Source organism: Agrobacterium sp. LEGMi-208b (genome assembly GCF_059511785.1).
Genome location: NZ_CM183445.1, coordinates 55,400 through 111,453, shown reverse-complemented (window position 1 = coordinate 111,453; position 56,054 = coordinate 55,400). Strand labels below are relative to the sequence as shown.

Genomic DNA, 56,054 nt, shown 5'->3' with positions numbered 1-56,054 from the left:
TGGGACGATGATCTCTCACCGCCCCATCAAAGGCTTCAAATCAGCCGGGCTGCCGGGTCTTGCGCAGATACGGAAGAACCGTGTCGTAGGAACCGAAACGGGCAATCGCGTCTTCGTTGGAGACGGCGGCGGTGATGATGACATCCTCGCCCTGCTTCCAGTTGGCCGGTGTCGCCACCTGATGTTTGGAGGTGAGCTGGATGGAATCGATCGCGCGAAGAATTTCCTCGAAATTGCGGCCGGTGGTCATGGGGTAGGTGAGGACCAGCTTGATCTTCTTGTCCGGACCGATGACGAAGACGGAACGCACGGTGGCGTTGTCGGCGGGCGTGCGGCCTTCGGAACTGTCGCCAGCGCCGGCCGGCAGCATGTCGTAGAGCTTGGCGACCTTCAGGTCCTTGTCGCCGATCAGCGGATAATCGACGTTGAAACCGGTCGCGGTACGGATATCGTTCTTCCACTTTTCATGGCTTTCGACCGGGTCGACCGAAATACCGATGATCTTGACGCCACGCTTTTCAAATTCCGGCTGCAGGCCGCCCATCGCGCCGAGCTCCGTCGTGCAGACGGGTGTGAAGTTCTTGGGATGCGAAAACAGGACCGCCCAGCCGTCGCCGATCCAGTCGTGGAAGCTCACCGGACCATGGGTGGTCTCGGCGGTGAAGTCGGGTGCTATGTCGTTGATACGCAGGCTCATCTGATGTTTTCTCCCTAATGATTTGAACTGAAAACTGATGGTTCTCGGCAATCCGTGTCCAGCGCCGGAGCTTAGAGTTTTTGCGCGAAATGGCCACAGTTTTTATCGGCTCGCGGTCGCGTTTCCGAGCAGGGGAAGTTTGCGAAGTTCCCGCGACAGCTCGATGGCGCTCCATGGCAGATATTCGGTTATGGCCAGTCCGACGATCTCGGATACGGAGGAAACGGACAGGAGAACCCGCTGAATTTGCGGCAGCGTCATGCGACCTCTGGCCACGCCGTCAAAGGCGTCCGGCGGTGCGGACGGATCGCGAAACAAAAGAAAATCGTAAAGAGCCGGATCGAGCACGTCGAAGTCGAAATGCACGGCGGCATGTTTCAGGCCGCGCGCCTTCAGCCATTCCGTGACCGGCGCGTCCCCATCCCGCAATTCTTCCGGCGAAAGGCGGGCTATGCCGTGCCTTGCGATGAAATCCGTCTCATAGGGCGTGGTCTCGGTCAGCCCCACATAGAGCACGTTTTCCGGCTTCACGCGGTAAGGAACGGTGGCGACGAAATCCGCGTCGCCTTCCCCCATCAGCACCGCCAGCAGATGCGCATGGGCGTTGGCATATTGCGCGGCGGACATGATATCGGGGTGGGCGTCAATCCAGATGACGGCGAGATCGTCCCGGTAGCGATTGTTGAGGTAGGTGACGGGACCGAGATTGACGAGGCAATCGCCGCCGAGCGTGACGATGGCCTGAGGATTGTGCCTGCCGATCGCCGCATGGACCTCACCGAGAATGGCGAGGTTCGTCTCGCGGGATTTTATGCCAGCGCTGACCGGGCGCACACCGGTTCCATCCGGCGGTGGAACGGCGATGGTTTCCACCGGGCCCCGCGGATCGGGCGCGATGGCGGAAAGAACCCGGCTGCCAATGTAATAATCCGGTCTGTCGCCGCCCTGCCAGAGCGGCAGATTGAGTCGAAGCACGTGTTTCGGGTCGATCATCGGTCGGTCCTTTGGATTTGGCGTCATCCGCCTGCGGGTTCCCGATCGATATAGGTCTGAAAAGCCGTATGACAATGACGCCCCTGCGCGCCCGGCGATGATTGTTTTCGCCCCGGCGAGCCGGTATCCTGACGCGGTCATCGGTCGCAGCCTATATCCGGTCCCGGCGCGCTACCCCCTCCGGAAAGACGCCATGGAGAACAGCAATGACAATCACGATCACCGCCTTTGAACGCTCGCCCGATGGCGGCAAGGGTCTCGCCCGCGACATGCGCGTGCGCTGGGCACTCGAAGAAGTGGGCCAGCCCTATGACGTCCGCCTCCTTTCCTTCAAGGCGATGCGGGAGCCGGCGCATCTCGCGCTTCAACCCTTCGGGCAGATTCCCACCTATGAGGAGGGCGATCTCGTCCTGTTCGAATCCGGTGCGATCATATTCCATATAGCCGAACGCCATGCCGGCCTGTTGCCACAGGATGCGGATGCGCGGGCGCGCGCGATCATGTGGATGTTTGCCGCGCTCAGCACCATGGAACCGCCCATTGTCGAGCATTTTGTCACCGGCTTTCTCGAAAGGGACAAAAGCTGGCACGTGGAACGCCTGCAGATCGTCGATGAACGTATTCGCAAGCGGCTTGGCGAATTATCCCGCCGACTGGGTGAGGCCGACTGGCTCGACGGCGCATTCAGCGCCGGCGATCTGTTGATGATATCGGTGCTGCAACGGATAAAAAGTTCGGGCATTCTCGATGAATACGCGAATCTCGCGGCCTATGTCGCCCGCGGCGAGGCGCGTCCCGCCTATAAACGCGCCTTTGCCGATCAGTTGGCGATTTTCAAAGCCGCATCGAACGGCTGACCCACCCCGGCCGGAGGAACCCGCGCTGCGGACCGCCGGCGATCAAGCCGGCGTGCTGACGCGATAGGCCATTCCGAGCGACCTCGGAGCGGTCTCCTTGAAGCCGAATTTTTCGTATAGCCTGTTTGCCGGCACGTCGGCGATCAGGCTGACATAGGCCGAAGCGGGAAGCTCGTTTTTCACATGGTTCATCAGCGCATCCATGACCGCCTTGCCCAAGCCTCGGCCCTGATGGGCGGGATCGACGGCAATGTCAACGACCTGAAAAAAGCAGCCGCCATCGCCGATCAGCCGGCCCATGCCAATGGCGGAACCTGCGTGCAGGACCATCACGGAGAAAACCGTGCCCTGCAAGCCCTTCTCCGCCGCCGCCTGCGAAAAGGGGCTTAGCCCGGCCACGGCGCGAAGACGCAGATAGTCCTCGACAGATGGAGTTCTCGCGACAATGGAATATTCGGGGGAATAATCGGAGTGGTTCATTCGGCTCTCGTCCTGGCAGCGCTCTTACAGCGCCGCCCGATATGTGGAGGAGAGTTCTACCGGAGCTTTACCGATTCTGGAGCACGATTTTCAACACCTGTGCCGCGCGCGGGCGCCCATGAAGGCGGCCCTCGGCCTGTTTAGCGGCGGCCTTCCACGGCGGAACGGATATGCGAGCGGCTGACGCCGATATCTGAAAGGCTTCTGTCATCAAGCGCGCTCAGTTCGGCCATGGCGCGGCGGTTGCGGAAATAGTTTCGAACAGTCTCGTGAAGTTTCATTTTCATAGTTTCCAGTGATGGGATTGCATAAAATATGCCCATAATAACGCGAAAAATACAGGCATTTGCCTGCATGGAAGACATGCAAAAATCGAAACACGACGCCTGGAGATGGGGAAACAACTGCCGGCATAAGGAAACGCTATAGCGGCAGAAAGGACTTGTGTTGGCAAAATATCCGGCGATGAACCTACTCTGCCTGAAAGATTAGCGTGACGTTAATCGACAAGAACCGCAAAAGCGGCAAAAGCTCGCCCGGCCAAAGCCGGAAAAGATAAATCCGAAAAGGAGTGGGAACATGAAAAACGGTATTACTCGCAGACTTCTACTGGTTTCCGCCGCGGTCGCTCCGATCCTGAGCCTGTCGCCGGCGCTCTCCGCCTCCGCTTATGCGGCCGATACGATAAGGCTCGGCCTCGTCGCGCCGATGAGCGGCCCGAATGCGCGCTACGGCGCTTTTTCCATGCATGGCGCGGAACTGGCGGTAAAGGACATCAACGCGGCCGGCGGTATCAACGGCCAGCAGATCGAACTTTTCAACGCCGACAGCCAGGGCACGCCGGTCGAAGGCGTTTCGGCCACACGCCGCCTGATCGATCAGGACGAGGTGGATTTTGTCATTGGCGACGTCTCCAGCTCCGTGACGCTTGCGATGCAGCCTGTCGCTGAAGATGCGGAAGTTTTGCTGCTGAACGCCGCATCCTCCAACCCGAAGATCACCTATCAGGCGGGTGTCGGCGGGTTCAAATGGACCTTCCGCAATTATCCGACGGATGAGAACCGTGCGCTCGTCGTGGCGAAATACGCCGCCGAACAGCGCGGTTTCACGAAGTTCGCCGTCCTTTCGGTCGATAGCGACTACGGCCGCTCCGCCATCACCTTCACCAAGAAATACCTGCCCGACTTCAAGGGCGAAATTCTCAGCGAAGATTATTACAAGGAAGGCGAAGTCGACTTCCGCAGCGTGCTGGCGAAGATCCGCGATAACGGCGCGCAGGCGATCATCATGTATGGTCTCGCCGATACCACGCCGATCGTCGCCCGCCAAATGCTGGAACTCGGACTTGCCGGCAAGGTCGTGCTGATCGGCAATGGCGAATTCAACACCGAAAAGACGATCAAGTCAGCACCGAAAGCCATGGAGGGCGCCGTGGAAGCCGCTGCCTGGCTGCCGCAATTCGATAGTCCGGCCAGCAAGGCCTTCGTGGAGAAATTCACCGCCACGTATAAGGAAGCGCCGAACAATCACGCCTATGTGCATTGGGATACCGTCAACCTGCTCGCCCAGGCGATAAAGGAAGCCGGAAGCGCAGATCGCAATGCCGTCCGCGAGGCCCTCTCGAAGATCAAGTACAAGAGCCCGGTCGGCGAAGTGACCTTCGACGATCACAATCAGGCCCGCCTTCCGATGATCCTTCTCCAGATCGAGAACGGCAAGCCCAGCATCAAGGGCGCTTATACGGCGGAAATCCAGTACCCTGCGAACTGATAGACCGGGAGGGGTACAGCCATGTTCTCGACAATTCTCGAGCAAGTCGTAAACGGGATCGTCACCGGTTCCGTCTACGCGATCGTCGCCGTCGGCATGACCATGATTTTCGGGGTGCTGAGAGCCATCAACTTCGCTCATGGCGAATATTACATGCTCGGAACCTTCGGGGCGTGGTTCGCCATCGATTATCTCGGCCTTTCCTATGAGGCCTCGATCGTCGTCGGTGTTCTTTCCACCGTTGTCGTGGCCTATGTGGTCGGCCAGCTGGTGATGCGCAGAATGGTGGGGGCGCCGGCGGAGTCCGGCGTTCTCGCCACCCTCGGCATCGCGCTGATCCTGCAGAACACGATCATTTTCGTTTTCGGCGGCGGCTACAAGTTTTTCGCCGGTGGTTATATCGAGCCGATTTCCATTCTCGGCTTCACCCTGGCGCAGCAGCGCGTGCTCATACTGGTCGTGTGTCTCGTCGTTTTCGTCGGTCTGGAACTGATGGTGACCTATAGCCGTCTCGGCATGGCGATGCGGGCGGTCTCGCAGAATGTCGAATGCTGCGGCGTGGTCGGCATCGATGTCTCGCAGGTCGTGTTGCGCACCTTCATTCTCGGCGCCGCGCTCGCCGCGCTTTCGGGCGTTCTAACCGCGCCGGTCAATGTCAGCGTCTATGGCGGCATGGGGGAGCTCATCACCTTCAAGACCCTGCCGATCATCATCATGGGCGGCCTTGGAAATGTACGCGGCACCTTCTTTGCGGCCATGATCCTCGGCATCGCCGAAAGCCTCGTCGCCACCTATGTCGGGCTGCAATTCCGCGACACGGTTGGCTTTGCAACGCTGATCCTGATGCTGATGTGGCGTCCGCACGGCCTGTTTTCGACGCAGGCGCGCTTCTAGAGCATTTCCAGGAAAAGTGGACCCCGGTTTTCCGTCCGGAAATGCGGAAAAACAAAGAGTTAGAGCGCTTTGGCGATTCGAGGAAAAAGCCAAACGCTCTGGAAGCCGCGCCCGCCGAATTTACTCGAATTTTGAGGACTCGACATGTCTCTCACAGACACCGTTCCCCAGGCACGCCGCCGCGATCTGCGCATTCCGCTCGCCGCCGTCCTGATCGTCGTAGCACTTGCCGCACCCTTTATCGGCACGCGTTACGTTACCCATTCGCTCATCATCGCGCTCATCTTCATGCTGCCGGCGCACGGGCTCAATCTGCTCGTCGGCTATACCGGCCTGTTATCGCTGGCGCAGGCGGCTTTCTTCGGTATCGGCGCCTATACCGCCGGCCTGCTGGCGGTGCACTATGAAACGCCGTTTTATGTGAACCTGATTGCTGCCGGCCTGGTCTCCGGCGCGCTCGCCCTGCCGCTCGGCATTCCGGCGTTGCGGCTTCGCTCGACATCCTTCGTCATGTGTACGCTCGGTTTCGTCATCATCGGCCAGGCGATCGCCAAGAACTGGATTTCGCTGACCCGCGGCGACATGGGCCTTTCCGGCATACCTAAACCCTATTTCGAGCTTGGCCCGCTCTCCTTCACGGTCAGCGGAACCACCAGTTTCTATTATCTGGCTCTGGCCACCTGCGTGCTGGGAACGCTTGCCGCATGGGCAATCGTCCGCTCGCCGGCTGGCCGCAACATGGTCGCCATCCGCGAAAACGAAACGCTGGCGGAATCCCTCGGCGTTCCCACCTGGCGCTACAAGCTGATCGTCTTCATGCTGAGCGCCGTCTTTGCCGGGGTAGGGGGTAGCCTCTATGCACACTATTTAACGGTGGTCAGCCCGCTGACCTTCCAGATGTATTATTCCACGACGATGCTGATCATCGTTCTTGGCGGTGGTGCTGGCATGATTTCGGGGACCGTGTTCGGCAGCCTGCTTTTCGTCGGTCTGACGGAGGCGCTGCGCGTCGCTCCTGAAGTGCGGATGATCGCCTATGGCTTCTGCCTTCTCGTTCTCGTTTTCTGGTTCAAAAAAGGCTTTGCTCCCCTGATCAATCGCTTCTGGAACGCGATCGGAGGTTCGAAATGACGGCTCATCTTCCCATCCTCGAGATAAAGAACCTCAGCAAGTCCTATGGCGCGGTGAAGGCGGTCAACGATGTCAGCATGCACATCGATCGCGGCGAGATCGCCGGGTTGATCGGGCCTAACGGCTCGGGAAAGTCCACCTTCTTCGATTGCAGCACCGGGCTTGCCCGGCCGGATACCGGCAAGGTGATACTCGACGGACAGGACATCACCGGCTGGTCGCTCAACCGCATCGCCCGCGAAGGCCGCATGCTCCGGTCGTTCCAGAAGACAGTGACCTTCAAGGCGCTCGATGTGGAGGAAAATCTCGTCATCGCCGGCCAGATGTTCACCTTTCCCTCGCTCCTGTCGACATTCGGCCTCGGTGGCATGTCGCGCCGCCGCGTGGCCGGGTTGAGAGAGCGGGCGCGCGAGCTGATCAAGATGGCAGGCCTCTGGGACGTTCGCCATCAACCCGCCGGCAATCTGTCCGGCGGCCAGCAGAAACTCATCCAGTTCGCCTCCATGCTGATGCCGGAGCCGAAGCTCATCCTGCTGGACGAGCCGATGGCGGGCATCAATCCGAAGATCATCGAGCGCGTGGTGGAAACGATCCAATATGCGAACAAATCGCTCGGCGTCAGCTTCCTCGTCATCGAACATAATATCGATGTCGTCACCAGCATCTGCCAGCGTGTCGTCGTGCTCGATCAGGGAACGAAACTGGTCGAGGGACTGCCGCATGACATCATCAAGGACCAGCGTGTGAGGGAGGCCTATCTTGGCGGCTGACAGCAATCTTTCCATCAAGGGCCTGCGCGCCGGTTACGGCAATCTCGATATCCTGAACGGCGTCGATCTCGACGTGCCGGCCGGGCAATTCGTGGCCCTCATGGGGCCGAACGGCGCGGGAAAATCCACCCTGCTCAAGACGCTCTACGGCATGACCACCATCAAGGAAGGTGGCATCGACTGGCGTGGCAAAAATATCGCCGGATTGTCGTCGCGCGCCATTCTGGGCGAGGGCATATCCTTCGTGCCGCAGGGCCGCTGCAATTTCCCGGTCATGACGGTCGATGAAAACCTGCAAATGGCCGCCTATACCATCCGCGACGCCAAGGTGAAGGCGGACCGCGATTATGTCTATGACCTTTTCCCGATCCTCAAAACCCGGCGCTCGACGCTCGCCGGCAACATGTCGGGCGGCGAGCAGCAATTGCTCGAAGTGGCGATGGCGGTTCTGCAGCGGCCAAAAGTGCTGCTGGTGGACGAGCCTTCCGTCGGCCTGTCACCGGCCGCAATCGGCATCGTGTTCGACGAACTGCTGCGCCTGCATGCGAACGGCATGACCATCCTGCTGGTCGAGCAGAACACCAAAAAGGCGAAGGAAGTCGCGCAGCGCGCGGTCATTCTCCGTCTTGGCAGGGTGATCTGGGACGGCACGCCGGCGGAGATCACCCATGACGAACTTGGCGAATTGTTCCTGACCGGAAAGATGCGCGGCGAACTCGAAGCCGCGCACTGACAAGCTTAGAGCATCAAGATTGAGACGAGGAAAGACCATGAGCGCTTTTGTGCCAGCATCACGCGTGTCGAGAATCAAGGTTTCGCCAAGCACGGCGGCCGCGGCCCGCGCCCGTGAACTGAAGGCCGCCGGCCGCGATATCGCCGACCTGACGGTGGGCGAGCCGGACTTCGACACGCCTGAGGCCGTCAAGGCGGCGGCCCATGCCGCTATCGACCGGGGCGAGACCAAATACACATCGGTCAACGGCACGCCGGCGCTTCGCAAGGCGATCATCAGCGACTTCCAGAACCGTCTCGGCATCACCTATGGCGATAGCGAAATCTGCGTTGGCGGCGGCGCCAAGCAGATCCTGTTTCTGGCACTGATGGCAAGCGTGGAGAATGGCGGGGAAGTCATCATTCCGGCTCCCTACTGGGTGTCCTATCCCGATATGGTCATCGCCAATGACGGCACGCCCGTCATCGTCGCATGCCCGGAGGAAACGGGCTTCAAGCTGACGGCTGAAGCGCTGGAAGCGGCGATCACCCCGAAAACGCTGTGGCTGATCCTCAACGCCCCCTCGAACCCGACGGGCGCTGCCTATAGCGAAGCGGAACTCAAATCGCTGGGCGAGGTATTGCTGCGCCATCCGCATGTCATGGTACTCTCCGACGATATCTACGATCAGGTCTGGTTCAAGGACGAGCCGATGAAAACCCTCGTTGCCGTCGTGCCTGAACTGAAGGACCGGGTACTTCTAACCAACGGCGTTTCAAAATCCTATGCCATGACGGGATGGCGGATCGGTTACGGGGCAGGGCCGGCGGCACTCGTCGCCGCCATCAACAAGTTGCAGTCTCAGATGTCGTCCTGCCCGTCCTCGGTCAGCCAGGCCGCCGCAGCCCATGCGCTTGCCGGCGACCAGACATTCGTGGCGGAAAGCGTCGCCGTCTACAAGAAGCGGCGAGACTACGCCTCATCGCGTCTGAACGCGATCCCCGGCCTCTCCTGCATGGTTCCGGATGGGGCTTTCTACCTCTATCCGAGCTGCGCCGGTGTAATCGGCAGGACGACGGCGGATGGCAAGGTGATCGAAAACGATCTCGACTTCGTTCTTTATCTCCTCGACAGCGTCGGCGTGGCGGCGCTCCAGGGGGCGGCTTATGGGCTTTCGCCCTATTTCCGCATTTCCTTCGCTACCTCCATGGAAGTTCTGGAGGATGCCTGCAATCGCATCGAGCGTGCGGTGGCGGCGTTAAGGTAGGGCAAGTCGGCAGGACCGAGGGCGGTCTGTTCAGCGTCCCTCATCCCTGTGCTCGTCACAGGGATCCAGCCAGCCCAAGTCCTTGGGCTGAAAGGACTCTCCCCGTCGCGCAGACGCGCGTCGGCTGGATTCCCGTGACAAGCACAGGAATGAGGAGGAGAGGATTTCCGACCAGCATGAAACATGTATGTCGTTTATTCAGCTCGGTGCATAAAACACTCTATCCCATTGAAATTACGCATCCTCCTAGCAGAAACCCATTCCTGTTTCCGCCCTGATGCGCTAGGATTTCCCCAAAAAGTGGGGACCGATGAGCGTCGATTTCAAAAAACTCAAAAGCTTCGTCAAGATCGTCGATACCGGCAGCGTCTCGCGCGCCGCCGGCATTTTACGTGTGGCGCAGCCGGCGCTGTCGCAGCAGATCGCCTCGCTGGAACAGCACTTCAAGCATCAGCTTCTGCTGCGCAGCAATGTCGGCATCACGCCGACGGAAGCCGGGCTGATCCTCTACCGCCATGCGCAGATCATGCTGAAGCAGATCGAGCAGGCGCAGACCGATATCGACCGCTCGGCCCGCTCGGTCTCCGGCCGGGTCTCCATCGGGCTCGCCACCTATTCATCGTCCAGCGCGCTGTCCCTGCCGCTCATCAAGGAGATGAGGGCACGGTTTCCCGCCATTACGGTGCATATCAACGACAGTTTCGGCCACATCCTCAGCGAGCTGATCATGACCGGCAAGATGGATATGGCGCTGATCTACACCTCCGATCCGATCAAGGGCGTGACGCTCGAGCCGCTGTTCCGCGAGGAGATGTTCCTCGTCTCGCCAGCCGATATGAAGCTGCCGGCCGAACCCGGCCAGCCGCTTCCGCTCTCGGCGCTGGATGGACACGCGATGTTGCTGCCCAGCAAGGCGCATTTCCTTCGCCGGCTCATCGATGAGGGGCTTGCCCGGGCGCGGGCGCGGCCGGAGGTCATTTCCGAACTGGAATCCGTGCCGGCGCTTGGCGCGGCTGTGTTGGACGGCCTCGGCTCAACGATCCTTCCAGCCTCCGTTGTTCTGGAAACCCCGAGCTTCAGCGGCGCGCAGCTGCACCCGCTCACAACCCCCGTTATCGACGCCACGGTTTCGCTTTGCGTCTCCGATCATATGCCGCTTTCCGAGCCGGCTCTGGCGGCGCGTTCCGTGCTTCTCGAGATCGTCACCAAGCTCAAGAGCGGCCATCACCCCGGCATCCGCGCCATCTGAATTCGCTATAAGCAAACCCTATGGCGGCAGACCGAGGTTGTGTTGGTAAAGGCCGACGGAACGCTTCAATTTTCCATCAGTGAACGGACCCGATCTATGGGTCCCAAAGGCAGCCAAAGAGGCTGCATGGTCGCGCGAGGGAAACAATGGCAAAACTGGCTTTCGATACTGGCGGTACCTTTACCGATTTCGCGCTTCTGGACGACAGTGGCGAACTTCACCTCCATAAAGTCCTGAGCACGCCGAAAAATCCGGCCGAAGCCGTTGTCCAGGGCGTGTCCGAACTGCTGGAAAAGCACGCGGATGCGATCGCCATCGAAAACCTGCAGGTGCTTGGCGCAACCACCGTCGTCACCAATGCCGTGCTGGAGCGAAAGGGCGTCGAAACCGGTTTCGTCACCACCGATGGCTTTCAGGACATGCTGCGCATCCGCAACGAGGGGCGTTACGATCTCTACGACCTGAACATCAAATATCCCGATCCGTTGGTCACCCGCGCCAACAGTTTTGGTGCTGAAGAACGAATCGCCGCCGATGGCGAAGTCATGACGGAACTGAAGGAAGAAACCGTTCGTGAGATTGCCGGGCGGCTGAAGGAAAAGGGCATCCGCTCGGTGGCGGTCTGCCTGCTGCACGCTTACAAATATCCGCAGCATGAGCAGCGCGTTGCCGCCCTTCTGCGCGAGGAAGACTCTGACATTTTCGTGTCGCTGTCTTCCGAGGTCTGCCCGGAAATGCGGGAATTCGACCGCGCCTCGACAACGGTGGTCAATGCCTATACCCGCCCGCAAATGTCCGGCCATGTCGCCCATCTGCAGCGGGAATTTGCGCAAAAGGGCATCGACCGGCAGGTGCTGTGGATGACCTCTTCGGGTGGCCTTGTGCCGAGCCGCCGCGCCGCCGAACTTCCCGTGCGCCTGATCGAATCCGGTCCCGCCGCGGGTGCCGTCGCCGCCGCCGAATTCGGCCGCACGGCGGGTGAAGCGAGCGTGCTTTCCTTCGACATGGGCGGCACCACCGCCAAGCTCTGCCTCATTCCCGATGGCGAACCGAATGTCGGCACCGATCTCGAAGTCGCGCATTACCAGCGCTTCCGAAAAGGGTCTGGTTTTCCTCTGAAAATCCAGTCGATCCAGATGATCGAGATCGGTGCGGGCGGCGGTTCCATCGCCGCGAAGAACCCGCTCGGGCTTCTCGATGTCGGCCCGCATTCCGCCGGCGCCATGCCGGGGCCGGCTGCCTATCAGCGCGGCGGAACCGAGCCGACGGTGACGGACGCCGATATTCTGCTCGGTTACATGGGAACGGAATCCTTCGTCGGCGGCTCGTTCAAGGTGTCGAAGGATGCCGCCCATGAGGCGATGTCGAAACTGGCCACTTCTCTCGATGTGTCCGTCGAACGCTGCGCCTGGGGCATTCATGATCTCGTCAATGAATCCATGAGCAAGGCGGCCGCCATGCACGCGACCGATCTCGGCGTCGATCCGCGCTCTTTGCCGATGGTGGCTTTCGGCGGAGCCGGCCCGGTCCACGCCTATGGCATCGCCCGCAAGCTCGGTATTTCTCGCATCATCTGCCCGACCGGCGCGGGCGTCAGCTCCGCCATCGGCCTGTTGATCGCGCCGGTCGCCGTCGATCTCTCCGCAAGCCATCCGATGGCGCTCGATGCCTGGGATATCGAGGCGATGAACCGCCTGCTCGATGATCTTTCCACTCAGGGTGCGGAAGTCGTTTCGGCCGCCGGCGTTCCGAAGGAGACGATCAGCAATCGTTATACCGTGGACATGCGCCATGTGGGGCAGGGACACGAGATCACGGTGGTGCTTCCCGACCGCAACCTGCCGAAGGATCTCTTCCTCGAAGAATTGCGCAGCAGCTTCTTCAAGCTCTATCGCGAATTGTTCGGCCGCACGGTGGCCGCACCGCTGGAAGTCATCACCTGGCGTCTGCGCGCCAGCGGCGAGAAGGATGAGGTCACCCGGCCGCATGAAACCGTCATTGCCGAAGCCCGGAAGGGCAGCCGGAAGGTCTATTTTCAGGAGGCGGGCGGCTATGTCGAGACCTCGGTTTACGACCACTACAAGCTGCCGGTCGGCCACGAGGTGAAGGGGCCTGCCATTGTGGAACAGCGTGAATCGACGGCTGTTGTCGGGCCGAGCGGCACCTTCCATGTCGATGCCCACGGCAATCTCGTGATCAACATTCTCTAAGGGGGCAGTCAGATGTCGAAACCCGCAACCGATTTCAACGATCCGATCAACCTCCAGGTCATGTGGAATCGCCTTATCTTCATCGCGGATCAGGCCGATAACGTGCTCGGCAAGACGGCGTTTTCGCCGATCGTGCGCGAAAACCATGATTACGTTACGGTACTTCTCGACAGTAAGGGCAGGGCGCTGGCGCAATGCACCTGGTCGATCCCGGTCTTCATCACCTCGCTGCCAGCGGCGGCGCAGAAATATTTCCTGCCGAAGTTTCCAGTCGAGATGCTGGAAGAGGGCGACGTTCTCGCCACCAACGATCCGGAAATCGGAACCGGCCATCTGCCTGACGTGACGATGATCACGCCGATCTTCAAGAACGGCAAGGTCGTCGCCTATGCGGGATCGATCGCCCATCTTCCCGATATTGGCGGCGCGCCGCTGCATTCGGAAGCCAGCGACATTTTCGCGGAAGGCATCCGTTTCCCCATCGTCAAGCTGCTGAAAGCCGGCGTACCCAACGAGGACGTGTTTGACATCATCGCAGCCTCCGTCCGCCTTCCCACGGAAGTGCGCGGCGATCTGGAATCGATGATCGCCGCCAATAATGTCATGGGCCGCGAACTCGTCAAATTCCTCGATGAATACGGACTCGACGATGTCGACGGTCTCGCGGACGCCATCCACACCCGCTCGGAGGCGCAGACGCGCAAGGCGATCCGCGAATGGCCGAACGGCACCTATTCCGCCGAGGTCCTGCTCGATGGCTACGATGTCGACGTCAAGCTGAAAGCCTCGGTGATCGTCAGGGACGATTCCATTCATGTGGACTATACCGGCACGTCGGATCAGGTCCTGCACTCGATCAACTGCCGCACGAACTACCGCTACGCCCATTCGGTTTACGCGCTGAAATGCCTGCTCGATGCCGAAACGCCCAATAATGAGGGCTGCATCGTCCCGATCACCGACGAGGCGCCGCTCGGCTGCATCCTCAATCCGCAGGAATGGACGGCGGGTAATTCGCGCAACCTCATCGGCCACGTCATTCCCTCGCTCATCTTCAAGGCGCTGGAAGGCATCGTACCGGAAAAGGTTCTGGGCGATAGCGGTGGCGCGCCGATCTGGGCGGCCAATTGCGTCGGCCAGCGTAACGATGGCACACAATACGGCTCCGTGCAGAATTTCCATGGCGGGCAGGGCGCGCGTGCCGAATTCGACGGGCTGGATACGCTGAGTTTCCCATCCAATTGCAAGGTCACGGCCATCGAAATGTTCGAGGTCGCCGTGCCGGTGTTGACGGAATGCAAGGAACTCATTGCCGATTCCGGTGGCGCCGGCAAACATCGCGGCGGCCTTGGCCAGCGCGTCGTTCTGCGCAATCTCGGCAGGAACCCGATGAACATCTATCTGGCATCGGAACGCGTCCGCCACCCCTGCTTTGGCGTAGTGGAAGGCCAGAGCGGTTCCGCCGGCAAGGTGATGAAGCAGGGCAAGTCGCATTTCCCCAAGGGCAAGGTCGTTCTTCAGACCGGCGAACGTCTGGAAGTTCAGACGCCCGGCGGTGGCGGCTGGGGCAGGGCCAGCGAGCGCTCGCGCGTGCTGATCGAACAGGATATTTCCGAAGGTCTGGTCACAGCAAAAGCGGCGAAAGAAATCTTCGGCTATTCTGGCGCCATTGCCGCCGCAGCCGAATAGGAGATGAGCATGGGACTGCTGAACGGAAAAATCGCGTTGGTAACCGGCGCCGGTTCAGGCATCGGCCGCGAAACCGCAATCCTGCTGGCGAAAGAAGGGGCGACGGTGGTTCTGACCGGACGCCGCCTCGATCCGCTGCGCGAGGTGGCGGAACTGATCGAGAAGAAGAAGGGCAAGGCCATCGCGCGCACGCTCGATATCGCCTCGCGCGAAGCGATCTTCGACACGGTCAAGTCGATCGGCGAGGCCGTCGGTCCCATCGATATTCTGGTGAACAATGCCGGTTCCGCCAGCAAGGTGCTCAACGCCCGCTTCATCGGCGAGGAGGAGTGGAACACCACCATCAACGTCAATCTGACGGCCGTGTTCAACCTGACGCAGGCGGTGATGCCGGAAATGATCGCAAAGGGCGAGGGCACCATCATCACCGTCTCCTCGCTCGCTGCCCTCAATCCCAATCTTCTGGGCGGCGTGGCTTACGGTGCTGCAAAGGCGGGCGTGAAGAACTTCATGACCTTCCTGCATAATACCTATCGCAACCAGGGTATCCGGGCGACGACCATTCTGCCAGGCGAGACGGATACGCCGATCATGAACAACCGCGCGCGTCCGCCTCTCAAGGAGGAACGCGCCGTGATGATGGATCCGCATGACGTGGCCCGCGCCATCGTGCTCTGCGCCAGCCTGAACAAAAGCGCGGTCATTCCGGAACTGCACATCTGCCCGACCCATATGCGTGACACGTCGAGGGATATCGAAGTCGCACGCTGGGTGGGCGCGCCGGACGATACGCCGGATATGCCGAAAAAGAACTGAGGAGAGACGTCCATGAATGGAGCAAAGCTGCGCGCCCGTCTTGCGGCGGGTGAAGCTATCAGCATGTTCACCCCGCACCATACGTCGTCTGGCCTTTCCGCCCGGCTGGTGGAACTGGGCGCGGACGCGGTCTTCCTCGATTGCGAACACGGCACATGGAGCTTCGAGGATGTGCGGGCGACCGGGCAGGTGGTGCGCTCCGTTGGTGGCGCTGCCATCGTGCGCCCGCATTCGCACGAACGGCCGATCATCATCCGCTACCTGAATGCCGGTGCTGATGGAATCATGGTACCCATGGTCGGCAATGCCGACGAGGCCCGCGCGATTGTCGATGCGGTGCGTTATGCCTTGCCATCCGATTATGACAAGCGGCTTGTCATCGCCATGATCGAGACCGTCGATGCGATCGACGTTCTGGACGAGATGCTGACGGTCGAGGGGATCGACGTCTTTTTCATCGGCCCCGGCGATCTTTCGCAGGATATGGGCTATCCGCCCGCGCCGCCATTCGGCGAGCCGCGCCCGGATGTGGTGATGGAGAAGGTCGCCATCGCCGTCGACAAGATACGCGCAGCCGGAAAGATCGCGGGAACGCTCGCGACGCTGGATGAGATGCCGCACTGGCGGGAGCGCGGCGTGCAATTCTTCTACGTCCATTCCGATCCATTCCTGCGCCGCGGTCTCGCTGCGGTGAAGAAGGCGCTCGCCTGAGGTGGAGCAGGGGTTTTTCGGCTGAACGATGCCGCAAGCGAGGGCCCGAACCTTCAGGCCCTCGCCATGCCGTTAGAAATCCGCCATCACGGGTTTCCACAAATGCTCTGGATCGAAGCCGTCGCAGCGCTCGATCACAATCCGGGTGCCATTTTTAACGCGCCGCCGCAAAAGATCGGAACGGTTGGACTGTGCCCGAAGCGAACCGTCATCCTGAAGCTTCTGCAGCATCGAGCGCGAAAGCCCGAGTTCAGACGCCAGCAGACGGTCAAGGCGTATGCCGGCCTGAAAGGGAACCGTGAGATCAATCTCCGCCACGGCCCAGTCGGGAGGTTCATCCCGTATCTGTTTCGCGATATCGAATTCGGGAAACTCGTCGACGCGCTGCGATTTACGTCTCAGGGCTTCGAGGTTGAATGTCTCCGCCCTTATCCATTGCGGGTCGTTGGACTGCAACGCTTCCAGAACGGCAGGGCTGATGTCCCGGACATTCTGCCGTTCGAAAATCGGCCTGTTCCAGCTCTTGTCGCAGATCAGGCATCTATAGATGAGCCAGGCATCCAGCTTGCGGCCATTGGCATTGAGCCGGATCTTGCCGCTGGCCTGAAATGCCCTCAAGCCACCGCATCCGCTGCATGCAATCCAGGGCTGGGGCGCCGTTCGTGGCGTGATGGTCCATTGGACCCGAAGTAAGTTGCACATAGTCTCTTGGTCTTCCATTCGGAAGTCCACCAAGATGGTGCAGGAGAAAACCCTTACGGGAACGGTGTGGCGGTGTTCTGGGGTGGTGAAGAGCTGGGACAGCGGCGCTGCGCAGGGCACATTGTAACAATGCCAGACCGGTCTCTTGCCACCACCCGATGAACATGATCATACGCCGACAGCCTGCGGCTATCCGGCAATACGGGTGAAACTGGATTGAGACCGGTATTTACTTAGGCAAAGTCTACCTCGATGCGCCAATGCTCTTCGGCGGTGACAATAACAAATGATCGTTCCGAAACAGAGTCATCCAGCGCGGCGAAGAGGCCGAAAGCCGTTGCGATGCGACTTTTATGCAACGTCAGGTGATTTGCCCGTTCCTCCCGGTTCAAACGACGCCCCGGACGGATACTACGTTTCGTAAAAATAAACGAAAACAGATATTTAAATGACAATGGCTTATGTGCTTATTTCCGGGAGGAGCCAATTTTACGCCTGTTACCTCCGGCTGCCGGATGCGGAAGCATACGCCGGAGGGTCGAATCCTTGCGGATGAAATGATGCCATAACGCCGCCGCCACATGAAGACATAGGATGGCTGCGGCAAGGTAGGCGAGGGTGGCGTGAACCTTACTCCAGAAGGCCTCCGCTTGGTCGGAAATCATCAGAGGCAATCCCGGCACGACCACGAGGTCGAAGACGTAACTGGGGATTTGCAGAGGAGAGGTCGATGCAACTGCCCAGCCGGCGAGGGGAACGGCCAGCGTCAGGAACAGCAATGCGGCGTGAGCGGCCCGCGCGGCAAACCTCGATGCCAGCCCTTCACCTTCAAGAGCTTGCGGCTTTCTGCTGAAAACCGACCACAGGAAACGCGGCGCGGCGAGGGCCAGCACCAGAAATCCTATCGACTTGTGATATTGAAACAGATCGAACTGAAGAACCGGGTCGATATCATCGCGGCTCATCAGATATCCCAGCGCAAGCTGCGCCAGGAAAAGCACCGCGATTGTCCAGTGGAACGCGATCGCCACCAATCCGAAGGATGTAGACGTATTGCGCCACAGCCGTTCCCGCGTCGATGCGCTATCGGAATGATCCTCGAAATATCTCATCGGCTAACTCAGCTGCTGATAGGTGTCTTTCGCGATGGCGTCCATGCGGTCGGATGGCAGGTTGCCAACCAAAGCGCAGCGGATGGTTTCGTCGTCCCAGGAGATGGCCTCCAGCGAACCGAGGCTGGAGCGGCGCATGGCGGTGTCGCTCGAATTGGCCGCAGCCACGATATAAAGAGTGATGCGCTGTCCGCTTTTATCCTCATACATCAGCTGGGCGGCGGCGCCTTCCGAACTGGGAAGAACCCGGCCACCGACAAGGGACAGACCATGGCGGGTGAGGTCGGGAATGTTCAGTTTGCGATCCAGCCGTTTCGAAAGCCATTTCGGCAGGCTGGAAGCATTCTCCGCATCGGCCCGAATTTCGACGGGATGCAGAACCTCGCTCGCAAACAATCTATGCGCCTGCGCTGCATCCGCCACGATGGAATGGGCGGGTTCTGTAACCTGGGAAACCAGCCCGCGCCCGAACCAGCCGCCTGTCAACCCAACGCCCAGAATGAGGATGGATGCCGCCGCCATGTTACGCCAGTCGGCGCGCTGCGACCGCAGACGCCGCTCTATACGGTATACATCGAGGCGTTCGGGCAGGGCGCCGGTATCAAGAGGGCCGTAAAGAGCCGTCAGCGTCGCATTCTGCTGCTGCCACATCGCCACCTTGCGTGCATCAGCCGGATTTGAGGCGAGGTGGGTACGAACGGCGGCGTGCCGTCGGTCTTCGAGCTGCCCGTCGGCATAAGAGATCAGATCGGCTTCGGTTATCTGCGGCTCGCTGCCGGTCATTTTATCACCTTGAGATTTGGCTGGTCTTCCTGGGTCATTCGGGCGAGAGCCGCTCGGGCCCGCCCCAGACGGGACATCAGCGTGCCCAGCGGAATTTCAAGAACATCCGCCGCTTCCGCATAGCTCAGGCCTTCGACGACGACGAGGAGCAGGGCCTCGCGATGTTCGCCGGACAGTTTTTCAATGGCGCGGGCCATTTCGGCAAGCGCGATCCGGCCCGTCTGCGCCGCCGGCACGAACAGTTGCTCCGCAACATCGTCAATCGGGATTTGCGAGGGCCGGCGATTTCGGCCGCGCAGATTGTTGCGGTAGACGTTGACGAGCACACGGTACAACCACGGACGCAACGGTCCCTGCGGTTTCCACAGCGCCTTTTTACGAATGGCTCTTTCCAGACAGTCCTGGACGAGATCGTCAGCCGTGTCGCGGTCGTGCGTGAGCGCATTCGCGTAACGGCGAAGCGCCGGTATGCAGCTCGTCATCTCGTCCAGAAAGTCAGGCATGGACATTATTCCTTGGCAATGTGCCAGACGCCGCCGACGCCATCGCCCGTGACATCGCCGGGCTTCCTGTCCATCTGCCAGCGATAGAGCGGCTTCCCGTCATGCGACCATTGCATCGTACCATCTTTGCGGGAGATTGGCTTATAGTCGCCATCCGCCTTGTCGGTTCTGGAGGCGGCGAGGGGCGGCCATTTCTTTGCGCAGCCGTCATAGCAGACCGACGCACCATTGGTATCATTGTCGAATGTATAGAGGGTCATGCCCTTGGCGTCAGTCAGGATCGTGCCCTTGGCCGTTGCCTTTTCGACCACAGCGCCACCGGCATATGGTTCGGCGAGGGCGGCCGTGGCGGCAAGCGCTACAACGCCGGCCAGAACAAAATGATGTGCACGCATGACGATGGTCCTTTGAAGGGTAACGGATCGGACGATATGCCCCATATTAGACAAACACTCGCCCGCGGCACTTAATCCCACCTCCGCCGGATTTTTTGATGCCCCATCGCCTTTATCTGACGCCCTTCAAATCAATGTCGAATGCAACCGTATTCGAATAGAGCGGTACTCCGACGCCCATGCCATAGGGCAGGCGTGCGACATTGCCGGTGACGTGGAAGGTGACGGATCCCTTCTGTTGTTCAACGAATGTCGCGTGAAACGTCTCGGGTCTGGATATGCCTCTGGCTGTCAATACGCCTTCAACCACCGCGCTGCGCGGTCCGTCCTGCGTCACGCGGCTGGAGCGAAACACGATCTGCGGATAAACGGCGATATTAAAAACCGCGCTGGACCGCAGGAAGTTTTCCACCCGTTCTTGCCCGGTCTGGACACTGGAAGGGTTGAGACTGATTTCCACGTAAGACCTGGCCGGCTGGTCAGGGTCGATATCGAAGCGGCCGGAAATATCAGGAATTGTGCCCTTGATCCCGGGGCCGGCAACCTGCGCAATTGAAAAGCGGATGTGAGAGGCAGGATCGATACGATAGCGTCCGGCCGCCGACGAGAATGGATTGGCAGACACCGGCGTACAAGCCAATGTCACCATGAGGAGAGTGATGGAGTGGGAATATTTCACGGCGCAAGCTCCTTCATGAGTAGTCGCACTCAGGAGAACACCACAGGAAGAGGTTTAATCCGCGCCATGCAGCAGATCGTCAAAATCCCGCACATAGAGGAAGACCACCTTTGACTATACGCCGGGCAAACCTCCGTGAGGGAGTTGGCTTCAATCTGTAAACGATGTGGCGGTGAAGTTGGAATGTCGCGCATTGCACAAAGTTAAAATGTCGTCTGCCGCTCTCGCAGCCCGTTAGAAATGCGACACTGACCGCCTCCTTGCTCTGACGGTCAGCCCCCGACCGGACCGGCTGGCCGGGTTGCAAGGTCAGGGAGGGGGGCGGGTGATGACACTCCCCTTCGGCTTTAGCTTTCTCAGCATCACGGCTGCTTCGCGCCAACAGGAGACATTGACCAATTCGCGGAAATTTCTTTTATTTTCCAGACGCCGTGTTACGGGATGTAACATCCAGAACAGGAAGAAGGATGTTGGGCATGACACAATTGGTCCTGAGCGTCGAACTGTTCGAGATTCACGGCTTCGGAAGTCCAGGTGAGTATGAACGTTTCAGTAGCTGGCTGGATGCCGTCATCGCCAGCGGCGGCTGTATTGAGAAGCCGCAGAGCCTGACTGTCGATCAGTTGAAATACGGTTGCCGCGAAATTCAGTTTCAGAACGGCGAAACTTGGCGACTTGACCCACCCGATTTTCCGTTTCGAGGATCATGGCAGCCGATGCCATTCGAGGTCTAAAGTCCGCTTGGGGCCAATAGCGGCCCTTATTCAGCCGCGTCCATTCTGGCGAGAGCGTTTTGCCGTCTCGCTATGACTTCGGGATCGTTCATGAAATCCGTCCGCCGACCGGGTTTGCGACCTGTTGGCTTATAGTTATTCTTGGTGCTGTTGGTCTTCGGCTTCCCGACGTGGTGTCTATCCTGCTGCTCTTTTATGTACGCCAGCACATCACCGAGACGCTTGTTCTCTACGACCGCCGCATGCGTCACGCTCTGGTCCTTGTCGAAGGTCCTGTAAAGTAATGAGTGACCTTTCCATCTGATATCCAGGCGACCATCGGCGTAGGCATACGTCTCGACATACTTTCCGACTAAGCCGCGCGTGACGTCGTTATCTTCGAGCATGATGCGTTTACGTTCGTAAGAGAATGTCAGCTGCGCGCCGACATATCTCTCCTCACGTTTGCAGAGAACATCCTTCAACCTGCTTGCTGTCATGTTGACAGGTCGATGAAGGTTGTCGGAACGGGCAGGGGCCACCGCAAAACGATCATTATATTGGGAGATGAATGTCGGCAGGAAGGCATTCCCGGCTTCCATGCCGCTGATCTTGGCCAGCCGTAATTCTTTGACGAGTCGATCTTGAAGCGTTCGGTTCATGCGCTCGACGCGGCCCTTGGCCTGGCTGGAATTGGCGCAGAGGATCTCGATGTGCAGCTCTGATAACGCTCGGCCGAACTGCGTCATGCCTTGGCCGCCCTTGGGGTCTTTCTTTGCCACCCGAAAGACCGAATGCTTGTCGGAATAGAAGGCAATCGGTGCGCCATGCTCTTTGAGGTAAAGCGCCAATGCCTCGAAGTAGGTAAAGGCGCTCTCAGATCGAACAAACCGGAGCTGCATCAGCTTACCGGTAGCGTCGTCAACGAATACCAGTAGAGAGCAGGCCGGACCACGATCCTCGAACCAGCGATGCTCCGACCCGTCGATCTGCACCAACTCGCCATAGGCCTCACGCCGCAACCGCGGCTGATGAAACGTTCGCCGCTGCTTTCTCGAAAGCCATATGCCGGCATCCCGCATCCATTTGCGCAGCGTCTCACGCGAGACTGTGACGCCATGCTCTTCCTGAAGCTTCTCGGCCGCGAACGTAGGTCCGAAATCAAGGTAGCGTTCACGCACCAGCATCAAAACGTAATCACGGACGCCGCTGGCTATTTTATTGTTGGACGGTCGACCGATCGCTTTATGTCTGATCGAGCCAGCGCCGGTATGCTCAATTCGATCGACCAACCTTTGGACGTGGCGCGTGCTGATCGCCAGTACATGGGCCGCTGCAACAATGCTCATGCGGCCATCCACGACTTTGGACAGCACCTCGATTCTTTGCAGGTCGCGCTCGCTCATCGTAATCAATCCCATCCGCAATCTCCCAGGCATCGCTCAGACCCGGGGAGAGTGACATTCCAACTTTGCAGAAACAGGACATTCTAACTTTGCGGCTACAAACGATAATCGCATAAGATAGATTATGGAACTTATTTGCTGATATGGTTCTGGATTTGCGCGGCTATTTCTCATACCCTCGTGGTCGGCAGAATGGGTGAAGGTTTCTCCTTGTCCGACATAATGGCTACGCCTGTTTTATAAAAATATATCAATATCAATTAGTAAAACCGATATTCTAATGTCACCTCAAAATTCACCCGACGCCTCCCGGCGTCTCAAATCCAGCTCTTCGCTATAGCGCCTCAGCGTGTGGCTTTCGGTGAGCAATCCAACAGGCCGGTTTTCGATCTTGTCATTGACGACCACCAGCGCCTCGCTTTCCGCTGCATCGAAGGCGGCTGCCGCCTGCCGGGCGTTCATGGTCGGCAGCAGCACGTCATTCTTGTACTGCAGATAGGTTTCGAGACTGATCTTGCTGGGATCGCGATCCATCGGGTCGGCGTAGATTTCCGGCACGAGGACGATGCCGGCATAACGCCCGTCATCATGGGTCATGATCACCCGTTGCGTCGAACCGAGCGGGAACTTTTCCTTGAAGGCCGGAAGCCCCATGCTGACAGTGGCCTTGCGGATATCGGCACGCATCATCTTGCCGACCGTCAGGTCGCGGATCCAGCCGATATCGTGGGCGCTGCGAATGCTCTCGCCACGCAGGTGGAAACGCCAGGTGGCGAAGGAGTAACCGAAGGTGGTGCGCACCACGAGCGAAGTGGTGATGACGGCAGCCAGCACCAGGGCCGTGATCTGGAAGTCGCCTGTCAGTTCCAGCGCCAGAAACGTCATCGTCAGCGGGCCGCCGATGATGGCGGCGGCAAAGGCGCTCATGCCAATCACGGCGTAGACGATAGGTGCTGTCGACCCATAGCCGATATAGGGTGCGCAGAGCGCGAAAATCTTGCCGAGCAGCGATCCCATGAACAGCGACGCGAAAAACAGGCCACCGCGAAAATTCGAGCCGATGGAAATGGCGCTGGCCGCCGCCTTCAGCAGGAACAGCCCGGCCAACCCGTATATCGTCAGTTCGGCATCGATATTGAGATGCAGCGCGCCATGGCCGCTCGACAGCACCTGCGGTGAAATCAGCGCAAGCCCGCCCACCGCCACGCCGCCGATGGCAGGACGCAGCCAGCCCGGAATGGCGCTTTTGCGTGCGGTTTCTTCGATAAAGGACACCGCCTGCATCAGCACGATGCCGATGGCCGCACATACGACACCGAGAAAGATGGCGGGCACATAATCGGCAGGCGTCACACGGCTGGCATCGACAATATCGATCGAGATGCCATGGCCGCCGATAATACCGATGACCGTCGTCGCCACCAGCGCCGAGACGATAAGCGGCGCAAGCGTCACCACGGTATAGGTGCCGATGATGAGTTCTATCGCATAGAACGCCCCTGTCAGAGGCGCATTGAAGGCGGCCGCAATAGCGCCCGCAGCGCCGCAGCCGACAAGGATACGCATGTCCCCTCGCCTCAGCTTCAGCTTGATGCCGATCTTCGAGGCGACGCCGCTGGCGATCTGCGTATAACCGGCCTCCAGCCCGACGGACGCGCCAAAACCGTTGGAAACGATATTCTGCACGCAGACGATGATGCTGTCCGTCAGCGACAGGCGGCCGCCATGCAGCGCATTCGCCTCGATGGGGTCGACCATGGGCTTCTTGCGGGTCTTCGAGAGGATGAAGATGATCAGACCTAGCACGATGCCGCCGATGATCGGGCCGGCGAGCACGATCCGTCCGGAAAGATTGCTGCTACTCAGCCGCTCGACCCCGAAAACCAGCACATGCAGCGCGGTGCTAAGAGCCCCGATCAGCGCCACCAGAAGGCCCGCCGCAATGCCGATGAAGACGGCAAGGATCACCAGTCCCAGTTCGCCGCGCCGGAACATCGCCCGCAGGCGACTGGCGCGCAGATTGTCGAAGAAGCTCGCCATACTGGGTGCACGGAAAGGCCTGGTCGACATGCTGTTCCTTTTTCAGGCGGCGTCAGACATAGTCAGAGCGCTTCGAACTCGATCTCGAAACGCATCTGATCATAAGCCGGTTCAACATGATCAGGCGTTTCACGCATCACCGTGTCATAATCGAGCGGAATATGCATGTGGGTCAAGATCGCCCATTTGGGTGCGAATCTCTCGATCCAGCCGAGCGCCTGTTCCAGCGACAGATGGCTGGGATGATAACGGTGCTGCAGCGCATCGATGACGAGGACATCGAGACCGGCGAGCTTCGGCAGGCTTTCAGCCGGAAAATCGCTGACATCGGTGCAATAGGCCACGTCACCAATGCGGAAGCCGAGCGAGTGCACATCGCCATGCTGCTGCATGTGCACGTTGAACGGGATCGGCCCGCCTGCCCCATCGACGATCAGGGCCGCGTCGATATCGGCGATGATCCGCGGTTCGACGATGGGCGGATAGCTGCTGCCCGGCGGGGTCTCCAGGCAATAGGCGAAACCGTCCTTTATGCGCGCCATGGTGACGGGATCGGCATAGATCGGAATGCGGTTTTGCTGAAGGGCGAAATAGATGCGCAGATCGTCGATACCGTGCAGATGGTCGGCATGGGCGTGGGTGTAAAGAACGGCATCCACCGCCTCCACCTTCGCAGCGATCATCTGCTCGCGAAAGTCCGGACCGGTATCGATGACGACGGTGGTCTTGCCGCCATCCGGACCAATCTGCTCCACCATGAAGGCGGTGCGGGTGCGCCGGTTCTTCGGGTTATCAGGGTCGCAGGCGCCCCAGTCGCCGTTGATGCGCGGCACGCCAGGCGACGACGCGCAACCGAGAACCGTGAAGCGGCGACGGTAAGTGGCCACGCCTACACCCTTGTCATCTTCGAAAAGCAGCGGAAGGCATTTTCGGTGGTGATTTCGGCCATGCGCTCGAAGGAAACGCCATGCAGCTCGGCGAGAACCTCCGCGGTATTCACCACATAGGAGGGCTCGTTGCGTTTGCCGCGCCAGCGCTTCGGCGCAAGATAAGGCGCATCCGTCTCCACCAGCAGCCGGTCCAGCGGCACGGTGGCGGCGATATCGCGGATATCCTGCGATTTCGGGAAGGTCAGAATGCCGGAAAAGGAAACATAACCGCCAAGCTCGACACCGGTTTTCGCCAACTCGGGACCAGCAGAGAAGCAATGCAGAATGAAGGGGAATGCCCCCTTTGCGCTTTCGGCGCGCAGGATCGATGCCATATCGTCATCGGCGCTGCGGCTGTGGATGACAAGCGGCAGCTTGGTTCTTCTTGCGGCCTCGATATGGCGAATGAGACCGGTCTTCTGGTCTTCCGGCTTCTGTGTGTCGTAAAAATAATCCAGACCCGCCTCGCCGATCGCCACGATCTTGTCATGGCTCTCGGCCAGCCGCACAAGCTCGTCCGCGGAAATATCCAGTTCCTCGTCGGCATTGTTGGGATGTGTACCGACCGAGCAGAAGACCGACGGATATTTTTCCGTGATCTTCAAAAGTTCGGGCAGGCGACGCACCCGCGTCGAGATCGTCACCATCTGGCTCACACCCGAAGCATGGGCGCGGGCGATGATATCGTCGCGCTCAGCCTCGAAATCGGGAAAATCCAGATGGCAATGCGTATCGATCAGCATGATTGTCGCCTTCACGCTTCCGGTGCGACGTAACGCGGGAAGACCGGCTTCGGTGCTTCCAGCGGCGTGCCCGGAACCAGACGGCCCGCCTCGCCCAAAGCCGCGAAATCACGTTTGTCGGCAGGTGCCGCGACGAGATCGAGCAGCTTTTCGCAGGATTCGGGCATGAAGGGCTGCAGGAGAATGCCGATCTGGCGCACCACTTCGGCCGTGACGTAGAGCACGGTGCCCATGCGCTCGGGATCGGTCTTCTTCAGCGCCCACGGCTCCTGCGAAGCAAAATAACGGTCGGTTTCCGAGACGACGGCAATGATCGCCGCAAGCGCGCGGTGGATGAGCTGCTTGCCCATTTCCTCGCGGCAGAGCGCCAGCAGCCCATCGGCGGAGCCAAGCATCGCCTTGTCTTCTTCGTTGAACTCACCGGGTGTCGGGATCTGGCCGTCGCAATTCTTGACGATCATCGACAGCGAACGGCTGGCGAGATTGCCGATGCCATTGGCAAGATCGGCATTGATGCGGGTGGCGATGCCCTCTTCGCTATAGCTGCCATCCTGGCCGAAGGAGACTTCGCGCAGGAAGAAGTAACGCACCTGATCGAGACCGAAATGGTTCACCAGATTGGCCGGATCGACGACATTGCCGAGCGACTTCGACATCTTCTCGCCCTTGTTGAGCAGGAAGCCATGCGCATAGACCCGCTTGGGCAATGGCAGCTTGGCGCTCATCAGGAAGGCCGGCCAGTAGACGGCATGGAAACGGATGATGTCCTTGCCGATGATATGCACGTCGGCAGGCCAGTACTTCGCGCGCGGGCCGTTCCTGTCTTCGATGTAACCCGTGGCGGTGATGTAGTTGGTCAAGGCATCGACCCAGACATACATGACATGTTTCGGATCGTTTGGAACCTTGATGCCCCAGTCGAAGGTGGTGCGCGAAATCGACAGGTCCTTCAGGCCGGATTTCACGAAGGAGATGATTTCGTTACGGCGTTCTGCCGGACCGATGAACTCCGGGTTCTCCTCATAGAGCTTCAGCAGCCTGTCCTGATATTCGGAAAGCTTGAAGAAGTAACTTTCCTCCTCCACCCACTCGACCGGCGTGCCCTGCGGCCCGTAACGGACACCGTCGGCGCGCACTTCCGTCTCGTCCTCGGCGTAATAGGCCTCGTCACGCACGGAATACCAGCCTGCATAGCTGTCCTTGTAGATGTCGCCGCTATCGGCCATCAGGTTCCAGATATTGCGCGACGTCTCGTGGTGACGCTCTTCCGTGGTGCGGATGAAATCGTCGTTCGAAGCGTTGAGCAGCTTGCCCATCGCGCGGAACTGGTCGGAATTGCGCTCAGCCAGTTCTTCCGGCGAAATGCCTTCCGCCCGCGCCGTCTGCTGCATCTTCTGGCCATGTTCGTCGGTGCCCGTCAGGAAGAAAACATCCATTCCATCCAGGCGCTGAAAGCGTGCCATGGCGTCCGTCGCAATCAACTCATAGGCATGGCCGATATGCGGCTTGCCGTTGGGATAGGAGATCGCGGTGGTGATGTAGAATGGTGTCTTGTCTGTCATGACGGTCTATCGACTTTACAGGCTGTTTTTTGGATAGACCGCTCTTAAACCATTGTTCGCAGCAGCGAAACAACAACTTCCCCATTTTGGGTATGATTCATACCCCGGCGCCTAAACCGAACGGATATCCTCAAGAATGGAAAGCACCATCTGCTTCTTGTCGAGATTGTAGGCCTGCGCCACGCTGATGCGTTCCGAAAGCGTGGAAGAAAGCCGCGCATGTTTTTCCGCCGCCGCGATATCGCCGGCCATGGCCGCCGCCCGCGCCCGCGCCATCAGCTCTTCCGTCACATGCTCCATGAAGAAACTGAGAACAATGTCGCCGTCCTTCTGCGCCAGAACCTCGGCAAGCTTGTGCATCTGCTTGCGCGCACCCGGCCCTTCGGCACCCATGACCTCGGCAAAGGCCTCGACAATGTCGGAACCACCGTAGTTCATCAGCTTCAACGCCTGCGCGACACTGCCTTTCGAGGCGGCAAGCAGGGAGTCGCGTTTTTCCCCTTCGGGGCTGATGCCGAGATGATCGAGCGCCTGCACCATGGCCGCATCGGAAAGCGGCAGGAGCCTGAGCGGCATGCAGCGCGAGCGGATGGTCGGCAGCAATTTTCCCGGCGCATGTGACAGGACGAGGAACATCGCCCGCTTCGGCGGCTCCTCCAGTATTTTCAGGATGGCATTGGCGGCATTGCGATTGAGATCGTCGGCGGGGTCGATGATGACGATACGCCAGTTGCCGGTGCCCGATGTCTGCGAAAAGAAGTGCCCTGCCCGCCGCACCTCATCCACCGTAATGGCGGATTTCACGCGACCGGTCTTTTCATCCACCGGCCGGGTCAGATGCAGGAGATTATGCGAGGCGCCGGCGGTGATCTGCCGGCTGACCAGCGATTGCGGATCGGGATCGGCGAAAAAATCCGGCGCGGATGCGGGATCGGGATGGCTCAGCACATGATTGGCGAAACGGAAGGCAAGCGTCGCCTTGCCGATCCCCTCCGGCCCCTCGATCAGAATGGCATGATGCCCCTTGCCGGAGCGATAGGATTGCGCGAGGAAGGCTTCCGCCTCTTCATGACCGAAAAGCGTCGTGTTCTGTTGCGGCGCGATCGCGCCGTCGAGAACGCCCTGAACCTCACTCATATGCCCTGCCCGCCGCAGTTCCCAGCTGTTCGAGCAAGGGCTCAACGAAGGACATGACATCCTCCGCCACTTTTCCTTCCGGCTGGTCGGCATTGACGATGCGACAACGACGGGGCTCGGCGAGTGCAATGTCCAGATAGGCCTCACGCCGCTTCTCGTGGGTCTCGATTTCCTCTTTCTCGAACCGGTCGGGCGCGGCACCCTCATCCGCACGCTTTCTGGCACGGGCCAGCCCCTTTTCGGCGGCGATATCGAAGATCAGCGTCAGCTCCGGCACGACGCCATCGATGGCGATTCTTTGCAGCGTCTCAATGAATTCCGGCTCCAGATTGCCGGTCGTTCCTTGATAGACACGGGACGAATCGAGAAACCGGTCGCAAAGCACGATCTCACCACGCGCAAGCGCCGGGCGAATGACCTCCTCGACATGGTCGTTGCGCGCCGCCGCAAACAGGATCGCCTCCATACGCACGCCGAAGGATTCCGCCGCACCCGAGAGGAGAACATGCCGAACGGCCTCCGCACCCGGCGAGCCACCCGGCTCGCGCGTCACGACCACCTCGAAACCACGGCCGCGAAGCGCCTCGGCAAGGGTGCGAATCTGCGTCGACTTGCCGGCGCCTTCGCCGCCTTCGAAGCTGATGAACAATCCGGTCTTTTCGGCCAATGTCACGTCCTGCACGGGTTTCCTGAAATTCGAAATGCCTGTTTACAGCATCGAAGCGAAATGTGTGAAGCGCTTTTCAGAAAAACCGGTGACTGAACAAAAGCATAGGAACAGGACGGTGCGCGGGGCAGGCTTTCACAGCCAGAACAGCAGCAGTTCCTTCAACGCGCCTGCAGCATTCTGGCTAAGCGACCCCTTGCCCACCGCCGCCTTCGTATAGAGCGGAACTTCCCGCAAAAGGCGCTCGCCCGAAAAAATCTTGAGCGTTCCGGCATTTGCACCGATATCCAGCGGCGCATTCAGCGGCCAGCGATAGACGATGCGGCCGGAAATACGATCCGGATTATTGACCGGCACCAGCACGCTGACATCTTCCTTTGGCGAAAGATCGATATGCGAGACATCGCCGCCATAGACGCTGACCGACCCGACCGCTTCGTCCTTGCTGAAGAGATGGCGTTTTTCAAAGGCCGTCAGGCCCCAGTCCACCACCCGGCGGGCTTCTTCCTGCCGCGTCTTGTCGTCCACGATGCCGGCAAGCGCCAGATAGACCCGGCGGCCTTCGCGCTCTGCCGAAACGACGGCGGCAAAACCGCTGCCTTCGGCAAAACCCAGTCCTAGACCATCGATGCCGCTGCCCGGCATCAGGAGCGTATTCTTGTTGCGCTGGAAAATCCGGTTCCATTCGAAATCCGGCTTGGTGAAAAGCCCGTAACGCTCGGGATAGGTGTCGCGCAGATGTTGCGCAAGACGCACCATGTCACTCGCGGTCGTCTGGTTGCCGGGATCGGGAAGCCCCGTGGAATTGGTGAAGGTGCTGTGGCTCATGCCGAGTTCGCCCGCCCGCACCGTCATGCGCTTGGCGAAGGCGGCATCCGAACCCGCCATGCCTTCGGCAACGATGATGCAGCCATCATTGGCGTTCTGCACGACGATACCGGTCAGAAGATCGTTGATGCTGACGGAGGATTTCAGCGCCGCGAACATGGTCGAGGTGCGCGATGGCGCGCCGCCCGTGCGCCAGGCATATTCCGAAACGGGATAGGCGGTCTCGGCCGTCACCTGCCCCTTGGACAGCGCATCCAGCACCACCTCCACCGTCATCAGCTTGGCGAGCGACGCCGGCGGAAAAGGCTGATTTTCATTTTGCGAAAGAAGCACCGTGCCTGTTTCGGCATCGATCATATAGGCCTGTTCGGCCTTTGCGATGAAGGGAGCTGTCTGTGATTGCGCCGGGCCTGCGCAAAAAAACGCAAGCGCTGCCGCTGTAACGACCGAACAATAGGAGCGATGAATGGCCTTGCGCATGAAACCGCCCAGTCCTGCCTGCCGTAACCGGCTGCCCGCGATAAAGGCGAGAGGCCGGCCGTATCCTTCAATCCGTCAGCGCGACTTTGCCTGCTGACGCTTCACATGGGCGAGTATCGATTGCTCGTTGAGCGCACCACGGTCGACGAGCACGCTGTCAAAGGCGCTCGCAGTCCTGGAAACCGTAGCCGATTCTTCGGAATAGGCCGCTGCAAATTTGGAAGACGGCGTCGGCACGCGCAGATAATTGCCGCCGGGTGCTGCCGGCTCACGCATAAAGTTGCCTTCCGGACGCTCCGCCAGGATAGGCCCGATTTCCGGCAGGATCGCGAATTGTTCGAAAGCCGGCGCCGGCCCATTGACGAGCGGCATGGCCTGAAGCGCCGCATTCCTCTTGGAACCGACGAGCGCCGTCTGGGCGGAGCCGCCATAATTCGGGTTGGACGCGGGAGCCGGAACGAAATTCGGTGAGGCCGAAGCCACCATCACGCCCGTGGCGATCTGCCCTTCCGGCGCTACACCCGGCGAACGCGAACCCTTCGGAATATAGGAGGCCATCAGATAAGGCATGTCGTGGCCATCGAGCGGAGCGCGGCCGGCATATTGCACGCGAACATTGGCCGTGCCTGTCGCCTTCATATCGAGAAGATCGGCCGTCTTGCTGGAAACGTCGATCAGGCGGCCTTCATGGAACGGTCCGCGATCGTTGACGCGCACCAGAACCGACGCGCCATTTTCCATATTGGTAATGCGTGCATAGCTCGGCAGGGGAAATGTCGGATGTGCGGCAGAAAGATGTTCTTTGTCGTAGACTTCGCCATTGGCGGTCAGGCGGCCATGGAAGGCGGAACCGTACCACGAAGCAAGACCGGTCTTGTTGTAACCCGGCTCTTCCTTCGGGAAATAACGGCGGCCCTTGACGGTATAGGCATTTCCGATCAGCTCGCGCCCGCCGCCCTTGGGAATGCTTTTGCCATCGGCCACGCGCGGGCTGGCTTTGACGCCATATTCGGATTCGGAAAAATATTCCTTGCTGCGCTTGGGCTTAGGCTTGGTCTCGGACGTCGTGGAACACGATGCGGTCGCGGCGCAAAGCACGGAAATTGCAAGCCACTTCACGCCCGACCTGGCGTTGACGCCGAGTTTCTTGACCGTAGAATTCAAATCGTCTGCCCCACGCTGCTATTGGCTCGGAGAACCGCACCCTCACTTGCCTCGATTATTTGCCCCTGCCATCGAAGCACCTAACAGTCGCTTAATCTTGTGCATAACGTGGCGAAAATGCGAACGACTTCTGCAAATTCGATAAAATTGTAACGAACGTGGTTAATGATTTCTATCTTTTGAGCCCGGTTGCCAGACCGGATTTACCCGCCTCACCCGCTCTTTCCGACGGCCCCTTAAAGGAACAAACGGACGGCGACCGCGTTCTCTCCCCGCAAACAAACGAGCTTTCCGCCGGTTTCGGCTGAGGGAGGAAATATGATCAAGCTTATGAAAACCACAGGTCTGGCGATCGGCATCGCCCTGGCATCCTTCGCCGCACCGATCGCCGCAGGCGCACAGGATATGGAGCTCAGAATCGGCCCCGACGGCGTTCGCCCCGTCATCCGCGACCGTGACCGGGACGTAGACCGCCGCGGCCCGCCCCGCATGCGCGGCTGCAGCGAACGCGAAGCCCGCGCCGCCGCCCGTGAGGCCGGCCTGCGCGATCCCGAGGTCGTGCGTGTCACTCCGGGCCGCGTCGTGGTCGAAGGCTTCACGCGCCGGGGACCGGATCGCATCACCTTCGCCAATGAACGGGGCTGCCCGGAAATCTGATTGGATCAGAAGCATGGAACCCGCCGCGAGGCGGGTTTTTCCTTACGCGCTGCTAAACTGGTTCCAAACCGGACACCGGTGTCAGGAAGACATCTGGTGTTTGATTTTTTTTCAATTTCCGGACTGTGTGTCCGCCATGGTCAATGCTTTGTGGGAGACGTCCCGCGAGAACAATGTGCACCGCTTAAATTACCTCGCGGCTGTGCGTCTGACGTAAGCGATCGCAAAATACGCCGGGCCGAGCGAAACAAATCCCGCAAGGAAGCTCGTCAAGGCGAGGTATGCGGGACGGGATTTGAGCCTCGCCATTTGCTCGCTTAACGTATCGATAATGAGTGTAAGAAGCGAAGGCGACACGGGTCGCCACCCTTCCTCGATACGGGCCAGCCTCGCGCCATAAACAAAAAGGCCGAGTTCCGGGGCGCCGGGGTCGAGGTTCTCAGCGGAAAGTCCGATTTCGGTATAGTTGAACGAACCGCCTCTCATGCCCTTGGTCCACTCATCGCACCGCCAGCATCCGCCCTCACCTTTGCTTCTCCAGTCTTCGATCCATTCCCAGACGTTACCGCCTTGCTGGCGCGTGCCGTAATAACTTTCCGACGCTGCAAAGGCGTCCACCTCGCTGACAAAATAAGGCATGCCCTCGCCAAGCTGGTCGAGCAGGGTATAGTTGGCTCCGGCAGGCATTTGCGCCGACGCGGGCTTCGGTGGCGTGTCTGACTTCGTTGGATATTTGAAATATCGACGATGCTCAGCATTGTAATAAGCCGCCTTGTACCACTCGTCGTCGCTCGGAATAAAAAATCTGGCGCCGAGGTTTCGAGAGGGCAAGCTGGCGCTGTCGAATGAGGCCTTTGGGGTGGGAAACGCGCGGGTATCATAGGCGCCAGTCTCTCCGTCTCCCTCCGTCGTGCCAAGCTCCTGCCTACCGACTGCGGGGCGGCCGTAGTGCAGCCAGTTTGCCATACGGGCGAGATCGAACCAGGAGATATAGGTTACCGGCCGTTTCTCCCAACCCGGCTTCGATCTATAGGTGGCTTTGCCGCCTTCGGATATTTTCTCCAGGCCGCCGACAACGCCGGTCTGCATATCGACCTTGAAGAGACCGTAAGCGTCACCTTCGCGCGCGACCGCATTCAGAAACTCCGCATATTCGCGATTGGACAACTCGTATTTTCCAATGTCGAAATCATATTCGACGCGACCCCGGCCTGTTCTCTTATCGACCGGATTTCCCTTGTCGCCGACACGGACAAAATCATACTGTTTGAACGGAACCTCAGGAAGATCGACGAAGCCTTGGGGCGATGGGACAAGCCGCGACGCGACACGAAAGCCGATGCTGGAAATGGTCACATCAGGATATTCCATATCCACATATTCGGATTTGAGCGCCGCGGCAGGCAGCAACAACGATCCCCCCAGCGCCATGCGCTGACCACCGGTCAGGTCTTCCACCCATTCCAGAACATTGCCTGCCTGTCCCAGCGTTCCGCTCGCCGATCGGGCCGTGCCAGAGTCCTTTGCCGGGATCAGATGCGGGAACGACACTGCCCAACGGCCGTCGAAGTAATTGGCCGACGATGGCCCGATACCGGAGGGCGGCAGTTCATGTCCGGTGACATATCGGCGCTGCTTGTTTTCGGCCGGATCGAAGAAAGCAGCCTGACGCCACTCCGCACAATTCGGCAGCCAATATTGCGCATCCCTGTTTCTCACCCATGTCGCGGTATCATACGCGCCATTGGAGGCATTCCCTTCCGTCACGCCAAGACCGGCAGGTTTCAACGGCTTGCCGTAATGCATCCAGTTCGCATATCTTACGGCGGAGTACCAACTAACAAAAGTAACCGGCAGGTCAGCATATCCGGATTTTGGCGCGTATCTGAAGCTGCCGCGCTCGCCTTTTCTCGATATCCCTCCCCAGAAATGCTTTTCCATCATCGGTGAATACAGCCCATGGGGATCGTCTATGGCGGCCACCGTATTCAGGAATTCCGTATATTCAAGATTTGTGGTCTCCGACGTCGCCATCGCCAAGTCTCCACCAATCCGACCGCACGATGACGCATCGCCACCGGCGCGTATCGTTACCATCTCGGCAGCCCGCACGTCCGACCAGTTACTACCGATTGCCACACAGAAAATAGCACCAAAGACTGAAAATATATTCATATGTATATTCAGAAATATCTCAATATTGATAGATTCAATAACCTAAAGAATAACAAAGCTCAATATTAAAGAATTAATACTCAATAAGCCCGAAAATTGTCTCAGAAAAACGCTGTTGATAGTATCAACGCTGTTTGTCACGTGCAGTATCGAGCCGGTCGCATTACGGTTTGCGACTTATGACGCGGTGAGTTGTCGGTATTATGAAGACATGGAAGGTTTTTTTGAAACGTCACGTCGGTGAATGCGCCTTGCATAAGCGATACCCGGCTTCGTACCCGGTTTTATCGGGACAACACGGTGTTTTGCGGGAACCACCGGAAGCCGTATGAACCAGAATCCCCATATTAATCAAGGCCAAACGGGAGGGCACAGGATCATGCGGGAAGCTGTGATGGCAGATGGGGTGGGATTCGAACCCACGGTACGCTCTCACGCACGCCGGTTTTCAAGACCGGTTCCTTAAACCACTCGGACACCCATCCATCGGTGGTGAGGCTTTATAGCGATTTGAAAAAGGCCGTCAATCCCGCCCGGGCGAGCGGCGTCACCCTTCTTCTTCGGTTGACAGATCATTGTCCCGGCGTCGTTGCCGGCGGCAGCAGGGATCCGTCACCTGAAGGTATAGAAGGCACCTGCTGAGCCGTATCGAATAACGTCAGGCTCAAAACGATTGCAACAAGCACCAGCAAAAGCGCCACGAAGAGGATTCCCGATTTATCCATGCGTCTGCTCATGTCACGTTATGTTAAAGGCGAATATGTGCAATTCGAGGCAATGCAAAGAATAAAGCGAAAGTCTGTCAAGTTGTCTTACAGATTTACCGAACTCATCGTTCAAAAATCTGCGGATTGAGCGAAATTTATGCATAAGCGTACTGTTTGGGACAGAAGTGGCCTATCGCGTCAGCATTATTGTCACTTATATCAAGCCATCGCTCCCGGGCATTGCCCAACTTTCCCCGAGCGATCAACCTGCCCCGCCTATTTGCGGGGCTTTTTTCTTTTATGGTCACGGAAGACGAAGCGCGGCCAAAAGGCCAGCCGCTCTCCAAAATCCCCCTCGCCTCAGACGCCGATGCCGGGTCCGCCATTGTCGTGCCGGCCGTCACCCCGGAGGATATCCTCGAACAGATTCAGCAGCGCCGGCGGCAAGGTGTCTGACAATTCCGCGATGATCTCATTGGCGCGATTATAGGAATAGATGGCTGAGAGCGTCAGCACCAGCAGCACGATCCACGGCCAGATCGGCTTGCGCCTTTGCGGCGCTCTATCAGGTTGTTGCGGTAAAGTCATGCCGGCACCTTCCGTTCAGGCCTTTACGCGCGGTTCGCCTCCGGGCGCATAGGCGGTTTTCTGCAGAAAACGGAATATATTGCCGCACTGGGCGCAGCGGATCATGAAATCCGTCGGATCGCCCGAGGCGCGCTCCGCGCGAAATCCTCGTGGCATGTCATCGATGCGAAAATCGACGTCCCGTCGGCTCTTGTCATCGGATTCCGATGCCTCGGCAAAACCCTGATGACCACATTTGGAACATTCGAGCTTCCGGGAATATCTGTCGCGCGCTGCCATATGCCGTCCTTTGCCTAGTTCGGTATCAGGTAGCAGTGGCAAAACATCATTTCAATGCCGAACGCCTCAGGTTAAAGCTTTGCACGGCTATTTCCCGTCCGGAAACCATCCGGCGGCCCGAACGAATATGGAAGCCCATGAACGACCGGAACCCCCTGCTTTCATCGTCACTCATGCTCCGGGCAGCCCTCATCGCCGGAATTCTTCTCCTCTTTCTCGCTGCCCTCAATGTCGGCATCAAATGGTATGGCGAGCGGATTCTCCAGGCGGGCCATACGACGGCGACCGAGGAGGTCGAGATCGCCATCGGCAACGACAAGCTGAAGCTCGCGAAAAACACCCTGCGGACACCTTCCGAGCGCTTCAGCGGTGAGCGTGAGCGCGTCGACCTCTACCTGAGCTGGCCTGATCTCAAGGGTTACGAGGAGGCGAATAGCGCCGTCTTCGATGATCCCGCGCAGGCGGCGGGGCTGATTTTTATCCAGCTTTCGCAAAGCACCATGTCCGAAGACATGTCCGGTCGTTTCGGGCCGATCTATTCGAGGCTGACGGAAGGAGAGCCCGTGCCGCTGAAGCACGGCCTGCTGCTGCACCGCCTGCGCGCCGATTCCGGTTACGGCAAGGAAGTCATATTGACCGGCGAGCGCGAAGGCGAAAGCGCCTATGTGGTGCGCTGCCTCCTGCCGCAAACGCCGCAGGCGGCCACCGGCAGCGATTGTCAGAGGGATATCCACGCCGGACAGGATCTCAGCCTGTTCTACCGTTTCTCCTCCGCCCTGCTGCCGCAATGGCAAAAGCTGGACGCCGATGTGAAAAACTATATCGAGCACCGCCTCGTAAAAGACGGAAATCCGTGAAACGGCACGACACAGATTGCGTGCGAAAAGTCGCATTTTATGGAAGGCAGATACCTTTCATAAACCACTTGGTAACGCCATCCCGATAAAGTTTCTTCCCGGAGCATCGGGCGGGGCGTGTCCGAGCGGAACAGAAATATGCGATTGAAGAGTTCAGCAGTGTTGAAAAGTCTATCTGGGGCACATTCGCGCAAAGCGGGTGCGACGTCTTTCGTAAGGTTTATTGCGTTAACCCTTGCTGCGGCGTTCATAACCGCAACATCCGTTCAAACCGCAAAGGCCGATCCGAAATATGCGGGCATCGTCATCGATGCCAAGACCGGCAAGGTTCTCTATGGCGAGGATCCGGACGGCCTGCGTTATCCGGCTTCGCTGACGAAGATGATGACGCTTTACCTGACATTCGAGGCGCTCAATACCGGACGTATCTCGCTCGATTCCAAGGTGCCGGTGTCAGCCAACGCCGCCAAGGAGCCTCCGTCCAAGCTCGGCGTGCGCGCCGGCGGCAGCATCACGGTGGAACAGGCGATCCTTGCGCTCGTCACCCGGTCCGCAAACGACATGGCAACCGCGCTCGGCGAATATCTCGGCGGCTCGGAAGACCGTTTTGCCAGAATGATGACCGCCAAGGCCCGCGCGCTCGGCATGACCCGCACGACCTATCGCAATGCCAACGGCCTGCCCAACACGGCGCAGATGACGACGGCGCGCGATCAGGCGCGTCTCGGCGTCGCGCTTCGCCAGCATTTCCCGCAATATTACGGCTATTTCTCCACCCGCACCTTCAATTTCGGCAAGCAGGTTATCGGCAACCATAACCGCCTCGTCGGAACCGTGAAGGGTGTGGATGGCATCAAGACCGGTTATACCCGCGCAGCCGGCAGCAACCTTGCCACATCGGCGCAGCTCGACGGCCGCTCCATCGTCGCCGTCGTTCTCGGCGGCCGTTCGAGCGCTGCCCGTGACGCCACCATGCGCAAGCTTGTCGCAACCTACCTGCCGCAGGCATCGCGTGGCGGCAACAGCAACCTGATCGCACAGACGCGCTCGGCGCCAGTCGAAGAGCCTGTCGCCGTGGCTGCTGCTGTTCCTTCCGTGGCCGTTGCAGCAACCGCAGCCGGCCTGCCCAATTCCGGTCCGGTGCCGCAGACCCGTTACGAAGAAGCGCCGGTCACCGCCTTTGCAGGCTCCTCTTCCAACGCGGCCGTCAAAGCCATGGAAGCCGCCACCTGGCAGAAGGGCAAGGATCCCATCAATCAGGCGCCCGCTGCGCCGGACCGCAAGTTGATCACCAACTCGACCAAGGTGGATAATATCGTCACCGCTTCCACCGCGGCGCCTGTCGTCTCCGCCCCTTCGGTTTCGGCCAGGTCCGAAGCTCCGCAGGGCGGCTGGGTGATCCAGATCGGTGCATCTCCGGATGAGAATTCCGCGCGTGGCCTGTTGCAGAACGCGCAGGAAAAGGGCGGTGCCGCACTGCGCTCCGCAAAACCCTTCACGGTCGCCTTCAGCAAGGACGGCGCCCAGATCTACCGCGCCCGTTTTGGCGGTTTCGATGGCCAGAACGCCGCGGTGAATGCATGCAATGCTTTGAAAAAGAAAGGCGTCAGCTGCTGGGCGTCACTCCAGTAACTGACGTTTCCGCAGGCGGTGCTTCATTGTCGAAACATCGACTGTTTCCTCGAATTGTGTAATGAGTAGCGAGGCTTTCCAAGATGGCAGTCAACGAGAATTATTCGGACATTGCGTCTGGCAACGGGCATGGCAGCCTTTCGGTTCTGCATCCCATTCACGAGGCGGCGATGCGTATCGCCGATCTCGGTCTCAACCGTTCCAAGGCAAAGACACGCGATCTCGTGGCGCTGCTTCTGTCGCATGGCGCCCGCGCCTGGCGCTCCAATCAGCCGGAAGCAAACATCCACCTACATGTCGCGAGCCGCTCGGGTCGCGCCCCGGTCCATATTCGGATCCGCTGAAAATCAAACGCGATCGATACGACACAAACAAAAACCCCGCGGAGCCTGAGCGCCGCGGGGTTTTTCTTGATTGCTAACCGAAGATAACGAGGCGGCTTACGCCTCGTTTTCCGGTGCCTCCGGCGTATCCGGCAGATCGTCGACGGCATCTTCGCCATTGCCGTTTTCTGCTTCGTCATCGCCTTCCGGCTCGTTGATGCGTTCCACGGAAACCACCTTCTCATCCTTGGCGGTAGAGAAGATCGTCACACCCTTGGTGGCGCGGCTGGCGATGCGGATGCCGTTGACAGGCACGCGGATGAGCTGACCGCCATCGGAAACCAGCATGATCTGGTCGCCCTCTTCCACCGGGAAGGCAGCGACGAGTTCGCCGATCTCGTTGGTCTTCGACGTGTCGGTGGCACGGATGCCCTTGCCGCCGCGACCTGAGGTGCGGAAATCGTAAGAAGAGGAACGCTTGCCGAAGCCCTTCACGGAAACCGTCAGCACGAATTCTTCGCGTGCCTTCAGTTCCTGATAGCGCTCTTCGCTGAGTTCGCCCTCTTCCGTCACTTCCTCACCGACGAGCGCGATATCGTCCTCATCGACCCCTGCGGCACGCCGCTCGGTAGCCGAGCGCTTCAGATAGGCCGCACGCTCCCAGGGTTCAGCCTCCACATGGCCGACAATGGTCATGGAGATGATGCGGTCGCCTTCGGCCATGTTGATCCCGCGCACGCCGACGGAGTTGCGGCCGGCAAAGACGCGCACATCGTCCACGGGGAAGCGGATGCACTGGCCGAGCGCGGTTGTCAGCAGCACGTCGTCGCGGTCTGTACAGGTTTCGACGGAGAGGATTTCATCGCCCTCCTCGTCCAGCTTCATGGCGATCTTGCCATTGCGGTTGACCTGTACGAAATCGCCGAGCTTGTTGCGGCGAACGGTGCCGCGCGTCGTAGAGAACATCACGTCAAGCGTTTCCCAGGTGGTTTCATCCTCGGGCAACGGCATGATGGTGGTGATGCGCTCGCCGGGTTCCAGCGGCAGCATGTTGATGAGGGCCTTGCCCTTGGACTGCGGCGTGCCGATCGGCAGGCGCCAGACCTTTTCCTTGTAGACGATGCCACGCGAGGAGAAGAACAGCACCGGGGTATGGGTATTGGCGACAAAGAGACGGTTGACGAAATCCTCATCGCGCGTCGCCATGCCGGAGCGGCCCTTGCCGCCGCGGCGCTGCGCCCGGTAGGTGGTCAGCGGCACGCGCTTGATATAACCGAGATGCGAAACGGTGACGACCATGTCTTCGCGGGCGATGAGGTCTTCATCGTCCATGTCGGGGCCGCCCTCGACGATCTGCGACCGGCGCGGCGTGCCGAACTCGTCGCGGATCGAAACAAGCTCGTCCTTGACGATCTGCTGGATGCGCAGGCGCGAAGACAGGATTTCAAGATACTCGCTGATCTCGGCACCGATCTTGTTCAGCTCGTCGCCGATTTCATCGCGGCCAAGCGCGGTGAGGCGGGCAAGGCGCAATTCGAGAATGGCGCGTGCCTGCTCTTCGGAGAGATTATAGGTGCCGTCTTCGTTGATGCGATGGCGCGGATCGTCGATCAGACGGATCAGGCTTTCCACATCCTGCGCCGGCCAGCGGCGTGTCATCAACTCCTCACGGGCCGAAGCCGGATCGGGCGCATGACGGATGACGCGGATGACCTCGTCAATATTGGCGACCGAAATCGCCAGACCGACCAACACATGCGCACGTTCGCGCGCCTTGCGCAGCAGATACTTAGTGCGGCGGCTGACGACATCTTCACGGAAGGAAACGAAGGCACGCAGCATGTCCAGTAGCGTCATCTGTTCCGGCTTGCCGCCGTTCAGCGCCACCATGTTGCAGCCGAAGGAGGTCTGCAGCGGCGTGTAGCGATAAAGCTGGTTCAGGATGACTTCGGCATTGGCATCGCGCTTCAGTTCGATGACGACGCGGTAACCCTGGCGGTCGGACTCGTCGCGCAGGTCGGAAATGCCCTCGATGCGCTTTTCCTTGACCAGTTCGGCCATTTTCTCGATCATCGTCGCCTTGTTCACCTGATAGGGAACTTCGGTGATGATAATCTGCTCGCGGTCGCCGCGCATCGGCTCGATAGTGGCGACACCGCGCATGATGACCGATCCACGGCCGGTCTCATAAGCCGAGCGGATGCCCGAACGGCCCATGATCAGCGCGCCGGTCGGGAAATCCGGTCCGGGAATGATCTGCATCATGTCAGGCAGCTCGATCGCCGGATTTTCAATCAGCGCGATACAGCCGTCGATGACCTCGGAGAGATTGTGCGGCGGAATATTGGTGGCCATGCCTACCGCGATGCCGCCTGCCCCGTTGACCAGAAGGTTCGGGAACTTCGCGGGAACGACGACCGGCTCCTGCAAGGTGCCGTCATAGTTGTCGCGGAAATCGACCGTTTCCTTGTCGAGATCGTCGAGCAGCGAATGCGCGGCCTTTTCCAGACGGCACTCGGTGTAACGTTCAGCCGCCGGCGGGTCGCCGTCGATGGAGCCGAAATTGCCCTGCCCGTCGATCAGCGGCAGGCGAAGCGACCAGTCCTGCGCCATACGCGCCAGCGCGTCGTAGATCGCCATGTTGCCGTGCGGATGGAATTTACCCATCACGTCGCCGGTGACGCGGGCGCATTTGACGTATTTCTTGTTCCAGTCGATGCCGAGTTCGGACATGCCGTAAAGAATACGGCGATGAACCGGCTTCAGGCCGTCTCGCACATCGGGAAGCGCGCGGGACACGATAACGCTCATGGCGTAATCGAGATACGACCGCTGCATTTCCTCCATGATGGAAATCGGTTCAATGCCTGGCGGAAGTTTTCCGCCGCCGGGGGGGCTCTGGTCAGTCAAAACGGATCACATTCTATGTTAAGAATCGGATGGATTTTTATAGCGGAAACAGCCACGTTAAGCCAATTTCCCGGCGAGTTTTGAACAGGCTTTTGCGTCATTTGCAAGACGAACGGCGCTTTTCGCGCTTTAGCCCGGCAAAAGCGGGTCTGCTCCCTTTCAAAGCAGCCGCGACTTGCGTAGGCTCATCCGCAAAAAGGCAATAAGCGGGGAAAGAATGGCCAGCAGCGAAACGCTCATCAATGCGCTTACCACACTTCTGGTCACGCTCGATCCGCCGGGTCTCGCCCCCGTCTTCCTTGCGCTGACAGCCGGCATGACGCGCGACCAGCGCAGCCAGGTGGCGTTGCGCGGTTCCATCATCGCCTTCGGCATTCTCGCCGTCTTCGCGCTCTTCGGCCTCGCCATCCTCAACCTGCTCGGCATTTCGCTCGGCGCCTTCCGCATCGCCGGCGGCCTTCTGCTGTTCTGGATTTCCTTCGAGATGATTTTCGAGAAGCGCCAGGAACGCAAGGAAAAGACCTCCGAGATCGCCATCACCAAGGACCACCTTCACAATCTCGCGGTCTTTCCGCTCGCCCTGCCGCTGATCGCCGGGCCGGGCGCCATTTCCGCCACCGTGCTTCTCGCCGGCTCTATGAAGACCACCGTCGAGATGGTGGTGCTCATCCTGATCCTCGCTTTCGCCATGGCCCTCGTTTATGCCGCACTGATCGTCTCGGAGCGAATGGACCGTTTTCTCGGCAATACCGGCCGCGCGATCCTGACCCGGCTTCTCGGCGTGCTGCTTGCCGCGCTTTCCGTACAATTCGTGGTCGACGGCATAAAATCGGCCTTCGCTTTCTGAAAAGCCAGCCCTTGGCGGTTCCAGCGCAATAAATTCCCGCCAACCGCTGAAATGCCGGAAAATCCTCCCTTTAAATCCGACCGCCGCTTCGGCTAAAAGACGCATGTTTTTTCGCATTCGAAAGTTATCTCCATGCGTTCCACGCTGCGCCGCCTCATCCCGGATGCCGCACCCGTCAGCAACAGGGAAAGGCTGCGCTCCGCGACGGGCGCTTTCGTCGGCATTCTGTTGACCGGCCTTCTGGGCAGTCTCGCTCTGCGTTTCGACCCCACCCTGCCCGCCATGATCGCGCCGATGGGCGCCTCGGCCGTGCTTCTGTTTGCCGTGCCCTCGAGCCCGCTGGCGCAGCCCTGGTCGATCCTCTGCGGCAATCTCGTATCGGCTTTCGTGGGAGTGACGGTCGCGCTGCTGGTTCCGGATCCATTCCTTGCCAGCGCGCTCGCCATCAGCCTCGCCATCGCCGCCATGATGGCGCTGCGCTGCCTGCATCCGCCAAGCGGTGCGGTGGCGCTGACGGCCGTCCTCGGCGGCCCCGCGGTGCATAGCCTCGGATACGGTTTCCTGCTCTGGCCGGTCGCCGGAAACTCGCTGATCCTTCTTGCGCTGGCACTCGCCTATAACAATGCCACCGGTCGCGCCTATCCGCATGGCCTGAAGCTTGGAAAGGCCGCCCATGGCACCACGGATCCGACCCCCATCCAGAAAATCGGCTTTTCCTCCACCGACCTCGATGAGGTGCTCAAGGAATATGACCAGGTCCTCGATATTGACAGGGACGAACTCGAAACCATCCTGCGCAAGACCGAACTGCGCTCCTGGCGTCGCCGTGCGCTGCATCTCGATTGCGCCAGCGTCATGTCGCGGGATGTGGTCGGCGTCGCCCCCGATGACAGTCTGCGCCACGCCCATGCGCTGATGCACAGCCACCATTTCAAGGCATTGCCGGTCACCAACGATAAAGCGGAGATCGTCGGCATCGTCACCCAGACGGATTTTCTGGAAAAGGCAAGCTGGAGAAACGGCCGTCCCTCGATCGGTTTCCTGCAGCGGCTGCGCCTCATTCTATCAGGCGCAAGCGCCCCCAACGATACCGTCAAGGACATCATGACTTCGCCGGTCAGAACCGTACGTCCGGAAACCTCGATCGAGGAAGCCATCATCCGCTTTGCGGAGGAAGGGTTGCATTACCTGCCGGTTATCGACGCCAAAGGCAAGATGGTGGGTATCGTGTCGCAATCCGACGTCATGGTCGCGATGCTGGCGGACAAGGTCGCGGCCTGAACCGCTCCTCCCGGCCAATGAACGCAGCTGAGATTGGAAGCCGTCAGAGCTTCAGGCGGCGGATGCTCCGGCCATGTACAACGGTAAGAATGAGAACGCCGGAACCGTCAATTTCATAAAAAATGACATGGCTTCCATACTCGTGTCGGCGTATGCCCTCTCCCACTGTCGTGGCCGCACGTCCCATCCGTGGATTATTGCCGAGCAACTGGAAACAGCTTTCCATCTCGTCCTTGTAAAGGCGTGCCTGGCTCAATCCGAACTGTTCAATACCATAGAGAAAGATGTCGAGAATTTCGTTTTCGGCCTGCGTGCTCAACCGATAATCATTCACGCAAGACACCCTGCGCTGCCGCTACACGTTCAGCTTCCGCGAACAATTCATCCATGCTGCGAGACCCGACGCCACTGGCGCGGGAATCCGCAACGATCTGGCGAAGCTCGTCAATGCTGAAATCCTGCCCTCGCCGGGCCCAGTCACGTCGCACGAGATCCCGCACATAGTCGCTGGCGCTGGCGTATTCGCCCTTCTGGATACGGCTTTCGATCCAGTCTTTCACCGGGTCTGGCAAGGAAAAGGTCATGCTCGCCATGTCTTAAATCTCCTGTCAGCCCGATGATGATATCAACACATCGAAAAAACCACAAAAATTCTGACTTGTGATCGTTTCGGTAAAATCAGCTTCAGAACGGAATGTCGTCGTCCATGTCGTTGGAGAAGCCGCCGGAAGGCTGGCCGCCGCCCCGCGAAGAGCTGCCGCGTGACGAAGACTGCTGGTCGTAACCGCCGCCGTAACCCGAGCCGCCGCCGCTGCCATAGTCATTACCGCCGCCGAAATCGCCGCCGCCGCTGCGGCCACCGCCGCCGCCTTCACCGCGACCATCGAGCATCGTCAGCGTGGAGTTGAAGCCCTGCAGCACGATTTCCGTGGAATAGCGGTCGTTGCCCGTCTGGTCCTGCCATTTGCGCGTCTGCAACTGGCCTTCAATATAGAGCTTGGCGCCCTTCTTGACATATTGCTCGACGACCTTGCACAGGCCCTCGTTGAAAACCACGACGGTATGCCATTCGGTCTTCTCACGGCGTTCGCCGCTGTTGCGGTCCCGCCAGGTCTCGGAAGTGGCGATGCGCAGGTTGGCGATGGGGCGGCCATCCTGCGTCCGGCGGATTTCGGGATCGGCGCCCACATTTCCGATCAGAATTACCTTGTTTACGCTACCAGCCATCTCGTCATCCTGTCCGCCAGCCGTCATGACCGGCAATTGCATTTCAAAAAATTCGCCACACAATAACCGCCGCCGCCCGCAAAGGGCACCGCAGCCAGGGAACTATCCACAAAGAATAATCTTAAGCTGCGGGAGCAGACATTCGCGCTTGCAATTCGTTCCTTTTTTGTTCTATTAAATCGCAGATTTCGAGTCAAGCATTCCGAAAAGCTGCGACCGATAGGAAATAGACCTCGACACCTCCGGCTGCGTCACTACATAAGGACGCGCTGCCATCAAGTGTGTTATTTTTGTCCGAGCCTTGTCATGAGTGAACTGAAGACGATTTCCATCCGTGGCGCCCGCGAGCATAATCTCAAGGGCATCGATCTGGATCTGCCGCGCAACAAGCTGATCGTCATGACCGGGCTTTCCGGCTCGGGCAAGTCGTCGCTCGCCTTCGACACGATCTATGCCGAAGGCCAGCGCCGTTATGTCGAAAGCCTATCGGCCTATGCGCGCCAGTTCCTGGAAATGATGCAGAAGCCGGATGTCGACCAGATCGACGGCCTTTCGCCGGCAATCTCCATCGAGCAGAAGACCACCTCGCGCAACCCTCGTTCAACAGTCGGCACGGTGACCGAGATTTACGACTATATGCGCCTCCTGTTCGCGCGTGTCGGCGTGCCCTATTCGCCTGCGACCGGCCTGCCGATCGAAAGCCAGACGGTCAGCCAGATGGTCGACCGCATCCTTGCCTTCGAGGAGGGCACGCGTCTTTACATCCTCGCGCCGATCGTGCGCGGCCGTAAAGGCGAGTACAAGAAGGAACTGGCCGAGCTGATGAAGAAGGGCTTCCAGCGCGTCAAGGTGGATGGCCAGTTCTACGAAATCGCCGACGTTCCCGCCCTCGACAAGAAATACAAACACGATATCGACGTGGTGGTCGACCGTGCGGTGGTGCGCCCGGATATGGCCGCACGCCTCGCCGACAGTCTGGAAACCTGCCTCAAGCTCGCCGACGGGCTGGCAATTGCCGAATTCGCCGACAAGCCTCTGCCGCCCGAGGAGACCGCCGCCGGCGGCTCGGCCAACAAGTCTCTCAACGAGACCCATGAACGTGTGCTGTTTTCGGAAAAATTCGCCTGCCCGGTTTCCGGCTTCACCATCCCGGAAATCGAGCCGCGGCTATTCTCCTTCAACAATCCCTTCGGCGCCTGCCCAAGCTGCGATGGCCTCGGTTCGCAGCAGAAGGTGGATGAAAACCTGATCGTACCCGAGCCGGCCCGCACATTGCGCGACGGCGCCATCGCCCCCTGGGCGAAGTCTTCCTCGCCCTATTACAACCAGACGCTGGAAGCGCTCGGCAAGGCCTTCGGTTTCAAGCTGTCGAGCAAATGGTCCGATCTGTCGAAGGAAGCGCAGCATGCCATCCTTCAGGGCACCGACGACAAGATCGAATTCAACTATCAGGACGGTGCCCGTTCCTACAAGACGGTGAAGAATTTCGAAGGCATCGTGCCCAATCTGGAGCGCCGCTGGAAAGAGACGGACAGCGCCTGGGCACGCGAGGAAATCGAGCGTTACATGTCGGCAGCCCCCTGCCCGGCCTGCGCCGGTTATCGCCTGAAGCCGGAAGCCCTTGCCGTCAAGATCAACAAGCTGCATATCGGTGAAGTCACCGAAATGTCCATCCGCAAGGCACGCGACTGGTTCGAGGTGCTGCCGGAAAATCTCAACGCCAAGCAGAACGAGATTGCGGTCCGCATTCTCAAGGAAATCCGCGAGCGCCTGCGATTCCTCAACGACGTCGGGCTGGACTATCTCAGCCTGTCGCGCAATTCCGGCACACTGTCCGGCGGCGAAAGCCAGCGCATCCGTCTGGCCTCACAGATCGGCTCGGGTCTGACGGGCGTTCTCTATGTTCTGGATGAGCCTTCAATTGGCCTGCACCAGCGTGACAATGCCCGCCTGCTCGAAACGCTGAAACACCTGCGTGATATCGGCAATACTGTCATCGTTGTCGAACATGACGAGGACGCCATTCTGACGGCGGACTATGTGGTCGATATCGGCCCGGCCGCCGGTATTCACGGTGGTGAGGTCATAGCCGAAGGTTCGCCGCAGGACGTGATGGCCAATCCGAAATCGCTGACCGGTAAATACCTCTCCGGCGAACTCGGCGTTGCCGTGCCGGCCGAGCGCCGAAAGCCGAAAAAGGGTCGCGAGATCAAGGTTTTTGGCGCCCGCGGTAACAATCTCCAGAATGTCACGGCAGCCGTGCCGCTCGGCGTTTTCACCGCGGTAACAGGCGTATCCGGTGGCGGCAAGTCCACCTTCCTGATCGAGACGCTCTATAAATCGGCGGCGCGCCGGGTGATGGGCGCGCGCGAAATCCCGGCCGAGCACGACCGCATCGACGGTTTCGAATTCATCGACAAGGTGATCGATATCGACCAGTCGCCGATCGGCCGCACGCCGCGCTCCAACCCCGCCACCTATACCGGCGCCTTTACGCCGATCCGCGACTGGTTCGCGGGTCTGCCGGAGGCCAAGGCGCGCGGTTATGCGCCCGGCCGTTTCTCCTTCAACGTCAAGGGCGGCCGCTGCGAGGCCTGCCAGGGCGACGGCGTCATCAAGATCGAGATGCACTTCCTGCCTGACGTCTATGTTACCTGCGATGTCTGCCACGGCAAGCGCTATAATCGCGAGACGCTGGATGTCACCTTCAAGGGAAAATCCATCGCCGATGTGCTGGATATGACGGTCGAGGAAGGCGTGGAGTTCTTCGCCGCCGTGCCGGCGGTGCGCGACAAGCTGCAATCGCTGTTCGATGTCGGCCTCGGTTATATCAAGGTCGGCCAGCAGGCAAACACGCTCTCCGGCGGCGAGGCGCAGCGCGTCAAGCTCGCCAAGGAACTGTCGAAACGCTCGACGGGCCGTACGCTCTATATTCTCGACGAACCGACAACCGGCCTGCATTTCCACGACGTCAACAAGCTGCTGGAAATGCTGCATGCGCTGGTGGAACAGGGCAATTCCGTCGTGGTGATCGAACACAATCTCGAAGTCATCAAGACCGCCGACTGGATCATCGATATCGGTCCCGAAGGCGGCACGGGCGGCGGCGAAGTGGTGGCGACCGGCACACCGGAAGACATCGTCAAGGTCGAGCGCTCCTATACCGGCCACTTCCTGAAGGAACTTCTCGACCGCCGGCCGGCCGGGAAACGCGAGGCTGCGGAGTAAGTACGGTAACGGTAGAGTCATGACAAAGTCTGCAAACCTCTCCTCCGTCATGCTCGGGCCTGTCCCGAGCATCCACGACCGATAGATCGACGTTACGAAGTTAGATCCTCGGGACAAGCCCGAGGATGACGCGGGCTTTGAGATACGCTGTGTCAGCAGTTTGAGGCTGCGGAATCATTCGCCGCCTGCTCAAGCGAGAATTCAGCCATCGGGGCATCATTGGAGGAACAGCATATGTCGACATCAGGAACGATCCGCACCGGTATCGGCGGCTGGACCTTCGAGCCCTGGGAAGGCACGTTTTATCCGGAAAAACTGCCGAAGAAGCGCCAGCTCGAACATGCCAGCCGGCAATTGACGGCAATCGAGGTGAACGGCACCTATTACAGCAGCCAGAAGCCGGAAACCTTCGCCAAATGGGCCTCCGAAGTGCCCGAGGATTTCATCTTCTCGCTGAAGGCGAGCCGCTTCGTCACCAATCGCAGGGTTCTGGCCGAGGCCGGTGAATCCATGACGAAGTTTCTCACGCAGGGTCTGACGGAACTCGGGTCTCATCTTGGCCCGATCCTCTGGCAGTTCGCGCCCACGAAGAAATTCGATGCGGATGATTTCGGTGCCTTTCTGGCGCTGCTGCCGGAAAAACAGGACGGCATTTCCCTGCGGCATGTGGTCGAGGTGCGCAACGAGACATTCCAGGTGCCGGAATTCATCGATCTCCTTGCCAAATACAAGGTCGCCGTCGTCTGCGCCGATCATCACGATTATCCGATGCTGCCGGATGTGACCGCCGATTTCGTCTATTGCCGCCTGCAGAAGGGCGAGGACGATATCAAGACCTGTTATCCGCAGACCGGGATCAGCGATTGGGCCAAACGGGTCGAGACCTATGCGGCGGGCGGCGTGCCTGACGATCTGCCGCTGATCGCGCCCGATCGGAAGGTCGAAAAGACCCCGCGCGACGTTTTCGCCTTCTTCATCACCGGCGGCAAGGTCAATGCGCCCGTGGGTGCGCAGGAACTGCAAAAAGCGATCTGAACCCTCTCAGCCCGCCAATTCTTTCACAGGGTTGAAATCGATGGCGGCGAAAGCTGCCTCGATCACCTCCGGCCCCGCACCCGGCCGGGTGGCGTCGCTGGAAAGGATTTGCCGGAAACGGCGCGCGCCCGGCATGCCCTGAAACAGGCCGACCATATGGCGGGTGACGTGATTGAGACGTCCGCCTGTGGCGATATAATCGGTGGCGTAAGCCATCATCGCATCCCGCAGCGTCATCCAGTCATAGTGGCGGGCTTCTTCGCCGTGGATGCGGTGATCGACATCGGCAAGGATCGAGGTGTTGTGATAGGCGGCCCGGCCGAGCATCACGCCGTCCATGTGTTTCAGGTGTTCACCCGCCTGATCGAGATCGGCGATGCCGCCATTGATGCCAATGAAGACGTCAGGATTGTCCCGCTTCATGCGATAGACGAGATCATAATCGAGCGGCGGAACCTCGCGGTTTTCCTTCGGCGAAAGCCCCTGCAACCAGGCTTTGCGTGCATGGACCCAGACCGCATCCGCACCGGCGGCAACGACCCGCGCGAGAAAATCCGGCAAGACGGTTTCGGGCTCCTGGTCATCAACGCCGATGCGGCATTTGACCGTGACCGGCACAGCCGCAACCGCTTTCATCGCCGAAATACAGTCCGCAACGATTTGGGGCTCGCGCATCAGGCAGGCGCCGAAGGTGCCGGATTGCACCCGGTCCGAAGGGCAGCCGACATTGAGGTTGATCTCGTCATAACCGTAATCACCGGCGATCCGCACCGCCTCGGCGAGCTTGGCTGGATCCGATCCGCCGAGCTGCAGCGCAACGGGATGTTCCTGCGGGTGGTAACCGAGCAGCTTCTCGCGCTGACCATGAATGATGGCGTCGGCAACGATCATTTCGGTAAACAGCAAAGCGCGCTTCGACAGTTGCCGGTGCAGAAACCTGCAGCGGGTATCGGTCCAATCGATCATAGGGGCCACGGCGAATATCTTTTCGCCGCTGGCAAGCGCTTGTCTGTACATGGATAAACCTCTTTGCGCCGGCTTCTACAGCAAAGGGCGGCAAAAAGCCAGTTTTGCGGGCAAGGTCATTTTGAACTGGAAATCGCCCCGGAATCGCGGGACAAGACTTGCAGCTTCAAGAGACGACAGGAAATCCCCATGGCCGCCACCGTCATCCCCGCTCCGAAACCCGTTCTGCTGCCCGTCGAGGGCACGGAAGAACTGTTCCCCGTGCGGCGGGTCTATTGCGTCGGCCGCAACTATGCCGATCACGCCATCGAAATGGGCCACGACCCCTCGCGCGAACCGCCCTTCTATTTCCAGAAAAACCCGGACAATCTTCTGCCCGCTGGCAATGATTTCCCCTACCCGCCGCTGTCCTCCAACGTGCATTATGAAGTCGAATGTGTCGTGGTCCTGAAGAGCGGCGGCGCGGATATCCCGGCGTCAGAAGCGCTGAATCATGTCTGGGGTTATGCCGTCGGCATCGACATGACCCGCCGCGACCTGCAGGACGGGCTGAAGAAAATGGGCCGCTCCTGGGAAGGTGCGAAGGCGTTTGAAGATTCCGCACCGGTTTCGGCCATCGTTCCCGCCGATAAGATCGGCCATCCCGCAACCGGCGCGATCTGGCTCGATGTCAATGGCGAACGCAAGCAGACCGGCGATCTTGCCCAGATGATCTGGAAGGTGCCGGAAGTAATTGCCGAGCTTTCCAAGCTCTTCACCCTTGCCGCCGGCGATGTGATCATGACCGGCACGCCGGCCGGCGTCGGCCCCATCGTGCGCGGTGACAGGATAGAGTGTGGTGTCGATGGTGTCGGCACGCTCTCTGTCAAAATCGCCTGATCGGCAGGAAACAACACAAAGGGAGGACACCACCATGCCGCTTTACCGCCTCGCCGACCGGGTACCGCAAACCCCTGCCCCGGATCGTTACTGGATCGCGCCAGATGCCAATGTCATCGGTTCGGTCACACTTGGCGAAGATGTCGGCATCTGGTTCGGTGCGACCCTGCGCGGCGATAACGAGCCGATCAGCGTCGGCCGCGGCACCAATATTCAGGAAGGCGTGATGGTGCACAGCGACCCCGGTTTTGCTGCAACCATCGGCGAAATGTGTACGATTGGCCACCACGCCATCGTCCACGGCTGCAGCATCGGCGACAATTCGCTTGTCGGCATGGGCGCGACGATTTTGAACGACGCGAAGATCGGCCGTAACTGCCTCGTTGGCGCCAATGCGCTGGTGACGGAGGGCAAGGAGTTTCCGGATAATTCGCTGATTGTCGGCTCGCCGGCGCGGGTTATCCGCACACTGGATGAAGACACCGTGGCGGGCATTCGCCGTTCGGCGGAAAAATACATCGAGAACTGGAAGCGTTTTTCGACGGATCTGGCGATCATCGAATAATGGAGGATGGCGGGCAACGATGCCCGCCTCTTACAATTGGCTTTATGCCGCGCAGGCCGCGCAGAGGCCGCGGATTTCAATGGTGGTCTTTTCCGCCTTGAACTTGCTGTCCTTCACCCAGCGCTCCAGACGGTGGTCGATCTCGTGGTCATGAAACTCCGTCACCTGCCCACAGGATTCGCAGATAGCAAAGGCAACGGTTCCATGGTGGTGCGAGCAGCATTCGGCCTGCGTATGCGTGCAGGCAACGAAGGCGTTGAGGCTTTCCAGCCGGTGCACAAGACCGAATTCCACCAGCTTTTCCAACGCCCGGTAAACCTGCAGCGGCGCGCGGAACCCGTCGTCGCGCAGCTTGTCGAGGATCATATAGGCGCTGAGCGGCTGATGCGCATTTGAGAGGGCATTCATGACCAGCGACTGGTTCTTGGTGAGGTTCGGCTGGGTCTGCGCATTCATGATTTGCCTCCTTCATCCGCGGAGCGGGAAAAACCCGGCGCCGGCAACAGGCTTATAACGAACAGGATCACCGCGGCAACCACGATGGAAGGGCCGGACGGCGTATCATAGGTCAGTGAGCCGAACAGGCCGCCGATAACGGCAACCGCACCGATCAGCGAAGCCACAACCGCCATGACCTCCGGCGTGCTGGAAAAACGCCGTGCGGTCGCGGCCGGTATGATGAGCAGCGAGGTGATGAGCATGATGCCGACCACCTTCATGGCGATGGCAATCACCAGCGCCATCAGCAGCGTGAAGATGAGCTTTGCCCGTTCCGGGTTCAGCCCCTCGGCTTCCGCCAGTTCCGTATTCACGGTGGAAGCGAGCAGCGACCGCCACAGGAAAACCATGGAGACGACGACCATCAGTCCGCCGCCCCAGATCAGCGCGATATCGCTGCGGGTGACGGCAAGAATATCGCCGAACAAAAACGAGACGAGATCGATGCGCACCCAGCTCATGAAGGCGACGATGACAAGGCCGATCGCCAGTGCCGAATGGGACAGGATGCCGAGCAGCGCGTCGGAGGAAAGCGCCTGCCGCCGCTGCAGGAAAATCAAAAGAATCGAAACGGCCGACGCGACCAGAAAGACGCTGACGATGAGGTTGAGCTGCAACAGCAAAGACAGCGCCACGCCGAGCAGCGCCGAATGCGCCATCGTATCGCCGAAATAGGCCATACGCCGCCAGACGACAAAACAGCCGAGAGGACCGGCGGTGAGCGCGACGCCGATGCCGGCGACCATGGCGCGAACGAAGAAATCGTCAAACATGGCGCTCTCCCTGCCGCTGGTCGTGTGGCGTTTTATCTGCGTGGTCATGGCCGCAGCCGCATTCGCCATGGTCATCGTGATGGTGTCCATGGTCATGATGATGATCATGCCCGTGATGGTGCCCGTCCTCGGGGTGGCAATGGTCCGTCACCGTTCCATCCGCATGCTGCACCCGGCCATCGGGCAGATGGGTGTGATCGTGATGGTGGCTATAGACCGCCAGCGCCTTGGCCGCCGTGCCGCCGAACAGCCGCATATATTCCGGGCTCTGGCTCACCGCCTGCGGTGTGCCACGGCAGCAGACATGGCCGTTCAGGCAGATCACCGTATCGGTTTCCGCCATCACCACATGCAGGTCATGCGAGATTAATAGAATGCCGCAATCATTTGAATTCCTGATATTTTTTATCAGATCGTAGAGTGCGATCTCGCCGGAAAAATCAACACCCTGAACGGGCTCGTCGAGAACCAGCAGATCGGGCTTGCGGGCAATGGCGCGGGCCAGAAGCGCGCGCTGGAACTCGCCGCCGGAAAGATGTTGCACCTCGGCATTGGCAAGATGTGCGATGCCCGTCGCATTGAGTGCCGCGTCGATTTCGCGCGCAGGCAACGGCCCGGTCAGCGTCATCAGCCGCCGCACCGAAAGCGGCATGGTCCAGTCCACCGAAAGCTTCTGCGGCACATAACCAACTTTCAGACCGACCTTGCGCGAGACATTGCCTTCGCTCGGCTTCACCACGCCGATCGCCATTTTTGCGCTTGTGGATTTGCCTGATCCATTCGGGCCGATCAGGGTGACGATCTCGCCCCTGCTGACGGAAAACTCCACGCCGCGCACCAGCCAGCGGCCGTTGCGCTGCACGCCGGCATTGGCAAGGGAAACCAGTGTATCGTTACCCTTACGGGCGGAATGAAGCATGGGATTGTCCGTTCGGCGATGTTGCCTACCGCTATTGCATACGTTATAGAGTTACGCAATAAATGTAATAACATAACTATACTTGTTCAAGTGGAGTGCATTCATGAAATCGATCCTGATCCCGCTCATGGCGTCGGTGGCAATAGCAGCCGCCGCTTCAGGCGCCACCGCCGCGCCCGATGTCGTGGTCTCGATCAAGCCCGTCCATTCTCTCGTCGCCGCGATCATGCAAGGCGTCGGCGAACCGCAGCTCATCGTTGACGGCGCGGCCTCGCCGCATACCTATAATCTCAGACCGTCCAATGCCCGCAGGCTGGAAAAGGCGGATGTGGTCTTCTGGGTCGGGCCGGGACTGGAAGCATTCCTGGAAAAGCCGCTGGAGGCACTGGCCAGCAAGGCAACAGTCGTTGAGCTGGAAGATGCCAAGGGTCTGGAAAAGCTGCCCTTCCGCGAAGGCGGCCCCTTTGAAGCGCATGACGACGGCGATGAAGGCCATGATGCGCATGACGGACACGCCGAAGAGGAAGGCGCGCACGATCATGGACACGACCACACGGAAGGTCACGAAGATCATGACCACGGCGCATATGACACCCATCTCTGGCTCGATCCCGCCAATGCCAAGGCCATGGCGCAGGCGATCGAAACCACGCTGATTGCGGCCGATGCCGGCAATGCCGCGACCTATCAGGCCAATACCAAAAAACTGATCGCCGATCTCGATGCGCTCGATGCTGAACTCCAGGAAACGGTGAAGCCGGTGAAGGACAAGCCCTTCATCGTCTTCCACGATGCCTATCAATATTTCGAGCACCGTTACGGCGTGAAGACGGCGGGATCGATCACCGTCAGCCCCGAAACCCTGCCCGGCGCGGACCGCGTCAAGCAGATGCAGGACAAGGTCCGCCAGCTCGGCGCAACCTGCGTTTTCGCTGAACCGCAATTCGAACCGAAGCTGATTTCGGTCATCACCGAAGGCACCGCCGCGAAATCGGCGACGCTCGATCCGGAAGCGGCGACGCTGGAACCCGGCCCCGATCTCTATTTCAAACTGATGCGCGGCATTGCGGGTTCGCTGAAGGACTGCCTGTCCTGATGCGGATTGCTGTCGCTAACGCCCGGAGTCAGTCACTCCTGAATTGCACCGAAAGCTTGCGATGTGCATAATAAATATTGTTTTATCCCATATGGTTGGGGTTACTGATTAAAGTTCGATATCAGGAAAAATCCGGGCGAGCTGCAACAAGGTGTAGGTGCGCGGCAGCAACTAGGAAGAGCCAATCTATGGCTTCGGCGCCATGGAAGACCAGACCGGGCTGCTGATGCTTTGCAGGGTTTCCGGCGGCGCGCCGTTTATGCGCGCCAGAAGGGCCTTTGCAAGCTCCCTGCCCGCCAGCTTGATATCTTCATTGACAGTGTGGATCTGCGGTTTGATCCAGTTCAGGAACTCCGCGGACTGTTTCGATACGATATCGATATCCTCGCCAATCCTTACACCGGCAGCCTCAAAACCCGCCACCAGCGCGATGGTGCTGCTGCCGCTGATCGAAACAATGCCATCCGGGCGGTCGTCCGATTGCATCAGCCGCTGACCGAAATCGCGGATTTTTTCGAGCGGC

Annotated in this window: 56 protein-coding genes and 1 tRNA gene (1 of these 57 cut by a window edge); 24 read left to right on the top strand and 33 right to left on the bottom strand. The window is 59.4% G+C overall.

Annotated features, from left to right (window positions below; all coding sequences use genetic code 11):
• Nucleotides 1-40: 40 nt before the first annotated feature.
• Together AC5YUO_RS00560 and AC5YUO_RS00555 are read right to left on the bottom strand one after the other, a co-directional pair.
• Nucleotides 41-697 (bottom strand): peroxiredoxin, encoded by a 657-nt coding sequence (locus tag AC5YUO_RS00560; RefSeq protein WP_496153902.1) that lies wholly within the window; start codon nt 695-697, stop codon nt 41-43.
• 102 nt (nt 698-799) lie between these two features.
• The gene (locus AC5YUO_RS00555; RefSeq protein ID WP_496153901.1) at nt 800-1,690 is read right to left on the bottom strand and encodes an arginase family protein; all 891 of its coding nucleotides are present in this window, start codon (nt 1,688-1,690) and stop codon (nt 800-802) included.
• A gap of 206 nt (nt 1,691-1,896) precedes the next feature.
• Between AC5YUO_RS00555 and AC5YUO_RS00550 the strand changes: the two genes are divergently transcribed.
• On the top strand, nt 1,897-2,547 hold the full coding sequence (locus AC5YUO_RS00550; RefSeq protein ID WP_496153900.1) for a glutathione S-transferase family protein: 651 nt from the start codon (nt 1,897-1,899) through the stop codon (nt 2,545-2,547).
• A gap of 42 nt (nt 2,548-2,589) precedes the next feature.
• Here the strand turns inward: AC5YUO_RS00550 and AC5YUO_RS00545 are convergent, their stop codons facing one another.
• Nucleotides 2,590-3,027, bottom strand: a complete 438-nt coding sequence (locus AC5YUO_RS00545) for a GNAT family N-acetyltransferase (protein ID WP_496153899.1) — start codon at nt 3,025-3,027, stop codon at nt 2,590-2,592.
• Nucleotides 3,028-3,167: 140 nt separating this feature from the next.
• The gene (locus tag AC5YUO_RS00540) at nt 3,168-3,308 is read right to left on the bottom strand and encodes a DUF1127 domain-containing protein (RefSeq protein ID WP_400812462.1); all 141 of its coding nucleotides are present in this window, start codon (nt 3,306-3,308) and stop codon (nt 3,168-3,170) included.
• A gap of 298 nt (nt 3,309-3,606) precedes the next feature.
• On the opposite strand from AC5YUO_RS00540, the gene AC5YUO_RS00535 reads away from it, so the two are divergent.
• The 11 genes from AC5YUO_RS00535 to AC5YUO_RS00485 all read left to right on the top strand — a co-directional run bounded on the left by AC5YUO_RS00535 (nt 3,607) and on the right by AC5YUO_RS00485 (nt 16,246).
• Nucleotides 3,607-4,797, top strand: a complete 1,191-nt coding sequence (locus AC5YUO_RS00535) for an ABC transporter substrate-binding protein (protein WP_020008945.1) — start codon at nt 3,607-3,609, stop codon at nt 4,795-4,797.
• A 21-nt stretch (nt 4,798-4,818) separates the two neighbouring features.
• Nucleotides 4,819-5,691 carry a branched-chain amino acid ABC transporter permease gene (locus tag AC5YUO_RS00530; protein ID WP_496153898.1) on the top strand — a complete coding sequence of 291 codons (873 nt, stop codon included), beginning with the start codon at nt 4,819-4,821 and terminating at the stop codon, nt 5,689-5,691.
• 144 nt (nt 5,692-5,835) lie between these two features.
• Nucleotides 5,836-6,822: a branched-chain amino acid ABC transporter permease gene (locus tag AC5YUO_RS00525; RefSeq protein WP_496153897.1), complete on the top strand. Its 987-nt coding sequence runs from the start codon at nt 5,836-5,838 to the stop codon at nt 6,820-6,822.
• Nucleotides 6,819-7,592 (top strand): ABC transporter ATP-binding protein, encoded by a 774-nt coding sequence (locus AC5YUO_RS00520; protein WP_269346180.1) that lies wholly within the window; start codon nt 6,819-6,821, stop codon nt 7,590-7,592. The genes AC5YUO_RS00525 and AC5YUO_RS00520 overlap by 4 nt, the downstream gene beginning before the upstream one ends.
• Entirely contained in the window at nt 7,582-8,325 is a 744-nt protein-coding gene (locus AC5YUO_RS00515) for a branched-chain amino acid ABC transporter ATP-binding protein (protein ID WP_496153896.1), read from the top strand. Before AC5YUO_RS00520 ends, AC5YUO_RS00515 begins: the two co-directional genes overlap by 11 nt.
• 37 nt (nt 8,326-8,362) lie before the next feature.
• On the top strand, nt 8,363-9,571 hold the full coding sequence (locus AC5YUO_RS00510; protein ID WP_496153895.1) for an aspartate transaminase: 1,209 nt from the start codon (nt 8,363-8,365) through the stop codon (nt 9,569-9,571).
• A gap of 310 nt (nt 9,572-9,881) precedes the next feature.
• Nucleotides 9,882-10,820, top strand: a complete 939-nt coding sequence (nac, locus tag AC5YUO_RS00505; protein WP_496153894.1) for a nitrogen assimilation transcriptional regulator NAC — start codon at nt 9,882-9,884, stop codon at nt 10,818-10,820.
• A gap of 146 nt (nt 10,821-10,966) precedes the next feature.
• A complete protein-coding gene (locus tag AC5YUO_RS00500) occupies nt 10,967-13,030 on the top strand; it encodes a hydantoinase/oxoprolinase family protein (protein ID WP_496153893.1) in 2,064 nt (687 codons plus the stop codon).
• Between the two features lie 12 nt (nt 13,031-13,042).
• Nucleotides 13,043-14,719: a hydantoinase B/oxoprolinase family protein gene (locus AC5YUO_RS00495; RefSeq protein WP_496153892.1), complete on the top strand. Its 1,677-nt coding sequence runs from the start codon at nt 13,043-13,045 to the stop codon at nt 14,717-14,719.
• Nucleotides 14,720-14,728: 9 nt separating this feature from the next.
• On the top strand, nt 14,729-15,535 hold the full coding sequence (locus AC5YUO_RS00490; protein WP_496153890.1) for an SDR family oxidoreductase: 807 nt from the start codon (nt 14,729-14,731) through the stop codon (nt 15,533-15,535).
• 12 nt (nt 15,536-15,547) lie between these two features.
• Nucleotides 15,548-16,246 carry an HpcH/HpaI aldolase family protein gene (locus AC5YUO_RS00485; protein ID WP_496153889.1) on the top strand — a complete coding sequence of 233 codons (699 nt, stop codon included), beginning with the start codon at nt 15,548-15,550 and terminating at the stop codon, nt 16,244-16,246.
• 72 nt (nt 16,247-16,318) lie between these two features.
• Here AC5YUO_RS00485 and AC5YUO_RS00480 read toward each other — a convergent pair whose 3' ends face one another.
• The 6 genes from AC5YUO_RS00480 to AC5YUO_RS00455 all read right to left on the bottom strand — a co-directional run bounded on the left by AC5YUO_RS00480 (nt 16,319) and on the right by AC5YUO_RS00455 (nt 20,420).
• Nucleotides 16,319-17,068 carry a DUF1062 domain-containing protein gene (locus tag AC5YUO_RS00480; RefSeq protein ID WP_496153888.1) on the bottom strand — a complete coding sequence of 250 codons (750 nt, stop codon included), beginning with the start codon at nt 17,066-17,068 and terminating at the stop codon, nt 16,319-16,321.
• 347 nt (nt 17,069-17,415) lie between these two features.
• Nucleotides 17,416-18,060 carry a cytochrome b gene (locus AC5YUO_RS00475; RefSeq protein ID WP_496153887.1) on the bottom strand — a complete coding sequence of 215 codons (645 nt, stop codon included), beginning with the start codon at nt 18,058-18,060 and terminating at the stop codon, nt 17,416-17,418.
• 3 nt (nt 18,061-18,063) lie between these two features.
• A complete protein-coding gene (locus tag AC5YUO_RS00470) occupies nt 18,064-18,843 on the bottom strand; it encodes an anti-sigma factor family protein (RefSeq protein WP_496153886.1) in 780 nt (259 codons plus the stop codon).
• Nucleotides 18,840-19,346 carry a sigma-70 family RNA polymerase sigma factor gene (locus AC5YUO_RS00465; protein WP_496153885.1) on the bottom strand — a complete coding sequence of 169 codons (507 nt, stop codon included), beginning with the start codon at nt 19,344-19,346 and terminating at the stop codon, nt 18,840-18,842. Before AC5YUO_RS00465 ends, AC5YUO_RS00470 begins: the two co-directional genes overlap by 4 nt.
• 5 nt (nt 19,347-19,351) lie before the next feature.
• Nucleotides 19,352-19,741, bottom strand: coding sequence for a COG4315 family predicted lipoprotein (locus AC5YUO_RS00460; protein WP_496153884.1), 390 nt, complete (start codon nt 19,739-19,741; stop codon nt 19,352-19,354).
• Nucleotides 19,742-19,853: 112 nt separating this feature from the next.
• Nucleotides 19,854-20,420, bottom strand: a complete 567-nt coding sequence (locus AC5YUO_RS00455; RefSeq protein ID WP_400818614.1) for a YceI family protein — start codon at nt 20,418-20,420, stop codon at nt 19,854-19,856.
• Between the two features lie 476 nt (nt 20,421-20,896).
• Between AC5YUO_RS00455 and AC5YUO_RS00450 the strand changes: the two genes are divergently transcribed.
• Nucleotides 20,897-21,154 carry a hypothetical protein gene (locus AC5YUO_RS00450; protein ID WP_496153883.1) on the top strand — a complete coding sequence of 86 codons (258 nt, stop codon included), beginning with the start codon at nt 20,897-20,899 and terminating at the stop codon, nt 21,152-21,154.
• Between the two features lie 26 nt (nt 21,155-21,180).
• Here AC5YUO_RS00450 and AC5YUO_RS00445 read toward each other — a convergent pair whose 3' ends face one another.
• The 9 genes from AC5YUO_RS00445 to AC5YUO_RS00405 form a co-directional block, all read right to left on the bottom strand.
• Entirely contained in the window at nt 21,181-22,554 is a 1,374-nt protein-coding gene (locus AC5YUO_RS00445) for an ISNCY family transposase (protein WP_496153882.1), read from the bottom strand.
• Between the two features lie 273 nt (nt 22,555-22,827).
• Nucleotides 22,828-24,609, bottom strand: a complete 1,782-nt coding sequence (locus AC5YUO_RS00440; RefSeq protein ID WP_496153881.1) for a chloride channel protein — start codon at nt 24,607-24,609, stop codon at nt 22,828-22,830.
• Between the two features lie 32 nt (nt 24,610-24,641).
• Nucleotides 24,642-25,466 carry an MBL fold metallo-hydrolase gene (locus tag AC5YUO_RS00435; RefSeq protein ID WP_496153880.1) on the bottom strand — a complete coding sequence of 275 codons (825 nt, stop codon included), beginning with the start codon at nt 25,464-25,466 and terminating at the stop codon, nt 24,642-24,644.
• A gap of 2 nt (nt 25,467-25,468) precedes the next feature.
• On the bottom strand, nt 25,469-26,251 hold the full coding sequence (locus tag AC5YUO_RS00430; protein ID WP_496153879.1) for a TatD family hydrolase: 783 nt from the start codon (nt 26,249-26,251) through the stop codon (nt 25,469-25,471).
• Between the two features lie 11 nt (nt 26,252-26,262).
• Nucleotides 26,263-27,813 carry a methionine--tRNA ligase gene (metG, locus tag AC5YUO_RS00425; RefSeq protein ID WP_496153878.1) on the bottom strand — a complete coding sequence of 517 codons (1,551 nt, stop codon included), beginning with the start codon at nt 27,811-27,813 and terminating at the stop codon, nt 26,263-26,265.
• Between the two features lie 111 nt (nt 27,814-27,924).
• Complete coding sequence (locus tag AC5YUO_RS00420; RefSeq protein WP_496153877.1) at nt 27,925-28,950, bottom strand: DNA polymerase III subunit delta'; 1,026 nt, start codon at nt 28,948-28,950, stop codon at nt 27,925-27,927.
• A complete protein-coding gene (tmk, locus tag AC5YUO_RS00415) occupies nt 28,943-29,617 on the bottom strand; it encodes a dTMP kinase (protein ID WP_496153876.1) in 675 nt (224 codons plus the stop codon). Before tmk ends, AC5YUO_RS00420 begins: the two co-directional genes overlap by 8 nt.
• Nucleotides 29,618-29,752: 135 nt before the next feature.
• Nucleotides 29,753-30,925 (bottom strand): D-alanyl-D-alanine carboxypeptidase family protein, encoded by a 1,173-nt coding sequence (locus AC5YUO_RS00410; protein ID WP_496153875.1) that lies wholly within the window; start codon nt 30,923-30,925, stop codon nt 29,753-29,755.
• A 75-nt stretch (nt 30,926-31,000) separates the two neighbouring features.
• The gene (locus tag AC5YUO_RS00405) at nt 31,001-32,089 is read right to left on the bottom strand and encodes a septal ring lytic transglycosylase RlpA family protein (protein ID WP_496153874.1); all 1,089 of its coding nucleotides are present in this window, start codon (nt 32,087-32,089) and stop codon (nt 31,001-31,003) included.
• A 318-nt stretch (nt 32,090-32,407) separates the two neighbouring features.
• Between AC5YUO_RS00405 and AC5YUO_RS00400 the strand changes: the two genes are divergently transcribed.
• Complete coding sequence (locus tag AC5YUO_RS00400) at nt 32,408-32,746, top strand: hypothetical protein (protein ID WP_496153873.1); 339 nt, start codon at nt 32,408-32,410, stop codon at nt 32,744-32,746.
• A gap of 189 nt (nt 32,747-32,935) precedes the next feature.
• On the opposite strand, the gene AC5YUO_RS00395 is transcribed toward AC5YUO_RS00400, so the two are convergent.
• The 5 genes from AC5YUO_RS00395 to AC5YUO_RS00375 all read right to left on the bottom strand — a co-directional run bounded on the left by AC5YUO_RS00395 (nt 32,936) and on the right by AC5YUO_RS00375 (nt 36,495).
• Nucleotides 32,936-34,921 carry an SUMF1/EgtB/PvdO family nonheme iron enzyme gene (locus tag AC5YUO_RS00395; protein WP_496153872.1) on the bottom strand — a complete coding sequence of 662 codons (1,986 nt, stop codon included), beginning with the start codon at nt 34,919-34,921 and terminating at the stop codon, nt 32,936-32,938.
• A gap of 395 nt (nt 34,922-35,316) precedes the next feature.
• Nucleotides 35,317-35,406 (bottom strand) — tRNA-Ser (locus AC5YUO_RS00390).
• 87 nt (nt 35,407-35,493) lie between these two features.
• Nucleotides 35,494-35,646, bottom strand: coding sequence for a hypothetical protein (locus AC5YUO_RS00385; protein WP_162856850.1), 153 nt, complete (start codon nt 35,644-35,646; stop codon nt 35,494-35,496).
• A gap of 342 nt (nt 35,647-35,988) precedes the next feature.
• Nucleotides 35,989-36,216 (bottom strand): hypothetical protein, encoded by a 228-nt coding sequence (locus tag AC5YUO_RS00380; RefSeq protein ID WP_400818552.1) that lies wholly within the window; start codon nt 36,214-36,216, stop codon nt 35,989-35,991.
• Between the two features lie 15 nt (nt 36,217-36,231).
• A complete protein-coding gene (locus tag AC5YUO_RS00375) occupies nt 36,232-36,495 on the bottom strand; it encodes a hypothetical protein (protein WP_496153871.1) in 264 nt (87 codons plus the stop codon).
• Between the two features lie 137 nt (nt 36,496-36,632).
• On the opposite strand from AC5YUO_RS00375, the gene AC5YUO_RS00370 reads away from it, so the two are divergent.
• The 3 genes from AC5YUO_RS00370 to AC5YUO_RS00360 all read left to right on the top strand — a co-directional run bounded on the left by AC5YUO_RS00370 (nt 36,633) and on the right by AC5YUO_RS00360 (nt 39,328).
• Nucleotides 36,633-37,352, top strand: coding sequence for a hypothetical protein (locus AC5YUO_RS00370; protein ID WP_496153870.1), 720 nt, complete (start codon nt 36,633-36,635; stop codon nt 37,350-37,352).
• Between the two features lie 138 nt (nt 37,353-37,490).
• Nucleotides 37,491-38,984, top strand: a complete 1,494-nt coding sequence (locus AC5YUO_RS00365; protein WP_496153869.1) for an SPOR domain-containing protein — start codon at nt 37,491-37,493, stop codon at nt 38,982-38,984.
• Nucleotides 38,985-39,067: 83 nt separating this feature from the next.
• Nucleotides 39,068-39,328 (top strand): hypothetical protein, encoded by a 261-nt coding sequence (locus AC5YUO_RS00360; protein WP_003502750.1) that lies wholly within the window; start codon nt 39,068-39,070, stop codon nt 39,326-39,328.
• A gap of 96 nt (nt 39,329-39,424) precedes the next feature.
• Here the strand turns inward: AC5YUO_RS00360 and gyrA are convergent, their stop codons facing one another.
• Complete coding sequence (gene gyrA / locus AC5YUO_RS00355; protein ID WP_496153868.1) at nt 39,425-42,217, bottom strand: DNA gyrase subunit A; 2,793 nt, start codon at nt 42,215-42,217, stop codon at nt 39,425-39,427.
• A gap of 217 nt (nt 42,218-42,434) precedes the next feature.
• Between gyrA and AC5YUO_RS00350 the strand changes: the two genes are divergently transcribed.
• Both AC5YUO_RS00350 and AC5YUO_RS00345 read left to right on the top strand, forming a co-directional pair.
• Nucleotides 42,435-43,064: a MarC family protein gene (locus AC5YUO_RS00350; protein WP_174024834.1), complete on the top strand. Its 630-nt coding sequence runs from the start codon at nt 42,435-42,437 to the stop codon at nt 43,062-43,064.
• Nucleotides 43,065-43,196: 132 nt separating this feature from the next.
• The gene (locus tag AC5YUO_RS00345; protein ID WP_496153867.1) at nt 43,197-44,345 is read left to right on the top strand and encodes an HPP family protein; all 1,149 of its coding nucleotides are present in this window, start codon (nt 43,197-43,199) and stop codon (nt 44,343-44,345) included.
• Nucleotides 44,346-44,388: 43 nt separating this feature from the next.
• Here AC5YUO_RS00345 and AC5YUO_RS00340 read toward each other — a convergent pair whose 3' ends face one another.
• From AC5YUO_RS00340 to AC5YUO_RS00330, 3 genes are all read right to left on the bottom strand, one after another.
• On the bottom strand, nt 44,389-44,679 hold the full coding sequence (locus tag AC5YUO_RS00340) for a type II toxin-antitoxin system RelE/ParE family toxin (RefSeq protein ID WP_496153866.1): 291 nt from the start codon (nt 44,677-44,679) through the stop codon (nt 44,389-44,391).
• Nucleotides 44,672-44,938: a ribbon-helix-helix domain-containing protein gene (locus AC5YUO_RS00335; protein WP_496153865.1), complete on the bottom strand. Its 267-nt coding sequence runs from the start codon at nt 44,936-44,938 to the stop codon at nt 44,672-44,674. Before AC5YUO_RS00335 ends, AC5YUO_RS00340 begins: the two co-directional genes overlap by 8 nt.
• A 91-nt stretch (nt 44,939-45,029) precedes the next feature.
• Nucleotides 45,030-45,614, bottom strand: coding sequence for a single-stranded DNA-binding protein (locus AC5YUO_RS00330; RefSeq protein WP_496153864.1), 585 nt, complete (start codon nt 45,612-45,614; stop codon nt 45,030-45,032).
• Nucleotides 45,615-45,878: 264 nt separating this feature from the next.
• Here AC5YUO_RS00330 and uvrA point away from each other — a divergent pair, with 264 nt between their 5' ends.
• Both uvrA and AC5YUO_RS00320 read left to right on the top strand, forming a co-directional pair.
• Nucleotides 45,879-48,800 carry an excinuclease ABC subunit UvrA gene (gene uvrA, locus AC5YUO_RS00325; RefSeq protein ID WP_496153863.1) on the top strand — a complete coding sequence of 974 codons (2,922 nt, stop codon included), beginning with the start codon at nt 45,879-45,881 and terminating at the stop codon, nt 48,798-48,800.
• 234 nt (nt 48,801-49,034) lie between these two features.
• A complete protein-coding gene (locus tag AC5YUO_RS00320; protein ID WP_496153862.1) occupies nt 49,035-49,835 on the top strand; it encodes a DUF72 domain-containing protein in 801 nt (266 codons plus the stop codon).
• Between the two features lie 6 nt (nt 49,836-49,841).
• On the opposite strand, the gene dusA is transcribed toward AC5YUO_RS00320, so the two are convergent.
• The gene (dusA, locus tag AC5YUO_RS00315) at nt 49,842-50,852 is read right to left on the bottom strand and encodes a tRNA dihydrouridine(20/20a) synthase DusA (protein ID WP_496153861.1); all 1,011 of its coding nucleotides are present in this window, start codon (nt 50,850-50,852) and stop codon (nt 49,842-49,844) included.
• Nucleotides 50,853-50,990: 138 nt separating this feature from the next.
• Between dusA and AC5YUO_RS00310 the strand changes: the two genes are divergently transcribed.
• A complete protein-coding gene (locus AC5YUO_RS00310; protein ID WP_496153860.1) occupies nt 50,991-51,680 on the top strand; it encodes a fumarylacetoacetate hydrolase family protein in 690 nt (229 codons plus the stop codon).
• Nucleotides 51,681-51,714: 34 nt separating this feature from the next.
• Nucleotides 51,715-52,245, top strand: a complete 531-nt coding sequence (locus AC5YUO_RS00305; protein ID WP_496153859.1) for a gamma carbonic anhydrase family protein — start codon at nt 51,715-51,717, stop codon at nt 52,243-52,245.
• A gap of 42 nt (nt 52,246-52,287) precedes the next feature.
• Here the strand turns inward: AC5YUO_RS00305 and zur are convergent, their stop codons facing one another.
• From zur to znuC, 3 genes are read right to left on the bottom strand one after another with little or no spacing between them, the layout of a single operon-like run.
• The gene (gene zur, locus AC5YUO_RS00300) at nt 52,288-52,701 is read right to left on the bottom strand and encodes a zinc uptake transcriptional repressor Zur (protein ID WP_269341334.1); all 414 of its coding nucleotides are present in this window, start codon (nt 52,699-52,701) and stop codon (nt 52,288-52,290) included.
• Nucleotides 52,698-53,516, bottom strand: coding sequence for a zinc ABC transporter permease subunit ZnuB (gene znuB, locus AC5YUO_RS00295; protein ID WP_496153858.1), 819 nt, complete (start codon nt 53,514-53,516; stop codon nt 52,698-52,700). Before znuB ends, zur begins: the two co-directional genes overlap by 4 nt.
• A complete protein-coding gene (gene znuC, locus AC5YUO_RS00290; protein WP_496153857.1) occupies nt 53,509-54,435 on the bottom strand; it encodes a zinc ABC transporter ATP-binding protein ZnuC in 927 nt (308 codons plus the stop codon). The genes znuB and znuC overlap by 8 nt, the downstream gene beginning before the upstream one ends.
• A 103-nt stretch (nt 54,436-54,538) precedes the next feature.
• On the opposite strand from znuC, the gene znuA reads away from it, so the two are divergent.
• Entirely contained in the window at nt 54,539-55,531 is a 993-nt protein-coding gene (gene znuA, locus AC5YUO_RS00285) for a zinc ABC transporter substrate-binding protein ZnuA (RefSeq protein ID WP_496153856.1), read from the top strand.
• A gap of 186 nt (nt 55,532-55,717) precedes the next feature.
• On the opposite strand, the gene AC5YUO_RS00280 is transcribed toward znuA, so the two are convergent.
• Nucleotides 55,718-56,054: the 3' portion of a LacI family transcriptional regulator gene (locus tag AC5YUO_RS00280; RefSeq protein WP_496153855.1), read on the bottom strand. The gene runs 716 nt beyond the window's last position; the window shows 337 of its 1,053 coding nt (coding positions 717-1,053); its start codon lies beyond the right edge, outside the window; the stop codon is at nt 55,718-55,720.

Excerpts from the sequence above, each read along its gene's own strand:
- AC5YUO_RS00560 (WP_496153902.1), bottom strand. The coding sequence starts at position 697 with ATGAGCCTGCGTATCAACGACATAGCACCCGACTTCACCGCCGAGACC.
- AC5YUO_RS00555 (WP_496153901.1), bottom strand. The coding sequence starts at position 1,690 with ATGATCGACCCGAAACACGTGCTTCGACTCAATCTGCCGCTCTGGCAG.
- AC5YUO_RS00550 (WP_496153900.1), top strand. The coding sequence starts at position 1,897 with ATGACAATCACGATCACCGCCTTTGAACGCTCGCCCGATGGCGGCAAG.
- AC5YUO_RS00545 (WP_496153899.1), bottom strand. The coding sequence starts at position 3,027 with ATGAACCACTCCGATTATTCCCCCGAATATTCCATTGTCGCGAGAACT.
- AC5YUO_RS00540 (WP_400812462.1), bottom strand. The coding sequence starts at position 3,308 with ATGAAACTTCACGAGACTGTTCGAAACTATTTCCGCAACCGCCGCGCC.
- AC5YUO_RS00535 (WP_020008945.1), top strand. The coding sequence starts at position 3,607 with ATGAAAAACGGTATTACTCGCAGACTTCTACTGGTTTCCGCCGCGGTC.
- AC5YUO_RS00530 (WP_496153898.1), top strand. The coding sequence starts at position 4,819 with ATGTTCTCGACAATTCTCGAGCAAGTCGTAAACGGGATCGTCACCGGT.
- AC5YUO_RS00525 (WP_496153897.1), top strand. The coding sequence starts at position 5,836 with ATGTCTCTCACAGACACCGTTCCCCAGGCACGCCGCCGCGATCTGCGC.
- AC5YUO_RS00520 (WP_269346180.1), top strand. The coding sequence starts at position 6,819 with ATGACGGCTCATCTTCCCATCCTCGAGATAAAGAACCTCAGCAAGTCC.
- AC5YUO_RS00510 (WP_496153895.1), top strand. The coding sequence starts at position 8,363 with ATGAGCGCTTTTGTGCCAGCATCACGCGTGTCGAGAATCAAGGTTTCG.
- nac (WP_496153894.1), top strand. The coding sequence starts at position 9,882 with ATGAGCGTCGATTTCAAAAAACTCAAAAGCTTCGTCAAGATCGTCGAT.
- AC5YUO_RS00500 (WP_496153893.1), top strand. The coding sequence starts at position 10,967 with ATGGCAAAACTGGCTTTCGATACTGGCGGTACCTTTACCGATTTCGCG.
- AC5YUO_RS00495 (WP_496153892.1), top strand. The coding sequence starts at position 13,043 with ATGTCGAAACCCGCAACCGATTTCAACGATCCGATCAACCTCCAGGTC.
- AC5YUO_RS00490 (WP_496153890.1), top strand. The coding sequence starts at position 14,729 with ATGGGACTGCTGAACGGAAAAATCGCGTTGGTAACCGGCGCCGGTTCA.
- AC5YUO_RS00485 (WP_496153889.1), top strand. The coding sequence starts at position 15,548 with ATGAATGGAGCAAAGCTGCGCGCCCGTCTTGCGGCGGGTGAAGCTATC.
- AC5YUO_RS00475 (WP_496153887.1), bottom strand. The coding sequence starts at position 18,060 with ATGAGATATTTCGAGGATCATTCCGATAGCGCATCGACGCGGGAACGG.
- AC5YUO_RS00470 (WP_496153886.1), bottom strand. The coding sequence starts at position 18,843 with ATGACCGGCAGCGAGCCGCAGATAACCGAAGCCGATCTGATCTCTTAT.
- AC5YUO_RS00465 (WP_496153885.1), bottom strand. The coding sequence starts at position 19,346 with ATGCCTGACTTTCTGGACGAGATGACGAGCTGCATACCGGCGCTTCGC.
- AC5YUO_RS00460 (WP_496153884.1), bottom strand. The coding sequence starts at position 19,741 with ATGCGTGCACATCATTTTGTTCTGGCCGGCGTTGTAGCGCTTGCCGCC.
- AC5YUO_RS00450 (WP_496153883.1), top strand. The coding sequence starts at position 20,897 with ATGACACAATTGGTCCTGAGCGTCGAACTGTTCGAGATTCACGGCTTC.
- AC5YUO_RS00445 (WP_496153882.1), bottom strand. The coding sequence starts at position 22,554 with ATGGGATTGATTACGATGAGCGAGCGCGACCTGCAAAGAATCGAGGTG.
- AC5YUO_RS00440 (WP_496153881.1), bottom strand. The coding sequence starts at position 24,609 with ATGTCGACCAGGCCTTTCCGTGCACCCAGTATGGCGAGCTTCTTCGAC.
- AC5YUO_RS00430 (WP_496153879.1), bottom strand. The coding sequence starts at position 26,251 with ATGCTGATCGATACGCATTGCCATCTGGATTTTCCCGATTTCGAGGCT.
- metG (WP_496153878.1), bottom strand. The coding sequence starts at position 27,813 with ATGACAGACAAGACACCATTCTACATCACCACCGCGATCTCCTATCCC.
- AC5YUO_RS00420 (WP_496153877.1), bottom strand. The coding sequence starts at position 28,950 with ATGAGTGAGGTTCAGGGCGTTCTCGACGGCGCGATCGCGCCGCAACAG.
- AC5YUO_RS00410 (WP_496153875.1), bottom strand. The coding sequence starts at position 30,925 with ATGCGCAAGGCCATTCATCGCTCCTATTGTTCGGTCGTTACAGCGGCA.
- AC5YUO_RS00400 (WP_496153873.1), top strand. The coding sequence starts at position 32,408 with ATGATCAAGCTTATGAAAACCACAGGTCTGGCGATCGGCATCGCCCTG.
- AC5YUO_RS00395 (WP_496153872.1), bottom strand. The coding sequence starts at position 34,921 with ATGAATATATTTTCAGTCTTTGGTGCTATTTTCTGTGTGGCAATCGGT.
- AC5YUO_RS00385 (WP_162856850.1), bottom strand. The coding sequence starts at position 35,646 with ATGGATAAATCGGGAATCCTCTTCGTGGCGCTTTTGCTGGTGCTTGTT.
- AC5YUO_RS00380 (WP_400818552.1), bottom strand. The coding sequence starts at position 36,216 with ATGACTTTACCGCAACAACCTGATAGAGCGCCGCAAAGGCGCAAGCCG.
- AC5YUO_RS00375 (WP_496153871.1), bottom strand. The coding sequence starts at position 36,495 with ATGGCAGCGCGCGACAGATATTCCCGGAAGCTCGAATGTTCCAAATGT.
- AC5YUO_RS00370 (WP_496153870.1), top strand. The coding sequence starts at position 36,633 with ATGAACGACCGGAACCCCCTGCTTTCATCGTCACTCATGCTCCGGGCA.
- AC5YUO_RS00365 (WP_496153869.1), top strand. The coding sequence starts at position 37,491 with ATGCGATTGAAGAGTTCAGCAGTGTTGAAAAGTCTATCTGGGGCACAT.
- AC5YUO_RS00360 (WP_003502750.1), top strand. The coding sequence starts at position 39,068 with ATGGCAGTCAACGAGAATTATTCGGACATTGCGTCTGGCAACGGGCAT.
- AC5YUO_RS00350 (WP_174024834.1), top strand. The coding sequence starts at position 42,435 with ATGGCCAGCAGCGAAACGCTCATCAATGCGCTTACCACACTTCTGGTC.
- AC5YUO_RS00345 (WP_496153867.1), top strand. The coding sequence starts at position 43,197 with ATGCGTTCCACGCTGCGCCGCCTCATCCCGGATGCCGCACCCGTCAGC.
- AC5YUO_RS00335 (WP_496153865.1), bottom strand. The coding sequence starts at position 44,938 with ATGGCGAGCATGACCTTTTCCTTGCCAGACCCGGTGAAAGACTGGATC.
- AC5YUO_RS00330 (WP_496153864.1), bottom strand. The coding sequence starts at position 45,614 with ATGCAATTGCCGGTCATGACGGCTGGCGGACAGGATGACGAGATGGCT.
- uvrA (WP_496153863.1), top strand. The coding sequence starts at position 45,879 with ATGAGTGAACTGAAGACGATTTCCATCCGTGGCGCCCGCGAGCATAAT.
- AC5YUO_RS00320 (WP_496153862.1), top strand. The coding sequence starts at position 49,035 with ATGTCGACATCAGGAACGATCCGCACCGGTATCGGCGGCTGGACCTTC.
- dusA (WP_496153861.1), bottom strand. The coding sequence starts at position 50,852 with ATGTACAGACAAGCGCTTGCCAGCGGCGAAAAGATATTCGCCGTGGCC.
- AC5YUO_RS00310 (WP_496153860.1), top strand. The coding sequence starts at position 50,991 with ATGGCCGCCACCGTCATCCCCGCTCCGAAACCCGTTCTGCTGCCCGTC.
- AC5YUO_RS00305 (WP_496153859.1), top strand. The coding sequence starts at position 51,715 with ATGCCGCTTTACCGCCTCGCCGACCGGGTACCGCAAACCCCTGCCCCG.
- zur (WP_269341334.1), bottom strand. The coding sequence starts at position 52,701 with ATGAATGCGCAGACCCAGCCGAACCTCACCAAGAACCAGTCGCTGGTC.
- znuB (WP_496153858.1), bottom strand. The coding sequence starts at position 53,516 with ATGTTTGACGATTTCTTCGTTCGCGCCATGGTCGCCGGCATCGGCGTC.
- znuC (WP_496153857.1), bottom strand. The coding sequence starts at position 54,435 with ATGCTTCATTCCGCCCGTAAGGGTAACGATACACTGGTTTCCCTTGCC.
- znuA (WP_496153856.1), top strand. The coding sequence starts at position 54,539 with ATGAAATCGATCCTGATCCCGCTCATGGCGTCGGTGGCAATAGCAGCC.